Origin of the sequence: Natrinema sp. SYSU A 869, from assembly GCF_019879105.1 — an archaeon.
In the GTDB taxonomy this organism is placed as follows: domain Archaea; phylum Halobacteriota; class Halobacteria; order Halobacteriales; family Natrialbaceae; genus Natrinema.
In genome coordinates this window covers 2,893,763-2,947,676 of the sequence record NZ_CP082249.1, presented here as the reverse complement: position 1 = coordinate 2,947,676, position 53,914 = coordinate 2,893,763, and the positions used below count along the sequence as shown (strand labels likewise).

The window sequence follows — 53,914 nt, the reverse complement described above, 5'->3', positions numbered from 1 at the left end:
CCAGGTGACGCCGCCGTCGGTCCCGGGATCGACCGGCTTGAGGGTCGTGATCAGCCGCGGCCGCTCGAAGACACTGCCGATCTCGCTCGAGAGCGTGTCACTCATTGCGGTCGCGATGGAGCCGGCGAAGGCGAAGAGGAACAGTTCGGGTTCGCGAGGCAGGAGACCTGCATCGCTGGCGGCGTAGCCAAGGACGGCAGCGAGCGCGACGGCGGCATTACCGAGGACGTTGCCGCTACCGCGTGCGCCGTTGTTATCCTCGGCGACGCCGAGGGCCTGCTTTCGGTCGTAGCGAAACTTCGTCGAGAGCCCGCCGATGGCGAAAAGGAGATGAGGACGGCGAACCAGCCGTAATCGCCGAGGACGATCGTCAGCAGCCCCAGTAACACTCCGGTGAGCATTCCCGCGATGGAGGCGGTCTCGAGCGCGTAGGAGGCGTACCCGAAGGCGACCGTGACCGCGAGCGCACCGATGATCCCTCCGAGACCGATGGTCGGGTTGAGCTCCGCGAGCAGCCAGAGTAGGAGGCCGACCGAGAGGACGACGATCGGGTCGTCCGAACGCAGCAATACGTCACGGAGGAGGGCAGCCAGAAGGGTACCGCTGGCGGCCAAAAAGATGAGTATCGGCAGTATCGATACGACAGTGTCGCCGGCAAGCGAGTAGACGATTGCCTGTCCGACGACGGCGGCCGCGATGGCCGTGACACAGAAACTGGCGACACGGACGACCGAATCCTCCGTTCGCAGTCTGACGAGTTGCTCGCCGAGGTTCCCGTAGCCGACGAGCAGGATCGTCCCGACGAAGACGGCGACCGGCATCGACGCCGTGGTCGCCATGAGTCCGAGCGCGACCCCAGCGAGGACGAACGTAATGAGTCCGTAGAGGCGTGAATCCTCGTAATCACCCGGATAGGCGAGCAGATCGAAGAGCGGACCGTCGGGAACGACGTACGCCCCCAGCAGGACGACACCGGCGACGGCGGCCCCCGCTCGCGGACCGAAAAGCGGAACGGCAAGCGAGAGCGTACAGAGGACCGCGAACACGCCGGCTCGCCGAACGGGTGCTGTCACGATATCGATCTCTTTCTGTGGCGTTCACTTGAAGGTTCGTGAACCCGGCTCGAGACGGTTTTCGGTGCCCTCAGCCGCCTGGAAGGGTAGATATGGATCTCAGACCGGTCGTCAGGCGAACGAAACCCGTAACCCGTATGGCATCGGCCGTGAAAGTCGCGACCGTGGGACTGTACGAACGGTATCTGGCGCTCCGAATCCGCCGCCACGAGGCCGAGCCACCCGATCACGTTGCACTCGTGATCACCGAACGCGACCTGTTAGAGCGCGGTGCGTACGAAACGCTCACAGACTTCTTCGAGTGGGCTGTCGAGTACGCCTCGCAGATAACGGTCTACGTGAGTGTCCTCGATGCAGCGGCGGTGCCGGCCTTACAGCGCGAACTCGAGACGATCGATGCGCCGCGGCCGATCGCAGTGCGGGGCCCGGAAGACAGAGCGCAGGCCGACGCACCGATCCGGATCGGGATCGGCCTCGGTGGCAAACACGAGTTCACCAGCGCTGTCCGGACGCTCGCCGAGCGCGTCGATGCGGGCGACCTCGAGCCCGATGAGATCGACGACGAACACGTCGAAGACCATCTCGTCTTCCCGTCGGAGCCGGACTTGGTGATCAAGACCGGTGCGGAGCGACTCTCGGATTTCATGATCTGGCAGTCGGTCTACTCCGAGCTATACTTCACCGACGTGAACTGGCGGGACTTCCGCAAGCGGGACTTCCTGCGGGCTGTTCTCGAGTACTGCAATCGGTCTCGCCGCTTCGGTCGTTAACCGGCCGAGTCACGCGGCGGCGAGGGACTCGAGCCCGTCGATTCGGGGTGATCGACGAGCGCCGCGACCGGGTCGGCGGCGGCGACGACCGGTCGATCCAACTGGACCGTCCCGGCGTCGCGGTCGTACTCGAGGACGTCATGTGACTCGAGTTTCGGAAGGACGACGTGGCTCAGTGCGGTCCGGACGGCGTGTTCGTCGGCGTCATCTCGAGTGGCTACGGCGTCGGTCAGACACTCGAGCGAGAGCGGTGATTCACACGTCGAGAGGACGTGGAGCGTGAGACGCGTTCGGGGGTTCGCAAGGAGCGCATACGCCTCATCGAGAGGAACGTCCGTAAGGCGAACGAACCGCTCGACGTCGACGACGGGAGCGCTGTTCAGTGCCGACATCGTACATATCGTTGTACTAATGATAAATAAATGTCTTTGGGTGAGGATTACGTTCGGCGGCCGATCCGTTTCGCGACGAGGAAGAGGGCTACCACAGTCGCGACCGTAGTGAAGCCGGGGATATCGTCTCCGGTCGACGGTTCGTCGGCGGATTCGTCGTCGCTCGCGACCGTATTCTCGGGCTCCGTCGATCCGTCAGTCGCGCCGGTCTCGGCCGTGGATCCGTTCTTAGTTTCCGGCGGATCGTCGACGATGTCCGCAGTCGGTGTCTCGAAATCGGCAGCGTACCGCGTCACCGATCCGTTCTCGTGGATGACTGCGGCCGGTGATCCGTTCGGATAGTACGTTTCGAGCGCCGCCGGTCCGCGATCGAAATACACGTGAAATTCCTCCTCAGTAGTAGGACTGACCACATCATCATACGTGACTAACGAAAGCGTCCCGTTGTACATCTCGTTTGGACTGACAGCTTTCCTGTCGTAGGTTGAATCGTTGGTTGGGTTCAGTATCCTGATCTTCCCACCGTGAGAGAGCGTGGCTGTCATATTGACTGCTTTCGAAGCGTTTCGATAGGACTCGTTAGTCGTCGCGTTCGCGTCTCGTACCTCGAGTCTGGCGTACGGTTCCAGCACCTCTCCCCGGACGGTCTGCACCGTCTCATCACCGCGGCGGAACTCCAGTGTGTACGCCGTTCCGTGATCGACGTCGCTGAGATCGAACGAGAAACTTCCCTCCTCGTCCAGTTCGATAATGGTAGTCCGTGTCTCGCCGCCCTCGAGTTTGAGGTGGGCCTCGAATTGGTCGGTCGTGCCGATATTCACGTCGACGTGTCGCCGAATCGGTTCGGCCGGAAGCGGCTCGCCATCGTCCAAATACGCCACCTCCAGTTCCGATCGGTGAAACCGAACGGAGGGTTCGTCCGAGTCGATTGTCACCGCTTCAGTGTCCACTCGAAGCGAATAGATGTATCGGTTGTAAACATCGGAAAGCGAACCGTGCTCCGGATCGACAGCGTGGCTATCGACGATCACGTAGCTCACGTTTCCGCTCCGACGAACGGTTGTATTCTCGGATCCAAGCGGGATGTCAACTGGTGCCATTCCTGGTGCAGTGATCTCTGCTGAGAGCATGAGATCCCGGTCGGTGGCACCTACCTCGCTCGAACCGAAGAAGGCCTCCGTCGAAGAGGCGTTTTCCGCCTCGAGTTCGGCGGCTAATTGGTTGGACTTGATTTCGACCACCAGCGTTTCGTTTATCAGCAGCCCCGAGGCGTTCTCGATCGTTCCGTTCTCGATTCCCGCTCGTATGTCGGAGACGCTCTCGAGGTCGGCATCGTCTGCACGGTACAGCGTAACATTTCCGTCGGAGGTGTCAGCGGTGGCGGTCGCACTCGCAGGGAACGCGGCGGCGGCTCCACAGAGAAGCACGACACCGAACAGGGTACAGAGGAGGAAGCGGCGCATATACCAGTCACCGCACCGAACAGATTAGAATGCTGTGTTTTTCGCCCCGAAATCAGTCGGCGGTTCGACCGTCCGAGTCACTCGCCTCGAGCGTCTCCGCGTCGGGCTGCTCGCTCGAGGGCAGCGAGTCGCGGAACCGATCGACGATCGAGCGGGCCTCGGCGAGTTCGGGTTCGCTGATCGCCCCGAGCAGTGCCAGTGCGCGGCGCGCGCGAGTCCGTCGCCAGGATTCCGCTCGATGTTCGTACGTTCGGATTCCGCGCAGGAAGTCGGCCTTCGAGAACTCCGGCCAGTAGGGCGTACAGAAGAAGACCGCGGCCTCGTTGCCGTTCGCGTGCCAGGGCAGGAAGTTTGACGTCCGCTCTTCGCCGCCGGGCCGGATGATGAGGTCGACGTCTCGTACCGGCTGGTCGTACAGCCGACGCTCGATGTCCTCGACGCCGATCTCGTCGGGGTCAAGGTCGCCCGCTTCGACACCCTCGGCGACGCCACGGGTCGCGTTGAGCAGCCGCGAGCGGCCGCCATACGCGAGTGCGATATTGAGCACGAAACTGTCGTAGTCGCAAGTGCGTCGTTCGGCGTAGTCGATGGCGTCTCGGACCCGATCGGGGAGCAGTTCCGTCTCGCCGATCGCGCGGATACAGACCTCGTTCTCGTGGACGCGGTCGGCCTCCGCGAACTCCCTGAGCTTCTCGCAGAGGAGGTCGAATAACGCCTCGTTTTCTTCCGCAGGACGCTCGAAGTTCTCCGTCGAGAACGTGTACAACGTCAGTTCCTCGACGCCGATATCCTGACACCACTCGAGGACGCGTTCGGTCGTTTCGGCACCCGCACGGTGGCCCTCGTGGGCGTCGCCGCCCTGGCTGCGGGCGTACCGTCGGTTTCCGTCCTGAATCACCGCAACGTGGGTCGGCGCACCGGAGACCTCTCTGGAGAGCAGCCGCTCGTATGCCGCGTCAATGCGCTGACGGAACCACCGCTTCATTGTTCGAATAAAAGTCAGCGATGACTATGTGTCTTGTGTGTGAGGTTCTGCCATCGAGAAGGAGCGACACACTCACGGTCCGCGGCGTCGTGATCCCATGAATTCCCGTCGAACGACGGGGCGCTCACGCCGTCGGAATCGTGATGGCTATCAGTCCGGCCCCGCTCGAACCTGACAATGGCAAACACGAACTCCGACGCGCTTGACGAGGACCTCTACCAGCGGACCAAAGCACTGCTCGAGCCCGGCGAGGTCGAACTCAACGGAGCGATCGTCCACACCGACTACGACGGACAGGAGGACGTCAAGATGATGCAGGCGACGATCGACGTCGGCGACATCATCGCCGAGCACTCGGGGTACGACCCGCAGGACTGTTACGTCCACTCAGGCAACGACGACCCCGACTTCTCCTCGAACCAGCACCAGGGACTGACCCTCGAGGACGAAGCGTTCGTCTGGGAGTGCCAGCAACTGCTGCGTGAGGGCAGTTTCGACATCGTCATCTACTACGAGGCGAGCGCGGACCACGAGGCGATCCTCGAGGACATCGAGGAACTCGGCTTCGACGTGACGGGCGTCGAAGGGGAGTAACCGCATCGGATCCCGATTCCGGGGTCGCTAACGGACAGCACTCTCGGAGTGCTACCGGACGTACACCTGCTACTGGACGTACAACTGCTACTGGACGTACACGTCGTTCGCCGCGGCACGGCGCGCCGCCGCACGTGGAAGCGTCGGTCTGACGGTTCGGAGACCACACCCTCTATTCGCCCTCGAGTCGGCGTTCCAATCCGCTTATACACTGCCAGCCGTGAGTGACGCGTATGACTACGGACGTCGACCTCACGGACGACGAGCGGGCGGTCGTCAACGCCTTTCAGGGCGGGTTCCCCGTCGTGGAACGGCCGTTCGAGGCCGCCGCGGCCGCCATGCACGACCACGGGGTCGACATCGACGCGGCGGCGCTGCTCGCAACGATTCGCGACCTCGACGAGCGGGGCGTTCTCTCGCGGTTCGGGGCCCTCGTCAACGCCCAGGAGATCGGCGGCGCGGCAACGCTGGTGGCCATGCACGCCCCCGAGGACCGGTTCGACGAGATCGTCGAGGCAGTCAACGATCACCGCGAGGTAGCCCACAACTACGAGCGTGAGCATCCCCACCTGAATGTCTGGTTCGTCGTGAGCGTCGCCAACGAGGACCGCGTCGAGGAAGTACTTGCCGAGATCGAGGACGAAACGGGCCAGGAGACGTACAACCTGCCGAAACGGGAGGAGTTCCGCGTCGAGGCCAAGTTCTACGTCGACGGCCCGCTCGACGGCGACGGAGACGTCGAGGCCACCGGGGTCGACTGTTCGGATCTCGGCCCCGCAGTCGCGCCCAGCGACGACGCCGCGCTCTCGCCGGCCGAACGGGACCTCGTCCTCGAGATTCAGGATGGCTTCCCGCTGACTGAGACACCCTACAGGGACATCGCCGACGCGACCAGCCAGAACGTCGAATGGGTCCTCGAGACAATCAAACGGTTCGAGCGCGAGGGGAAGATCCGGCGGATCGGCGTCGTACCGAACCACTACGCGCTGGGCTACACGGAAAACGGGATGACGGTCTGGAACGTGCCCGACGAGGTCGTCTCCGAAGTCGGCCCGGAAGTCGCCTCGCTACCGTTCGTCACCCACTGTTACCGACGCCCGCGCCACGAAGGGGTCTGGCCGTACAACTTCTTCGCGATGACTCACGGTCGCAGCGAGGCTGAGAGTCAACAGCGCATCGAACGGGTCCGCGAAGTCATGAGCGAGCACTGGGACGTGTCTGACGATGACTGGGACTCCCTGTTTTCGACGCAAATATTGAAGAAGACCGGTATACGGATGGGGGAGCGCGCCGATGCGAATACTAGAGAGCAGTAACACCGCACGTCTGACCCATCTCATCTACAATGATTCCGCTTTTGCACGATTTCACGAATGAGACGGTGCTCGTCGTCGGCGGCGGTCCGGTCGGTGCCCGAAAGGCCCGGCGGTTCGACCGCGAGGCACGGGTGCTCGTCGTCAGTCCGGCCTTCGCCGATCGCGACTTCGGCGGTGCCGAACTGATCCGGGCCGCGCCCGCTCCCGAAGAGATTTCGGGCTGGCTCGAGCGAGCCACGCCGGCGCTGGTCGTCGCGGCGACGGACGACGAGGCGATCAACGAGGCCGTCGCCGACGCGGCCCGCGAGCGGGGAATCCTCGTCAATCGAGCGGACCGGTCGGGGGAGCGCGAGTCCAGGAGCGTCGTCGTTCCCGCGACCGTCCGTGAGGAGCCGGTAACCGTCGCGATCGCGACTGGCGGGACTGCACCCGCGCTGAGCAAGTACCTCCGACAGGACCTCGAGGAAACGCTCGACGGGGCCGATGAGATGGCTCGGGTCTGTGCAGGGTTGCGTGAGGAACTCAAGACGCGTGACGTATCAGTGGATCGACGACGAGAGATCGTCACAGATGTCGTCAATTCTCCGGATGTTTGGACAGCTTTACGTACGGGTACTTCCAACTGTGCGCAAGTGATTGAGGACGTGCTCGGCGAGGAACTGTCAACTGGGGGGAAACGGCCATGATGTCAACCGGCGTCGTAACTGCCGCGCGGGTAACTCACGAGAGCGGGAGTGTCGACCAGCTGGCCGCTGCCAGTCCTGAGAGTCAGGAGAGCGCCGTTACGGAGCTATTGACCGTTCCCGATATCGAGGAGGCGTACGTCCTCTCGACGTGTAATCGGGTCGAGGCCTACGTCGTCGGTGCCGACCACGCCGTCGGCAGGGCCGCGCTCGAGGAACTTTTCGCTGCAATCGACGATGAGGCCATCGTCACGACGGACCACGACGAGAGTCTGCGGCACCTGCTGCGGGTCGCCGCGGGTCTCGAGTCGGTCATTCTCGGCGAGGACCAGATTATCGGGCAGGTCCGAACCGCCTACGAGGACGCCCGGAACGCCGGCGGAATCGACTCGATGCTCGAGGCCGCCGTCACGAAGGCCATTCACGTCGGCGAACGCGCGCGCACCGAGACCGCGATCAACGAGGGGGTCGTCTCGCTCGGGTCGGCCGCGACACGGCGGGCCGCCAAGGAGCTCCCCCTCGAGGGTACGACCGCGCTAGTTGTCGGAGCCGGCGAGATGGGACAGCTCGCCGCTCGCAACCTCGCGGCCAGCGGCGTGGATGAACTCGTCGTCGCCAACCGGACCGTCGCCCACGCCGACCATCTCGTCGCCGATCTGGAAGTCGAAACCGATTCGAGAGCTGCGCCGCTTGAGGCGCTCGACACCGTCGCGGTCCGTGCCGATGTCGTGGTGACAGCGACCGGCAGCGACGAGCCGGTGCTCAGACCCCGTCATCTCGACGGCGAGAGCGATACCGACGCGAGCGAGACCGAGCAGGTGATCGTCGATCTCGGCCAGCCACGGGATGTCGCCCCGACAGCAGACGCGTTGCCGTCAGTACGAGTGTTCGATCTGGATGATCTCGAGTCGGTCACCGAGGAGACCCGCGAGCAGCGGGCCGACGCGGCCCGGGAGGTCGAGACGATGATCGACCGCGAGTACGACCTGCTCACGGAGCAGTACAAACGAGCCCGGGCCGACGAGGCGATCGCGGCGATGTACGAATCCGCCGAGCGGATCAAGGAACGGGAGGTCGAGACCGCGCTCTCCCACCTCGAAGGCGAGATCACCGAGGGCCAACGAGAGGTCGTCGAGGCGATGGCCGACTCGCTGGTCAACCAGTTGCTCGCGCCGCCGACCAAGAGCCTCCGCGAGGCGGCGGCTGAAGACGACTGGAGTACGATTCACACCGCATTGCAACTATTCAATCCAGAGTTCGATGCGGACGACGGCACGCTCGCACCGCCATCGATCGACACCGCGAACGTCGAACCGGGAATCGGCGCAACGGACGACGACTGAGAGCGGCCGCCCCCAGATTCGTTTTCGGCTCGAGTCGACTCGAGCACGTACTCTACAATAGGCAGTGCTAGGCGCTGCCGATGTGCTATGCATCGGAATCGATCCGACCGCTCCCCGAATCCCACCCTTACTCGACCGTCTCGGCGACGCGTTATCGGTTCGGTGCGCCGTACTCCACGTGGACCGTCGGGACGCTCGGGGAGTTAGGCGCTTCGTTGCCGTTCCAGTCGACGAGACGGACGTTCGCCATCTGACCAGAGAACCGGAACCGCTGGACGCCGACATCGATCGCACCCTCGGCGACGCCGCCGGCGACGACCGTCCCCTCGGCGACCGGATCGTCCGCAAGCATCTCGAGGTCGCCGTCAACAGCGATCTCGTAGTTCGACGGGACGCCGCGCCCGACGATTGTTACGAGGTTCGGAAGTTGACTATCGTTTGCAGCCGCGTCGGTTCGATTCTGCATCGGTGTATCGCGTGTCATGCTTCGATAAGTCCAGTATCCCGGCATAAGCTTTCCTGTCGAAAAAATGGTAAGATACCGTGAATGCAAGTGCAATTCCCGCAAGCAAGTTGGTCGGAAAGGAAGAGCGGAATGGGAGACGCCGAGTTTCAGTGTCGACATTGTGAGCGGCTCCAGGCTGCTAGCCCAGTGAGCGAGAGACCGCGGGTTTGAGAGTGAATTGGACCAATCGTTCACTATCGAATTTATTATATTAAATGGGCCCTGCCCCAATCATGGTGTATTTTTATTATGATATATAAAGCACAGAAAAATTTTTAATACATATTGTAGTTAATTTCTGTGTAGATGGCTAATAGGTCACCACGGCTCACAACCCGACGTACGCTCTTGCAAGCATCGGCCGCGCTGCTGGCAGGCGGTGCACTCGCATCTTCGACTGCACGGGCCGACCATTATGACTCGAAAATCCATTACGAACCGGAACTCGACGATGACAACTTACAGACGTTATCCGTTCGGGATTACGATGTCCTCGAGGATGGGGTGAAAATCAACCTCGGCGAGTACGAGGGATACGTCCGCCTGTTCGCCGACGACATGGCGCGGGTCTCGATCGTCGAACCCGGTGAGGAGGAGTACGAGTCCCGCGGTATTGCAACGGGAAGAGCGGAATGGGAGACGCCGAGTTTCAGTGTCGACGAGAACGAAGACCGGATCGCTCTCGAGACGGAGACGATCACCGTCGAGATCAATAACGGACGCTTCGGCGTCAAGTTCCTCGACGAAGACGGAAACGTCGTCAACGAAGACTACTTAGAGAAGGGGTCGCCGGGCTACGAGGACGACAAACCCTACGCGTACAAGAAGACCGACGAGAACGAGGCCTTCTACGGGTTCGGTGAACAGCCCGGTCAAGAATTCAACAAACGGGGTGAGAAACTCGAGCAGTGGAACACGGACCAGTACGCATACGACTCGGACAGCGACTACGTCTATACGTCGATTCCGTTCTTCGTCGGCCTGAAAGACGTCGGTGCCTACGGGATCTTCTTCGACGACCCATATCACTCCGTGTTCGAGATGGCGACCGAGTCGGACGACTACTACTACTTCCTCGCTGACGGCGGCCAGTTGACCTACTATTTCGCGTACGGCCCCGAGATCGAGCAGGTCCTCAATCGGTATACGGAGCTGACCGGGACGATGGAACTCCCGCCGAAGTGGGGACTGGGATACCACCAGAGCAGGTGGCAATACACCCCGAACGAGATCGTCGAGACCGCCGAAACCTACCGCGAAAAGGGGATTCCCCTAGACGCGATGCACTTCGACATCGACTACATGAACGAGTTTCGCGTGTTCACTTGGGACGACGACTACCTCGAGACGCTCCGGCAAGTCGAGTCTATCCCGGGGATCAGAACGGTCGCCGTCAACGATCCCGGCGTCGCGGCTGTGGAGTCCTACGACAGCACGTCCGACGACAACGACCCCTCCGACGGCGGTCCGTCCACTGACGACCAGTCCAACGGCGGCACGTCTGACGACGGCACAGCCATCGATGGCACACCCTACGACGGTCCATCCGACGACAGTACGTCCGGGGACGGTACGTCTGACGACGGCACGTCCGGTGACAGCACGTTTGACAATGGTCCCGACGACGACACAGCCGGCGATAGCACACCCTATGAGGGCCCGTCTGACGACGGACCAGCCGATGATGGCCCAGCCGACGATAACCCATCCGGCGACGGCACACCCTACGACGTCTATCTCGAGGGGACGGAAAACGACTACTGGGTGAAAGACGCGAATGGCGATACTTTCGTCGGCGAGGTCTGGCCGCCTGAGACGGTCTGGCCCGACTTCTCTCGTTCGGACGTCCGTTCGTGGTGGGCCGGGCAACACGACGCACTATTCGACGTCGGTATCGATGGGATCAAAAACGATATGGCCGAGCCGGCGGTGTTCCAGGAGAACGAGAAGTACGACTGGACGATGCCGGTCGACAACATCCACGGGACGGGCGAAGACACGATGCTCCACGAGGAGTATCACAACATGTACGGCTTCGACATGGCCAGAGCAGCCAACCAAGCCTACGATGTCTATAAGCCCGATAAGCGACCGTTCCTGTTGAACCGGAACCTCTACGCGGGGGGACAGCGGTACGCGGCGCTCTGGACTGGTGACAACGTGAGCTCGTGGGAGCACCTGCAAAAGTCAATCCCGATGCACCTGAACCTAGGGCTATCGGGATTGGCGTTCGTCGGCCACGACATCGGCGGCTTCGTCGGTCGACCCGATCCGGAACTGTTCGCCCGGTGGATGGAACTCGGAGCGTTCGTCCCCTACTGCCGGAACCACGCGGACAGCCACGACAAGGTCGACGACGGAGAGCCACGGAACCAACATCCCTGGACGTTCGGTGACGAGGTCGAAGCGATTAGCAAGAAGTTCCTTCGACTGCGCTATCGGCTGCTCCCGTACCTCTACAACGAGTTCCGGGACGCCACCGAGACCGGAAAACCCGTCCAGCAGCCGCTGGTGTTCCACTTCCAAGACGACGAGCAAACCCACGATATTGCCGACCAGTTCATGTTCGGCGACGACATGATGGTCGCACCGGTGCTCGAGGAAGGCGCGACCTCCCGCGAGGTCTACCTACCCGAGGGGGAGCAGTGGATCGACTACTGGACTGGCAAGGAGTACGACGGCGGGCAGACGCTCACGGTCGATGCCCCGCTCGATCACCTCCCGGTCTTCGTTCGGAACGACACCATCATCCCGATGCGGGAGGTCCAGCAGTATACCGGTGAGCAGTCGCTGACGATGCTCGTCCTCGACACGTACGTGGACGAGGAAACGTCGTACTCCTTCTACGAGGACGACGGCGAGAGTCGATCCTACCAAGACGGAGCGTACAACGTGACCGACTTTACTGTCTCAGCCACTCCCGGCGGCGTGGTCACCTTCGAACGCGAGACGGTCGTCCAAAACTACGCGGACTCGCAGATTTCGTCGTATCTGTTGAAACTCGACCGGTCGGAAGCACCGCGGAAGGTCCAAGCAGCCTCCAGAAGGTACGAGGCAGTCAGCGACGCAGAAACGGTCGAGGACACGCCCGAAACGTTCACCTATAGCGAAACGGCCGATGCCGTCCTCATACACGTCCCCGCCGACGAGGACAACCCGGTAAAGCTGTTCTTCAACGGAAATCGAGGCGACAGAGACCGCGGTAACAGCGGTCGCGGTCGCAGAGGACGCAGTAATGGAAACCGCGGTAACAGAGATCGTGGTGACAGAAATCGCGGTAACAGAAACCGAGGTAACGGTAACAGATAACAGAAACAGAGGGAACGGAAATCGCGGTACTGGTAGCCGAGCCGGCAACGGCCGACCGTAGCGGAGCCGGCAAACATCCATCTAAATCCACTCGGCGATATGATAGGACGAGCCAGTCGCGCCCGATTGGGTCCCGCCGGTCGGTACTCGGAACCGGCTGACTCGACTCTTCGTTCTCGCGCCCGAAACTCGCCGTCAATTCTCCGCGGTGACGCCCTCGAGTACCCGGCGGTCACCGCGACTCAGTCGCTCGAGGGAACGAGGTCGCGAACGAACACGTCGCCCGCGATGTCGGGCGTCAGCGGCGGAATCTCGGACTCGCGCGAGTCGATCGTATGTCCTGTTTCGACGTGGTGTTCGATCGCCGCTTGAGAGCGGTCCTGCTGAGACGGTTCGTTGGCGGTGGTTTCGCTCCAGTCGCAGTCGAGACAGTACTTCATTGTGATTCCATCCCTGCCTGTGTTCGGGCATCCCTTTGGGTCTTAGGGTCGTCCTCGAGTGTGACTCGGCCGTCACTGTCGACGCGTACGCGGTGGCCGTGATACGTAAACGAGACGGTGCCGTCCGGTCGCTGACTGGTTCCCGTCGGTTCGAAGAGTTCGTCCAGCGCGGTCGGATCGAGGACGTCATGAAGCGGCGGCGACACCTCGAGTGGATCGATTCCTTCCCGTGCTGCGACTGCTTCGACGACGCGGATCGAAACCGGGGTTTGGGCACCCGGGGAGGACTGGGTCGATACCTGAGAATCCATTATCCGAGTAATGCCGGTCAGATGTATAAGTATGGTGGTATGTGTCATTATATATTGCCAGCAGGAAACATTTATTCTGTATGTCCTCTATGAAATGAAGGCACAATCAATTGCAAGCGGCGAATAAAAGGAGGAAGTGGAGCCCTCACTCCGATCCAGATTCGCTCACGACTTCGGAGCCGAAGTGATCGAACGGGCGGCTGTACTCCGTGCGAAGCATCTTGGAGTGTTCATCTCAAGGCCGAGGGCGTCCAGTTCCTCGGCGACGGTCTCGATATCTTCCGAATTCATCCCGACAACCTCAACGTGCAGGTTCTGGGATCCTGTCAACAGTTCGCGAGTGTTAACCACGTTCGGGACCTCGACGACCCGCTCACAGAGAGACTTGCGGTCGGCGATCGGTGCCGTACAGACGAACAGGATGTGGTGGGGCGCACCCGCTGCTTCGTAGTCGATCACCGGATCGAACTTCTCGAGAACGCCCTCGTCCTTCAGACGTTGAATGCGATTACTGACTGTACTTGAGGAAACATCGAGTTGCTCGGCGATCTCGTCGTGGGTGAACCCCGCCTGGGTCTCCGCCTGCAGAAGATACAAAATCGCGTAATCCGTGTCGTCGATGTCCATGGTCTCCCTTCGCCCTCCATCAGAAAGGGGACTTCCCCTGAATTGTCGTTCGGCGGCGGGTCAGTACAGTTCGTCGAACGAGTGGACGCGATAGTCGCCGAGCACGCACTGCCCCCGGCGTTCGTGGCCGACTCGTTCGACGTGAATCGCGTCGAGGCCGGCGTTCCAGGCCGCGCCGATGTCGTTCGCACCGTCACCCGCGAGCACGCCCTGATGGCCGTTGTAGCCGACTCCGAGGTCAGCCATGACGGACTCGACCGGTCCCGGGTCAGGCTTCCAGCCCGTCTCCTCGGTACAGCACAGCCGCGTGTCGAACCAGTCGCGGATCCCCACCTCGTCGAGGACGGGTTCACAGAGGAACTCCTGACAGTGGGTCACCAGCCCGACTGGTACCTTGAGGTCGGCGACGAACGCGGCGTCCTCGTGGAGATAGGTCTGCTCGGCCCGGACTAGGGGGTCTTCCTCCTCGTGGAAGACCGCCCAGAACGACGTCGGGTCGACCCCCCACTCCGTGAGCTGGCGGTCACGGGAGCCGGTCAGACCGTTCCAGAGGATTTCGGCTTCCCGATCGGTGAACTCGCGGCCGAGACGGTCGCCGACCCGGTCGAACACCTCACGAGTGTAGGACCACTCAACGTCGACAAGCGTGCCGTCAAGGTCGAGCAGCCAGAAATCGTACTCGCGCTCGAGGTCCATTGGACACAGGGATACGGGGTTCTCGAGTAAATGTCTATCGCCGATCGCCGGACGGAGAGCGCGTTCAGTCTCGAATTCCGGATCGGACAGGGCGTCTCGCGTGATCGGTAGAGTCGGTTCGACGGTCAGTCACTCCGCCGTCGGTCGGACCCGGTCGGCGTAGTCGTCGACGATCGGCTCACCGTCGGGGCGGAACGTCTCGGTCCACACCGCGTCCGGATCGATCTCGCCCTCAAGCAGCGCCGTCTCGGAGAGCGTCTCGCCGAGTCGCTGCCAGCGGGCCGGATCCTGCGCGCCCCACCCGTGATCTCGGACGTACGGCGTGAACTGCAGTCGGTGGGCGGCGGTTTTGAACTTCAGCCGCTCGATCTCACGGTTGCGCTCGAGCGTGGCGTTGCGGTCGACGAGCACGTCGATAGCTCGTTCTGGATCGCGCGTCGCGGCGGCCCAGCCGCGGGCAGTCGCGCGGAGGAACGACCGAATCGCCTCCGGCCGCTCGTCCGCGAACTCGGGACCGGTGACGAGCGTCATCCCGTAGATATCGAGATACTCGCCGATCGGGAGCTCGTCGGGCGTCCGGTCGTGTTCCCGGCCGATCTCGATTCCGTTGGTGACCACGCCGACCGCCGCGTCGACCGTCCCGTCGATCACCTTGTGCTGGACGCGGTGGTGCGTGTGCGGATCGACCTCAAGGAGGTCGACCTTGTCACGGATGCCCGCGTTCTCGAGCAACTGGGCGGTCAGGATCCGCGTCTTCGTCGCGGAGGGCGCGACGGTTCGGCCTGCAAGCTGCTCAGGCTCGGAGAGGGGCTCGCCGAAGACATCCCGCAACGTGTAGACGGCCGCCGGCGTCTTCTGGGTTACCGCGGCGACCGCGAGCGGCTCGAACCCCTCGCTCTGTACCGCCAGCACGGCGCTTGCACCGGCAAGCGCGATATCGGCGTCGCCACGGGCGGCGCGTTCGGCCGCGTACGGCGAGCCGTGGCCCTCGACGAACTCGATCTCGAGGCCCTCCTCCGTGTAGAACCCCTCTTCGCGGGCGAGGAAGTACGGCGACTGGAAGCCGTTGGGCTCCCAGTTGAGTTGGAACGAGATCCGCTCGGTCGCGGTCATGCTTCCACCTCGAGGTCCGTGCGGAACAGTCCAGCCGGGAGTTCGTCGATGCCGAGCGCCTCCGCGCCGGCGACGGCTCTGAGGTGTTCGAACAGCCGTTCCATACCCGCTACGGTGGTCTCGTCCCAGTCGGGGACGACCATCTCTCGCCACCGGTCGCGCACGGCGTGGACGACTTCGGGGTCGTCCTCGTACATGAGCTGCTCGCCGATCTCGTCCCAGAGTTCGTCGTCCCGTTGTAGTCGCTCGACGGCGTCCCGAAAGGCACCCTTGAATCCGCGGATAGCATCGGGTCGGTCGGCCAGATACGCCTCGCCCGTCAAGAACGTCGAGACGGGGATCGGGCGATCGCCGTCGGTGTCGGCGAGTCGGTCGACCAGCCGCGACATCGGTAGTACCTCGCGGTAGGGTCCGGTCTCGACGATCTCCGGAACGATCTGCCAGAACTGGAGGATGGCGTCGACCTCACCGTCCTCGAGCAGGCGGGTGAGTTCGACCTTCGACCCGGCTTCGACCGGCGTCGCCGTCTCGTCCGGATCGAAGCCGTGGAACTCCCGGCAGGCCGCCCGGACGAGGATCCAGTTCTTGTCGAGCCGTCTGACGACGCCGATGCGGTGGCCCGACAAGTCCGCGAGCCCCTCGATCGGCGAGTCGGTTGGCGCGACCAGCCCGCCGACGGTCTGCCCATAGGGGTGGAAGGCAACGATCGGCGCGCCCGCGGCGCGCTCGCGGGCCGTCGAGATGTAGTCGATATCGATCAGGTCAGCGTCACCCTCCTGGAGTTTCGCCTCGACTGTCTCGCGGCCCTCGTCTAGCTCGTCGGAGACGAGTTGCAGGTCGAGATGAAAGTCGTAGTCGTGGTCGTAGCCAAAGCGCTTGATTGTATAGAGCATGTACCGCGGGCTGCCGTTATGCTCGAATCGCGCCCGTAAAACGGGCCGGTCGCTGGGATCGCCCTGAAACTCGTCGATTGCGGCCTGCTGGGAACTGATGTCGATGTCAGTCATAGTTGAGTTGTGGTATTTTTGGCGGTCTCGAGAGGCGGTCACAGCGGCGCGACGATATCGTCGATCGATGCGCTCTCGTCGATCAACCCGCGATCCTGCATCCAGGCGAGGTGCTCGTCGAGTTCCTCGCGGTCGACGGGCTCCGGGACTTCGTACTGCGGCACGGTGATCTCCTCGCGGACGGCGTCCACGTCGACGTCGTCGAACAAGTCAGGCGCGACCGCGGCGTCAGCCTCGAGCATCTCCAGATACGTCCCGCGGAAGGCATCGGGATCGGCGTTGATATCCTCGACAGCGCGGCCGTAGGCCCGCAGGAACGCCTCGAGCAGGTCGCGATCGATCGCGTCGCCGCCGACGATCCCCATGTGGTTGTCGTACTCCAGCAGCCGCCGGAAGCCGAGGTGATCGGCGAGCGTGCTGTGGGGATCGATGAGCGTCACGGCGTCGACCCGGCCCTCGTAGAGCGCCTGCAGCCGGTCGGTCGGCATTCCGCAGCCGACGAGGTCGACCTCGTCGGCGGGGATGTGTTCCTCGAGCGCCTTGCGTGCGGTATACTCCTGTCCCGTCCGCCGGTTGACGCCGACCGGAACGTCCGCGAGGTCGGTCGGCGTCTCGACGTCCGACTCGGGACGTGTGAACACCGTGTACGGGAGGCTCGCGAAGGTGCCGTTCGCGACGATTCGGCCGTCGCCCATAGTCCACGTCCGGCGGATGCTCTCCCACTTGCAGATGGGGTAGAGGTCCACGTCGTACTCGCCCGTCAGCGTCTCCGCCGCGGGGATGTACTTGACCTCGACGTCGCGCCTGTCTCGCTCGACCAGGTCGACCGCGAGCCCTTCCTCGCGGAAGTAGCCTCGCTCGCTCGCTACCTTCTGTGGCAGCATGAACGAGAACGGGAGGTGGAACAGCCGGATCGATCGGTCCGCTAACATGGGACACCCCACACCAGAAAGGGGCTTAAAACGTTTTCATGATACGTTTATCAGTGCGGCAGTGGGGAGTGTTTCCTGTTCCCATGGAACGACTATCGACGACCCGCGCGGCGTTCGAGGAAGTCGCCGACGGGGTGTACCTCGCGGACCTTCAGACAGGAGAGCGGGCCGGTATGGTCTACTGGCGGATCGAATCGGGGGCGACACTACCGTCCCACACGCACGCGAACGAGCAGATCGGGTTCGTCCTCGAGGGGAACTCACCGCAATCGTCGAGGGCGAGGAGTACGCGCTCGCGGCCGGCGACGCGTACATGTTCCGGAGCAACGAGTGCCACGGCGCGGAAAATCGGAGTAGCGAGGACGCGGTCGGGATCGGGGTACTCGCACCGCCCCGCGAGGAGCCCGACTGGCGACGGACACCCTCCAAGACCGAACAGGGCTGAGCCGGGATCGGCGTTCGGTCGCGATTCCGAACCGCGACTTACGGCTCGAGTTCGGCGAGCCGATCCGGCGGCACGGTGCCGTCCGGGTTCCAGCCCCGACGGCGGTAATAGGTATCGAGCGCCGACTCGAGGCCCTCGAGGTCGTACGGCAGATCGTCGTCGTCGTCGCGGTCGAAGCCGCGCCGAGCGTTGAAGTCGCGCTCGAGGGTCACGATCCGCTCGCCAAGTCGCTGGAGGGCCTCGTCCGTCGTCGCGAGCAGCGCGGGGAGTTGCCCGCTCTCGACCGTCGTCCGGGAGAATTTGCAGAGGATCGCGCTGTCGAGGACCGCCTTCTTGTTCTCGGTCCGAACGAGGTGGTCGACCTTCCCCTCGAGTCCCGCCGGCTCGAGGGCCCTCTCCTGATCGACCATCGGATACTCGTAGACGTACATGCTGCCGTAGAGGTGGTCCGCACCGCGATTGGAGGTGGCGTACGCCAGTCCCTGCCCGTTGAGCCGCCGCCCGTCGTGGGCCGGGAACGCCACACCCTTCATCGACCAGTCGGGGACACCGAGGTCGTCGTGACACCGGGCGACCCCCTCGGCGAGCAGGTCGCCAACGCCCTCGCGAGAGGCGATCTTCTCGACGAGGTCGTGGACGAGATCGGCGTCGCCGAAGGCGTCCTCGCTTGCGAGGTAGGCCGCGACGGCCGCCCCGCACTCGATCGTATCGAGGCCGAGCGCGTCACACCGCTCGTTCGCGCCCATCACGTCGACGATATCGTCGACGCCGACGTTCGACCCGAACGCCATCACCGTCTCGAACTCCGGCCCTTCGGTCTCGAGGCCCGATTCGTCGTCCCTAGTGGGCAGTTTGCAGGCGAATGCACAACTCGAGCAGGTACCCCGCTTGTACTTCTTCTCGGCGACGCGCTCGCCGCTAATGCCGTCGATCCCCTCGAACGAGAGCTCGCTGAAGTACCTGGTCGGCAGCGCTTCGATCTCGTTGGCGAACCCGGTCAACCCCGCGGTTCCCTGCCGTTTCATCACGTGGTCGCTCTCGGCGGCCGCAGCGTGAATCTCCCCGGCGACGTCGGGCACGTCGATCGAGGGAGCAGCGTCGCCGTCAAACGTGAGGCACTTGATGTTCTTCGATCCCATCACCGCGCCCAGTCCGCCGCGGCCGAAGACCCGGCCGCCCGAGGTCACGATCGCGGCGAACCGCACCTCGTTCTCGCCGGCCGGACCGACGCAGGCGACGTGCGAGGCCGCCTCGTCGTCGTCGAAGCCGCGGCGATCCGCGATGTGAGCCGTCACCTCAGGGACGGTCGCGCCGGCCAGTTCCGGTACGTCCTCGAACGAGACGCCCTTGTCGGTCACGTGAACCGCGAGCAGCTGATCGCTCTCGCCAGTCACCTCGAGCGCTCCGTAGCCGGTGTTTGCGAACGGCTGGGAGAGGAACCCGCCGGCGTTCGACGAGACGAGCCCGTTGGACAGCGGCGAGACGGCTGTACAGTTCAGCCGGCCGGTGAAGCTCGTCCGTGCCGTCTGCAACGGACCGGCGCTGAAGAGGAGCGCGTTGTCCGGGCCCAGCGGATCGACGTTGAACGGCAGACGGTCGTATGCGAGTTTCGTTCCGACGCCTCGACCGCCGACGTACCTCGAGAGGACGCCGTCGATCCGGTCCGTCTCGACGGACCGCGTGCCGACGTCGATCGAGAGCAGTGGACCTCGTCCAGTCAGCATTCAGTCGTCGTACCACGGCGAACGTCATAAATCTGGAACCCGCCACCGGGTCGCGTGCCGGCGTCGATTCGCGTCCTCAAACTCGTCTCGACGGCGCTGCCACGGATAGGCTCTTGAAGCCGTCCGTGGTATCATCGCACATGGATGCCGTCGATCACATCAACGTCGACGTCGACGCGCTCGAGCCCTGCTACGAGTTCTATCGCGACGCCCTCGACCTCGAACTCGTCAGACCGCCGGCGGATTTTCAGGGCGAGCACGCGATGTTCCGGGCCGGCGAAACAGTCGTGACGCTGGCCGAAACGGGTCGCGCCGAGAACTGGGATGAGCGAGGGCTCGAGCATCCCCTCGACAAGGCCCACCTCGCGTTCGAGACCGATCGCGAGGCCTACGCGGCGCTGATGGATGAATTTGACGATCAGTTTCCAAAACAGGGTCCGTACGACTGGGACGAGTTCGAGGGGTTCTACTTCCTCGACCCCGACGGGAATCTCCTCGAGGTCGTCACCTACGAACCCCCTCCGGGCGAGCGAACGCGGCCGTTGCTCACGCACGACGATGTCGAGTGAGCGCCGGACTCGAGGAGGGAACGTGAGTCCGATCGCTCACTGCTGCTCCTCGAGCAGCGGCGTCCGATCGATCTGAGACGCGCACACGGGTTTGTCGAGCGCTCGCGGTTCGACCGCAGTGAGCCCACTCGTCGACGGGATACGTCCGCTAGTCGCCCTCGTCCGTGCCGGTCACGCGAACGCTCGAGCCCAGATACTTCGAGAGGGCGTCCGAGACGTCATCGGCCTTGAACGCCTCCAGGTCCGATGCGATTGACGATTGCAACGTGTCGAAGTACTCCTCATCGGTCTGCAGTTCGCGGAAGTCGACGCTCTCGACGGTCCGCTCGGGAACGCCGAGCCATTCCGCCGCGAGTCGGCGGCCGTACTCCTGATCGGCGACCTCGCCGCGCCACAACGTGTTTCGGAAGAACAGCCACCCCTCAGTATCCGGCTCTGGAGCCTCGCGAAAGAGTGTGACCGTCGTCTCCGCGGAGCTCGGCTCGAGGGAGACGAACTCCCGTGTGGGCTCTATACGGAACCGGACGCGGAAGACGTAACTGGCATCCATCGTGAAGTTAGTCGCGTGTTCGGGTCGATGGCGTCATACGGTCTACTGTAAGTCATTGCCGGCGCAACCCCGTCCGCTCTGGGGTTGCGCCGGTAAATCGTTACAGTAATCCGTATCAGGCGTCGCGCTCGGACTCGATCAACTCCGCCATCTCGATGTCGTCTCCGGTGATACCGCCCTCCTCGTGGGAGGTCAGCCGGATCTCGACGCCGGAGTACCGGATGATGATCTCGGGGTGGTGGAACTGCGCTTCGGCGATTTCACCGACCATCTGGGCGAAGTTGACGCCCCGAAGGTAGTCGTCGAACTCGTAGACGCGAACGATCTCGTCATCGTCTCGTTCCCACTCGGCAGGGAGTTCCGCCTCGATCTCCTCGTCGGAAAGTAGGTCAGCCATGTGGGGCCGAACGCAAGCCAATCAAATAACGATTGTGCCGCGTTCCTGACCCATCGCGGACGATTATTGGTCGATCGTCCCGCGATCGGCGATCAGTCGAGCCGTGACTCCTCCCCCGCGGGCTGGAGTTCGGCGTCGACCAGGGTCTCGTAGGCCCGCCGAAACCGTTCGGAGAGCGCCTGATGGGAGATTCCCAACTCCTCGGCCAGTTCCTCCATCGACACCCCGCGGGGAATCTCGAAGTAGCCGTACTCGAGTGCGGCCTCGAGCGCCTCCTGCTGTTCTGGGGTCAGTCGCGTCTTGTGGCCCTCGACATCAGTCACGTCGGTCACGCGCCGCAGATCGGCGTTGACACCGCGGTCAACAAGCCGATCGTAGGCGTCACAGAGCGTGTCACGGTCGCGGTAGCGTACGGTCACTTGCCACCAGCCGTCACTCGCCCGCGCCTCGAGCAGCGAGCCCCCGTCGGCAAGCAGGTCGTCCCAGAGAAGGATCGTTCCGGCACCCGCGGCGAAGGTCACGTCGTATAGCAGTCGCGACCCCGTTTCGACGAGGAGTTCGGCCGTCTCGACTGAGGGATCGGCCTCGAAGGCAGTAGCGGCCGTCTCGGGATCGACACCGGATACCCATAGCGACGGCCGCGTCTTCAACACCGAGGACTCGAGTTCGAACGTGGCCTCCGGCGCGCGCTCGAATGTGGTCGCCAGGGCTGTCTCCGCCGCCGGAAGCCGGAGGTCGGCTATCGTCGACATCAGGCTTCGTACATCGAGGTGGCCTAAAAACCGCAGTTATGACGAGACTGACTGTCTGATTCGGTGATACTGCTCGAGGGATGTTCAGCGTAGACACATCCTGTCGGACAGAAGTCACTGCAGAGTCAATCGCGAAAGATCGATAGTCAACTAGTTCTGTCCGACAGTATCAATCAGCGGTCAGGACGCTCGTCGTCACCAGCCTCTGTCGCGGTAGTCGCCCTAAATTCGTCACTGCCACACCCGAATACCGGAACTGGCCGGCCACACTGTCAAGGATGACAATCACCATCACGGCGTATGAACTCGCGTATCGACGCCGAGACCGACTTCGAGGAACTGACCGCCCGCATCCGCACGCAGTCACAGCAAGCGCCGGGATCGGACACGGAGCGCGTGACGATCCGCTCGCTCGAGGCCGTTCGCTCTGACTCGCTCGAGACCCTGCTCGAGGCCGCGGAAAGCGAACATCTCGAGCCGGGGGAGCTCGTCTTCGTCCTCTCACGGGCCAACGCCGAACGCCTCTGCGAGCGGGAGTTCGATATCGACGACGTCGACGAGCTCGAGGAGGTGCTCGGTCGGCGGGTTCGGGTCGAAGACGAAATGCCCGACGACACGGTCCTCCTCTTGCACCCCGACGCCGTCGACGGCGAAGACCTGCTCGAGCCCGAGGCGATCGCCTGCGGAATCGTCGGCACCGACGGCTGACGGCTACCCGTCCACTGCCGCCCGGAGGACTATCCCCGGCTCGCGTGTGCCCCCAGTATGCGTTATCTCGAGATTGCGGTGCCCGAGGGGAAGCGCCGGGCCGTTCTCGACATCCTCGAGGACGAGGGGATCGACTACGTCGTCAGCGACGAGACCAGCGGCAGGGGGTACACCGCGGTCGTTCGGTTTCCGGTCCCAACCCAGGCCGTCGAGCCCCTGCTCGACCGATTGCAGCGAGCCGGAATCGGCGACGAGTCCAGCGTGGTCGTGATTAACGCCGAGACGGTCGTCTCCGAGCAGTTCGCGACGCTCCGAGAGCGATACAGTCGCGGTGGGCAGACGGGATCACGCACCTCGAGACAGGTATTGCGCACGAAGGCCGACGAGCTCACGCCCCCGTTTACGATCTATTCCGTCATGCTGCTGATCAGCGCCGTCGTCGCCACCGCCGGGCTACTAGCTGATTCGCCGGCGGTCGTGATCGGTGCGATGGTTATTGCGCCACTGCTCGGACCCGCACTCGCCGCCAACGTCGGCATCGTGACTGGCGACGATCGCCTCAAGTCGACCGGCTTCACCTATCAGATCGTCGGCGTGACGATGGTCATCGTCGCCTCGATCGCCCTCGCGACGCTCGCCGTCTGGCCGGGCTCGAGCCTGCAGGGGTCGACATCGTCGTCGCCACCGAACTCGAGGAGCGGGTCGCGCCCAACCTCTTCTCGCTCGCGGTCGCGCTGGGTGCCGGGATCGCCGGGATACTGAGTCTTACACGAGGGTTCTCGGAGGCCATCGTCGGCGTCATGATCGCCGCGGCGCTCATTCCTCCCTCTGCTGCGGTCGGGATCACGGTCGCCTGGGGGATGTCCGGCGCGGCGATCGGTGCCGCCGTTCTCGTGATCGTGAACCTCCTGTCGATCAATCTTGCCGCACTGGCGACGCTGTGGATCGCCGGCTATCGCCCGCAGGGACTGTTCGAAGTCTCGCCCACGCGAACGCCGACCTACACCTACGCGGCGCTCTTTGGCATCGGACTGGTGGTGCTCGCCGCGCCGCTGGCCGGCGTCACCCTGCTCGACTTCCACACCACCGAACTCGAGTCGGCGGCCGAAGACGAGGTCGACGCGGTGCTCGCCGAGTCGCGATACGACGGACTCGAGGTCGAAGACGTCGAAGTCGAACTCGACGGCGACTACCCGATTCAGTCGATCGATCGGGTTGTCGTCACGGTCTCCGGTCGAGAGCCCGGCCCGGAACCGGGCCTCGCCGATCGGCTCTACGAGGCGATCAGGCCCCACAGCGACGAGTCGCTGATAGTAGAAGTCCAGTACGTCGTCGCCGAAGAGCGAGGGAGCGACGCCGACGAGCAGGAGACGAGCCGATCCGCAAGTACACCGCCAGGAAAGAGTTATAATGTAGTATGAGTAACAACTCTGCATGGCCTACGCTCGAAAACGAGACCGATACGTCTCCCAGTCGACGTGGTTCGCACTGAGTCAGTCGACTCTGCAGTTGGTGACGACCATCACACTCCTCTCGCTTACCGCATCGCTGCTGGCGGTATCGATGGGAGTACCCGATGATATCGCCGTTATCGCGCTCGCGGCCATCGGCGCGATCGGCCTCGGACTCGCGCTCGTTCGGCTCTTCGTCTTCCTCGAGTCGAACGGGATCCCGCTGCTCGAATCGGACCCCGCCTCGACCGCGTGACCCCTGTTTTGCCGACCCGTACGCCGTTCGTTCCGTGAGGAAACCGAGCAGGAGACCGGAGTGACTCGCGTCTCAAACCAGATGCAGTAAAAACAGTGATGCGATCCGTCTCGCTGACACCTCAGCGCTGGAGTCCGAACGAGACGTGGATCGTCGTCGTATACGTTTCGATTTCGCCGTCCTCTACGTCGGCCGTCTGGGACTCGATTTCGATGCCGGTGATCCCCTCGAGCGTCTCGTCCGCGTCGTTGAGCGCGGTCTGGGCGGCGTCTTCCCAGGATTCGGTCGAGGTACCGACCAGTTTGATGACTTTGGCAGTTTCGCCCATGATCCGCGGAAACTGACACCGCCGGCGGGTATAGTCCTTGGCCGGGGATATGCTGGCCGAGTTCGCCCGACTCGAGCGCAGTTAGCCGGGATCCGAGGACGGCCGATACCGACGACTCACTGCCTTCCACCGGCCGGTCCGGAACAGCCAGTAGTTGATCCCGCCCGGCACGGCTGTCTCGAGGAAGAGCGCCAGATAGAGCCCGCCGATACCCAACGGTGTGACCAGCCCGAGCGCGGCTGCCGGGAGGGCGAAGGCGTAGCGGCCGAGTAAGGAAGCGACGAACGGCCAGCGGGTGTCGCCGGCCCCCAGCAGCGCCCCCGCAGCGGCCCCGTCGATGCCGTAGCCGATCGAACTGACCGCACCGACGGCAACGAAGACAGCGGCCTGCGCGAGCGCCTCGGGGTCGGTAACGAACAGCCCCGCGATCGGCCGCGCGAAGAGCACGACCAAAACGGTCAGCCCGGTGTAGATCACCGTCGAGAGCCGAATAATCCCCGCGCCGTAGGCCCCTGCCTCCGCTTCCTCGCCGGCACCGAGGTGTTGTCCAACGAGCGAACTCGCAGCGAGGGACAGCCCCCAGTTGACGCTGTTGATCAGGGCCCGAACTCGTCGGCCGACCTCGAGGGCCGTGACGACGACGGGGCCGAACGAGGCGGCGATCCAGAGCAGTGGGAAGACGATCGCGCCCTGTGCGAGCCGTCGGCCGATCTCCGGGAGCGAAATCTCGATCAGTTGGCGGATCAGCGTCGGCTCGAACCAGGGGCCGCCGCGGGCGATCGGGACGGGACTGGGCTCCATCCCGAGTCGACCGTACGATCGGCCGAGCATCCCCCACGCGAGGACGAGGGTCACGAACCCGCTCGCGAGGGTCGTCCCGATTGCCGCGCCGGCAGCGCCCATCCCGAACCCGAAGATGAGCGCGCCGCTGAGAACGATATTGAGGACTGCACCGCCGGCGCGGGCGACCATCTCGGTGAACGTGTCGCCAACGCCTGTATACGTTCGACTGGCGATGAGATTGAGTAGCTCAAAGACCACGGCCGGCGCGACGTAGACGAGGTAGACACTCCCGTGACGAAGCGCGTCCGGACTCGCACCGAGCAGGCCGATCAGTGGGTCCGGGACGGCGAGAAAGACACTCATGATCGGAAGCGAGAATCCGATCGCGAGCAGGACGCTCTGGTTGACGGCCAGCGACGCGCGGGCAGTCTCCTCGCCCCCGTAATTCTGTGAGACGAGCGTGACGGTGCCGCCCGCAAGGCCGAGGCCCAGCAGCGTGACGATCTGCCAGTACCCGAGCGCGAACGCGAGCCCCGCAGTGCCCGCCGTTCCGACCGCGATCCCGACCATCGCGAGGTCGGCCGTCTGCTTGGACATGATCGCGAAGCCGGTGACGATCCGGGGCCACGCCAATTCCATGGTCGGGCGGAAGCGCTCGGCGTCGATGATGCCACAGCGCTCAAGCGTGCGCGCGACGGCCGCACCCCGTTCGGTCATCTGTCCGTTCTTCCGCTACCGACGCCTTCGGTCTGTCGCTCGGCGAACCGCCGACGGCCGCAGACATATACGAATCTATACTTATTTATCCCTGTCAAGAACCGAGAGAAACATGCGATTGCCAGCCCTCCCTGTCCGCCAGATTGCCCTCGGGGCAGCGCTATTCCTCGCGGCCGGTCCGTCGACGGCGCTCGCTCAACGCGGCACCGACGAGATCAGAACCGGCGTCGAGACGGTAAGCGAGTACCCCTGGTACGCCGACGCGGTCATCCCCGCCCTGATCACGCTCGTCATCGGCGGGCTCCTGATCGCCGTCAGCCCGGACGGGACGCGACGGCGCACTGATCGCGCGCTCGAGTCGCCCGGTCCGGCGCTCGTCTACGGCGTCCTGAGTCTGGTCGTCGTCATCGGCGCGTCGTTCCTGTTGGCGATGACGGGAATCGGGCTCATCATCGCATTTCCGTTGCTCGCCGTCTACGTCGTCTTCCTGCTTGTCGCCAGTGAATTCGGCTATCTCGCGGTCGGTCGGCTCGCGGCCGGCGGCTGGCTCCCCGCTCTGGTCGTCGCGACTGTCGTCTCCGCGCTGACCGGAATTGTCCCCATCATCGGATTGATAGCCGGGTTCGTGATCGGCATGATCGGCGTCGGAACGGTCGTCGAGGAGGTGGTATGACCGAATCAAGTCCGTGAGAGCACTGCTTTGAGGTGCTCGAGCGAGACCAACGACGTCGGTCGGTCCATGTGGACGCCGATCTCGCCCGACAGCGCCCCCAGTCCGAGCCGCTGGACGGGCTCGGGCAGTGAGTACGCCCGCCGGATCCAGCGGCCGAGTTCCTGTTCACGCGCTAAATCCTCGCGCCAGACGCGTTCGTAGGCCGCGAGCGTGGTCGGTCGATCGGGGTCGATCTCGCGGGCGGCGTGGTCAGCGCTGGTCATGCTATAGAGGATGCCGCCGCCGGTGAAGGGCTTGGTCTGGGCCGCCGCGTCGCCGATGAGAAAGGCCCGACGGCTGGTCACGCGATCCGGCGGACCGACCGGAATCGCTCCCGAGCAACGATGGGAGACATCGATCTCGTAGCCGTCGATCAGTTCCTCGAAGTGCTTGGTCACCTGGACACCCGGGGGAGCCGCGAGGCCGTACTCCACGCCGGCCTCGCCGCGGGGGATCCGCCACGCGAAGAAGGTCGGCGGTGTGAGATGGACATCGACGAAATCCTCATGGTCGTCTTCCTCGGAGAAGGCGAGCACCCCGTGGAGCAACTCCTCGGGCTGAGGGAGGTCGAGTTCGTCCCGCACTCTTGAGCGCGGACCGTCGCAGCCGGCGAGCATCTTCGCCTCGAACTCGACGGTTCCGTCGGGCCCGCTGGCGACGACATCGACGCGGTCGTGATGTTCGGTGACCGCAGTGACCGTGTGTTCCTCCCGGACGTCCGCACCCGCCTCGCGGGCGAGGTCGGCGAGGTGGTGGTCCAGCCCCACGCGGTCGATGACGTTCGAGGCGACTTCGTCCTTGTAGAACGGGTAAGAGTCGCTCCCGGGACCGCCAACGTGGAACCGCGCGCCGTAGATCTCGTTCTGGAATAATTCCTCGCGAGCGTCCTCATCCGTGAACTCCCAGATATCCGTGCTCACGTGGCCCGAACAGGCCAGCGGCTCGCCGATCTGTCCCTTCTCGAGGGCGAGCACGTCGTATCCCTCCTCGGCGGCTCGACGGGCGAAGCGCGCGCCCGGCGGGCCGACGCCGACGACGACGAAATCGTACATGCTCGTCACGTTCACACCGGCCGGTAAATAGTTTCTCGAGACGTGTCTCTCGTAACTGGGGACCGAAGGTGATCCGGAACAGTGGCTCGAGCGGTTCGACCGGGATTAGCGGTGCTGTCGGCTCTGCCAGTACTACTGTTTATTGAGCGCGGTGTTCGACTGGGAATGACTGGAAAGAAGCGTCCTACTATCGTGGCAACAGGGAGTGGCCACGTCCACCCCAACCGATTTCTCCTCACGGGTGCGAAGCACCCGTTTGGATGGTTCGCAGGACCGTCGGTCCCGCGCTAATGCTCGCTCCTTTCAGTCGCTCACTCATCCCTCATATACTGTCGTCGACTACCCTCGTTATCTCTCGGCCAGTCGACAGCGCGCGCCACCGCATGTCGGTTACTGGTCCAGAATGGTACTTAGCTCGTCTCCATGGATCGATTCGGACGTCGATCCTGACGGCCAACCTTACGTTGTTCCCCATAATCGTGACTACTATGAGTGAATTGATGACAGGTGACAATACAACGTTAGTCGACCTGAGCATCGGCCTTGAGGACGGCGTCGCGAGCGAACCCACGCCGCCGAGCATCGACGCGTTCGGCCACGAGGCGGGCGCGAAACGCCTCGCCGAGAACCTACAGGCACAAGGGTATGACGTCGAGCCTGACGACTTCCCCGATGGGATGGGACTCGCGTGGGAGGACGTCGAGGCCATCCCTCACGCCGGGACCCATCTCGACGCGCCGTGGCACTACGGCCCAGAGGTCGACGGGGAACCGGCGAAGACGATCGAGGAGATCCCCCTCGAGTGGTGTCGCGGGAACGCGGTCGTCCTCGATTTCAGGTGGATGGACCCTGGGAGTGAGATTTCCGTGGCAGATCTCGAGGACGCGCTGGCAGACCTCGATCACGACCTCTCGCCGGGCGAGATCGTCCTACTCCAGACGGGTGCCGACGAGCTGTGGGGCCAACCCGAATACCTCACCCAATTTCCCGGGATGAGCGCAGAAGGAACAAAATTCCTCGTCGAGCAGGGGGTGAGGGTGATCGGGACGGACGCCTACGGCTTCGACAAGCCGTTCGCCGCGATGGGCGAACGGTACGTCGAGTCGGGCGACGAGGACGAGTTGTGGCCGGCCCATTTCGCGGGCCGGGAGGTCGAGTACTGCCAGATCGAGAAGATGGCCAACCTCGACGCACTGCCGTGCAAGACCGATATCCCGCTGGTCGCGTTCCCCATCATAATCGAAAACGGGAGCGCGGGCTGGGTGCGGCCGGTCGCGATGCTCGAGATGGACACGGCAAACGGAGACAGGGCGACCGACGGGACCGACGCCGAAACTGGGGGTGAGGCGGCGTGAAGCTCGCGACGTTCGAGGTCGACACCCCCGTCGGCCCCGTCGAGCGAATCGGGGCCGCCGTCGAGGCGACCGATTCCGACGACAGCCCCGCGGGCGAGGCCACCCTCGTGGACCTCACCGCCGCTTACGGCGCGACCCTCGAGGCCGAGGGCGAACCCGCGCCCGCGGATCTGGCCCGCGCACACGTTCCGCCGGAGATGATCGCCTTCCTCGAGCGCGGCGATCGGGCAATCGCGGACGCGAGAGAAGCGCTCGAGTACGCGGCCGAGACGGACGCCGAGCGCGGCCCCGGCGGCGCGACGCTCCGGTACGAACCCGGCGAGTACCGGCTGCTCGCACCGCTGCCGCGACCCAACTCGCTGCGAGACTGCATGGCGATCGAGGAGCACGTGCAAACAGCATGGACGGCGAAATCGCGGACGTCTGGTACAGACTGCCGGTCTACTACAAGGGCAACGCCGACAGCGTGGTCGCGCCCGGTGAGACGATCCAGTGGCCCGACTACTCCGAGATTATGGACTACGAACTCGAGATCGCGGCCGTGATCGGGAAGCGGGGCCGAGACATCCCGGCCGAGGACGCCGCGGACCACATCGCCGGCTACACCGTCTTCAACGATTTCAGCGCCCGCGACATTCAGGGCGAGGAGATGGAGGGCCGGCTCGGGCCGGCCAAGGGGAAGGACTTCGCGAACGGGCTGGGTCCCTACGTCGTCCCGCGCGAGGACATCGACGTGCTCTCCGCCCCGATGACCGCCCGGATCGACGGCGAGGTCTGGTCGGAGGGGACCGTCGACGAAATGTACCACTCCTTCGCCGAGATCATCGAACACATCTCCCAGTCCGAGACGCTCCACCCCGGCGACGTCATCGGCAGCGGCACCGTCGGCGAGGGCTGCGGGTTGGAGTTAGGGCAGTGGCTCGAGGACGGCGATACGGTCGCACTCGAAGTCGAGGGGATCGGCACGCTTGAGCATACCGTCGTCGAGTGACAAGCTCTCGAGAGCGGTTCGAGAATCGAATAGCGCGGTGTCAGGTCGTCGTCGGACGCGATTGGTCGCCGAGTTCTGGCGGCAGTTCGGCGCCTTCGACCGCTTCGAGGGATTCAGTGTTCTTTTCGGTATCGACATGCCAGCGATCGACCTCGTCTTCGTACCGAGCGAGCACGTCCGAAACATCCGCCTTGAGGGCGTCGTCGTTGATATTCACCTCGAAGCTGAACCGCTCGTCGGCCTCCTGCACCGACTGCTGGATATTGGCGCTGATGAGTTCGTTGTCGAAGTAACACGGCGAGAGCTGTGTCATGACATGTTGATAGACATTCATCTCGACGGCTCGTATCGCCTTCCGACTCACGGCGTCGGCCGCTCGAGCGGCGTGGTCGAGCGCTTCGTTTCCCGTCTCGACCGCTTCGTCGATATCGCGGTCCTCGAGCGCGTCGTACGACTCCGAGAGTTTCTCACCGGCGACGGACAGGTCCTCCTCCGGCTCGGTGCCGACCTCCTCGGCCTCGCCTTCGCTCACGCTCGCTTGGACGGCGGTCTTCTCCTTGACGTCTCGGTCGAAGGTCTCGTGGGCCTTGGGTCGCCACTCGTCCCACTTGTCGAGCGCAGTCGCGAACCAACTGGACGAATCGGCATCGGCCGGCTCGTCGAGCTCTCGAAGTGCCTGCGTGATGCGTTCGCCGTGCTCGACTACCGTATCCCAATCGCCGACTACTTTGAATCCAGAAATGCTCTCTTCCATCGGATGGGATACGCGCTCACCGGTATATGTACTCACCCCGGGAGCCGTCGGGTGAGACGTCCGCCCGCTCAGCGGGACGTTCCGATAAGAGCGGTCGGCCGCGTCTCGGTGACGGGGAAGGATATCCGCTATTCGCGTCCGTCGGCGGCCTCGAGCAGGTTCCAGAACCGTTCCGTATCGCCCTCGAAGCGCTCGAGCAGGTCGCGCATTTCGGTCCGGTGGTCGTCGGCAACTTTCACGTGGACCATCCCCTCGTCGGGCTGGCCGTAGACGACGCTCGCGCCCTCGGGCGCAGCAACGATCGCCGGCAGGGCAACCAGGTCCTCCTCGCCGTCGACCAGGATCGTCGTGGGTTCGTCCGTCGAGAGCGCACGTCGAAGCGCCCGAACGACCGGCGCGGAGAGTTCGGCGGGCGGGTTCCGCACTTCGATGCTCGCACCAGACGTGACCGCGTCGCGGATCTCTTCGTCGACCGCGCTGCGTTTGGTTCGGCCGTCGACGAGCGCGACGTCCGGTCGGCGGCCCGCCTGCAAAAGGTGGTAGGTGACGACATCGCCAACGGCGATGATCGGGCCGTCGACGGTCTCGAGGAGCCGTTCTGCGTCGGTTTCGATCGGGCCCATCGGCTCCTTGAGCTCGTGGCGGAGGTCGTCCGGCAAAACCAGTAGCTGGTCGTCGTCGGCGAGCGTCGGCTCTTCGTTGTCGTCGCGGGTCACGCGAGTCAGCGAACCTTCAGGGCGTACGCGCCCGGTTCGGTGATCTGCATCTCCGTTGCGATCTGACTCTCTTCGGGGTGGGCGATGATGACGTAGCCCGCCCAGTCCTCGGTCAGCGACGAGGAGTTACAGGCGTCACAGGTCTCGTTGTCCGGTTCGTTGACCCGGTGACACTCGCGACAGACGAGGCGGTCGGATGCCATGGTTATTCACCTGCGGTCGCTTCGCGCTTTTCGCGTTCTTCTTCGAGCCAGCCGTGTTTGCCGAGCCCGGGCTGTTTCGCGGTGAGCCCGATCTTCGAGTCGCGAGGGTTGCGTTCGTCGATGCTCTTGGTGACGATTCGGGCCCGGACGGCGTCTTCGACACCGAGCGAGCGCGCGGACTCGTTCGAGGCCAGCCGCTGGTTCTCGCCATCGAAGGCGAGATATTCGTCGCTGATCTGCGAGACGTGCAGCAATCCGTCGACGGGGCCGATCCCGACGAAGGCACCGAATTCGACGACTTCGACGACGGTGCCGTCGACGACCTCCTGCATCTCCGGATCGAAGGTGACGGCGTCGAACTCGGCCTCGTAGTAGACGCCCGGCCGGTTTGGCAACACCGTTCCTTCGCCGATATCGTGGACATTGGTGACGGAGACGACGCTCCCGACCTCTTCGTCCATCCGCCCCTCGAGTTTGTCCTGGAGCAGTCGCTTGACTCGGTCCGGCGAAACGTCGCCGAGCTCTTCCGGCGGTACTTCTACTGTGTCCTTCAGTCTAACCCGTTTGTACATCTATGGTTGAGTGATCGCTAACTTGTTTCTCCCGCGTAATGCAATTACCGGTCTGCTCGCCTCGAGCACCCGGTCGCGTAGCGGGCGGTCGTTCGTGACGACGTAGTCGACTGCACCCTCACGGGCGAGTTCGACCAAAGCGTCGTCAGCGTACGATGCCTCCGTGTCGACGACGAGACAGCGTTCGGTCGCCAGGTCGTGGCCGACGGTCGCGGCCATTCCCTCCTGGCCGCCCTTCTCCGAGAGTCGCCGGAGTTCCTCGAGGACGGCCTGTGGAATCGTCGGTTCGAACGAGTCCAAGAGCCGCTCGAGTTCCTCGAACAGCCGTACGTCGAGTTCGACCGGCATCATGAGCGCGCTCGTATCGAGGGCGACCCGCGTCCGCGTGCTCATTGCCTCAGTCCGTGAGCGTTCCCAGACCGATCAGCCGCCAGCGCGCGCCGATGCGGCGGTTGATCGCGATTTTCGTCCCTGGATCGGCGGCGACGGGTCGCTTGAGTTTGACCTCACACTCGCCCTCGCGGGCGCTGGTGACCGAGCCGACGGTCGTCGCTGTGCCGACGGTCATCATCAGCGGTTCGCCCGTGCTGATTTCGTCGACCGTCTCGCCGCTCTCCGCACCGACAACCCGCTCGAGCAGGTCGACATCCATGGTGAACTCGTTCCACGTCGGCGGGAGCGAGCCCGGCGGACCGGCCATCCGGCCGGCCAGTGCGTCGCCCTTGGTGAGCGAGGGGTCAAGTCCGGTCCCGACGCCGAGCAGGCCGCCCGGTGTGACGGTTTCGGCGGCCTCGCCGCCGGCTTGGAGCGAGCGAATGGACGTCTCAATCGGGACGTACTCGGTCTTCCCGCCTTCCTCGACTTCACGGCCGGGCCGGATCTCGAGGTCGTCGCCGACCTCGAGTTCGCCCTGAACGAGACTGCCACCGAGAACGCCGCCGGCGAGGTCTTTCGCGGTCGTGCCTGGCTTGTTGATGTCGAAACTGCGGGCGACATGCATTCGGGGATCGTCGTCGGGGTCCCGATCGGGGGTGGGGATCTCCTCCTCGATTGCCTGAATGAGCAGGTCGAGGTTGACCTCCTGGCCTGCGGAGACGGGGACGATCGGGGCGTCTTCCGCGACCGTTCCCTCGACGAACTCCTTGATCTGGTCGTAGTTGTTTCGGGCGGTCTCGGCGTCGACGAGGTCCACCTTGTTCTGTGCGATGACGATGTTGTCGATGCCGATGATATCGAGCGCCATCAGGTGCTCTTCGGTCTGGGGCTGTGGGACGGGCTCGTTGGCGCTGACCACCAACACGGCACCATCCATCAGCGACGCGCCGGAGAGCATCGTTGCCATCAGGGTCTCGTGACCCGGGGCGTCGACGAACGAAACGGTCCGGAGCGGCTCACTCGGCGAGCCGTCCGCACACTCCTCCTCGACGGTGTAGCATTCGGGTTCGTCGAGCCCGTCGCAGTAGCGGAAGGTCGCGTCGGCATAGCCGAGCCTGATCGAAATCCCGCGTTTCATCTCCTCGCTGTGTTGATCCGTCCACGAGCCGCTGAGAGCTTGCACCAGCGTCGTCTTGCCGTGGTCGACGTGACCGACGAGCCCGATGTTCACCTCCGGTTGTCGATTTCCTACCATAAGACGATGAGTAATCTTGGGTAGTGATTCCGCTGTGCGCTTGATAAAGGTTGCGAGCTATCCCTTGTCTCGGGCGACGTCGATATGCGGGTCCGGCACACGAATGGAACGTCTCCAGACCGCCGAACCCGACGACTTATTTCGCCTCCCACCCTCACCAGTACCGTGTCGGAGTTCGCGTTCGAACTCGAGCTATGCGCCCGTCTCGAAGAGCGATGCGACGGAATCGTCGCGCGCCAGCTCGGCGGCGGTGTCGCCGAACCCGGCGGGCGGATCCTCGATGTACTTTGCATCGAACCCGGCCCCGAATTCGCGGATCGCGCTGCGATCACGAGCGAGTCGATTCCGGACGCCGCCATCGAGTCGGCCATCGGGACCGGGCAGGCCCGCTACTGGAAGGACGCTGTCGACTGTCATCCCGAGCGCGCTCGCAGCGCCGTCGATCGAGCCCTCGAGATCGGCTTCTTCGAACGCGATCACAGCGCCAGCGCGACCGCAAGCCGCGAGTACGTCCGGCAGGTCGCCCGCTATCCTGACTGGTACGACCGCATCGTCGGGATCGAGAACAAGCCCGACCTCGGCCAGCCGGGTGATCTCGAGGCACAACTGCGAACGGACGCGAGCCTCGCGCTGGTCGACGAGGCCATTCTCGCGACCGAGAGTTACGTCACCCGTGCACACCTGAACCGAATCCCCGAGGAAGTCGGCGTCTGGCGGGTTCATCGAGACGGGTCGGACGCGGGCTGCTCGCTCGAGATCGAGATCATCCGCGAGCCGACGCCGCTACCCGTCGACGAACCCGGGATCGAGCCCCTCGAGTCCCATCCCGGTCGGACCGAGATCGATACCGTGTCGCCCGATGCGAAGGCGCGAGCCCGCCGGCGGATCGCCGAACGGGCCTACGGCAAGGGCTGGCGAACGTACGAGTTTCCTGATTGTACGGCCTGCCGCCCGGACGATGCGAGCGGCGCGACGCTTCCTTACTGTGAGTGGAAGGGCCGCGCGGTCGACGCCGGTTCGGAGTGTGGGACAGCATGTCCGGGCTACGAGGACGCGTCAGCGACTGCCGTTGATCTCGAGGCCGAACGCAATCGTCGGACGTCGTGGGAGGCCGATCCGAGCGGAAAGCGACGACAGCAGTCAGGGCTTGATTGGTTCGGTTGACGATCGCGTCCGGACTCGGCGGCGTGAGTCCGCCGCTTACAGTACGTACTCTTCGCCGTCGATCGCCAGCGGCTCCTCGAACGCCTCGTCGGCGGGGTAGAAGTGGGCCAGATGAACCAACCGCGTCTGCGTGGCATCGAGTTCTTTGGCCAGCGTGAGCGCCCCCTCTCGAGTCATGTGCTTCGTCCCGAAGGTCCACGGGACGCCGTCGGGCTCCTCGTGGCGGCCGCCAAGGGGTGGTACTCGCAGAGACTTGCTGGGACGATCGCGTCGGCCAGCAGGAGATCCGCGTCGGCCAACACTGCGCGGGACTCCTCGGGAATGTCGTAGCTTGTATCACCCGTGATCGACAGCTTCGCGCCTGTCTCGGGATCCTCGACGGCGAGTCCGTAACAGACCAGCGGCGGGTGCTCGACCGGGATCAGTGTCACGTCGAGCCCACAGATCCGGACCGTCTCGAGCGGCGTCGTTGGGACGACGGTGACGGGATCGAGGTAGTGGTAATCGTCCCGGACCGTCTCGGCGACGCTCTTGCCCGTCTCGGTGTCGGTCTCGTCGGCCGCGTAGACTTCGAGGTCGTCCAGCACGCGGAAGACGTTGCCCAGCCCGTCGAGGTGGTCGAAGTGGATGTGAGTGATGACGGCGGCGTCGGGTAGCGGGACCTCATCGCGGAGGAACTGATAGCGGAAGTCGGGGCTGAAGTCGATCAACAGCGACTCGTCGGTCCGCTCGTTCTCGATGTGGACCGAGAACCGCGTGCGCTCGACGCCGCGCTCGCGTGCGGCGGTACAGGTATCGCAGTCGCAGCCAACGGTCGGCGTCCCCGTCGTGTCGCCGGTTCCGAGCAGGGTCACCCGCATCGTTACACCGCCCCTCCAAGAGTGGTCACGGCGCGGAGAGCGAGCGAGCGCCGAGGCCGCTCGAGTCGCTGCCGCCTACACATACGAGTGCCCTTCTTCGAGCGCCGTTCGGATGAACGGATGATCCGATTGCGCTTCGAACCGCTCGGCAGGCAAGACGTGGACTGAGAAGACGACGCCGTGCTCGAGCCCGATGGTCTCGGCGAGGACGTCGAGTTGTCGCTCGATCTCCTCGTCCGTCTCCGCGAGGACAAGCAGTACCTCCACGGACGTGTGCACGCCGCGGTCGTCGCCCCGGACGGCATCGCCGAAGACGACGAGTTCGCGGATTGACTCGCCGTGGTCGGTCTGTGCCCGGGCTGCGAACGCGTCCGCGGCGTCCCCCTGTGGCGCGTCATCGCTCATAGGGGTGATTGACAGCCGTCGCATAAAGGGTATTCCCCGCGACGGGACGACCCTACACCGTCCCGGGGTCGCCCACATCGCTGGCGTCGTACTCGTGTTCGCGAAGCAGGTCAGGGTCGACGTCGCGCAGGACCGCCTCGTGGGTCGCCTCGAGTACGACTGGTGGTGCGCAACCGGCCTCCACCGCCTCGACCCAGCGCGCGAGACAGAGACACCACCGGTCGCCGGGCTCGAGCCCCGGAAACTCGAACTCCGGCTTTGGTGTGGTAAGGTCGTTGCCCTGCGCTCGGCTGAAGCGCAAGAATTCCTCGGTCATCACGGCACAGAGTTCGTGTCGGCCCCGGTCCGACTCGACCCGGCGGCAGCACCCATCCCGAAGAAAGCCCGTCATCGGGTCGGTGCAGCAGGGCTCGAGTTCAGTGCCGTACACGTTCCGATCATCAGGCATGTGCCTCGCAACGGCGGGCGGGTGGAAAAGCGTGGCGTCAGTTCGCCAGCGGTCGGAATCGCGCTACTCTCGCGTTCGACTGCGGTAGCGCTGAATTGGCTGTTCAGTTTGGCGTGCGAACTGACCGCCGGAAATACTACCAGATACGGATACTGTCCGTAATCTCGTGCAAGATACAGAGTGCGTAATCATCATCTACGACGAACTAAACAGGTCGAGAAATCACCTGCGGTGTTATTATGATCGATAATGAAGAATGCTTCGTAATGTCCGACCCAACCGATCGCGAACGCGTCAGAGAACTCGGGGTCGAATTCGGCCCCCTCGCCCACCAGCTCGATCAGCACGAGTATCCGACGACGTGCGAAGAACTGGTCGAGGCATACGGGAGTGCGGTCCTCGGGTTCCAAAACGGCGAACAGACGCTTGCGGAGGTGCTGAGTCCGGTGCCTGAAGAGCAGTTCAATTCGGCTACGGAAGCCCGTGCAGCCATCTTTAGCAACGTCCCTGAAGGCGCCATCGGACGAAAAGGCTACAGTGATCGCACGCCGCCAGCGCTCGGTGAGCAAAGCGAGGAATCGGACGAATCGTTCTGAGTACTCCTGAAAGACACATCCTCTGTATCTCCCACTCCGTTCCTGACAAGTATTGGTCAGCTCATCGCACTGAATGATATGTGGGTCCTCTGTACTTCACACTCTCAAGAGACGACATACAACTAATCCACTAAAACAGCCACTCGAGGCCCTATTTCCTCCAAAATCCAACAGAGGCATACCGAGACCGGTTTCGAATCGACCGTCAGTGGTCGTGATCGTGGTCGTGGCCCCCGTCGCTGGCCTTGCCGAGGTCTCCACCGGCGACGAGTGCGTCGTGATCGCCCTCCATCATGTCCATGTTTTTGAGCGTGTCGCGCTCCTCGAACTCCTCGACGGCGTTGAGGAGGTCTTCCTGGGTCAAGGTCGTCCGATCCTCGGTCAGCGCCTCGAGGACGGCTTCCCGGAGCACCATCCGGAGGTCACTACCGGTCAGTCCCTGGGTGACCTCGGCGATGAGGTGGGGATCGAACTCCTCGATGTCCATGGTCCGAGTGATGACGTCGAGGATGTCGGCCCGCATGCCGGAGTCGGGCTTGGGGAAGTTGATGATCTCGTCGAAGCGCCGCCACGCGGCGTCGTCGAGTTGATCGGGGTGATTGGTCGCGCCGATGAGCAAGACATCGTCCTCGATGAGCGAGACGTTGTCGATGCTCTTCAGCAGGGTGTTGACCGCCCGCTTGAGCGCGGCGTGTTCGTCGCTGCGGCGGGTCTTGGCGACGAAGTCGAACTCGTCGATAAAGAGGATACACGGCGAGAGCCGTTTGGCGACCTCGAAGGTTTTGTCGACGTTTTTCGCCGTCTCACCGAGATACTGGCTCGTGATCATCGAGAGTTTGACCTCGACGAAGGGGAGGTCCATGTCACGGGCCAGCGCCTGTGCGGTCGAGGTCTTGCCGGTCCCCGGCGGCCCGACGAACAGTAGCTTGCCGATCTCGCGCAGACCGATATCCGCGAGATAGTCGCGGTGTTCGATCGCCTTCGCGATCTTGTCGATCTCGGCCTCCTGACTTCCAGTGAGGACGAGATCGTCGAGCGTAATGTCGACCTCCTCGGGGGCGCGAACCTCCACGAGGTCGAGCATCTCCTCGTCGTCCTCCTCGTCGAAGTACTCGTTGAGGAGGCCGTCGATCCAGACCCGATCGGCCTGAATCGGCCGGTTCTGTTCGCGGGCCTCCTCGTGAGTTACATCGAACTTGTAGTCGTCGTGGTTCGCGAAGTGTTTCGCCAGTGTCGGGTTCTCGAGCAGTCGGTCCTCATCGGCACGCTCGACGAACCACTCCTCAGCCATCCCCTGCTGGGCGAGGGTGATCGTGCCGGAGAACTCGTCGCGCTCGGTGAACATCAGGTCAGAGACCGCCTCCCACGGGCGGTTGACGCCGGTCGCCTCACGCGCAGTAGTGGTTGTGACCGACAGCGGGCGATTGATTCCGGCGGGTTTTCGGGCGCTCCCATTGCTCTCCTCGTCGCCGCTCCCGTCCTCGTCGTCGACGCCGCCAGTCCAGTAGACCTGGCGGAACGACGGCGGGAGATCGTTCTCGTCTAGCGTCCGGTCGTCCGAATACACGCTCGTCGTGAGCAGAAACGCCACGACATCGAGCGCCGCATCACTCATTCGGTGAACGTACTCACTACACGTTCTTAACAGCGTCGTCCCGCGCAACGTATGTGACTGCATTTCACCCGCAGACGGACCACGGCCGCGGTTCGATCCCGGAAATCGGCACAACCGTTTTCGTGTATCGGCTCACAGTCACCTGTATGAACGTGTTGCTGGGTCTCGGCGGCAGCGACGAGTCGGTGAAGACGCTCCGGCAGACCATTGAGCGGACGCGCGAGGTCGGTGACGACCTCACTGTCGTCATCGTCGACAAACCCGAGTCGAAACGGTCACAGGACGAGATGTACCAGCAGGCACTCGACCAACTCGAGGAGGCCGGCATCACCGACATCGAGATCGAGAAACTAGAGGGGGACCCTGGAAGCGCCCTCGTCAACTACGCCGAGCAGGGGAGTACGATCAGCTGGTCATCGGCGGCGGGACCTTAAGTCCGATGGGGAAGATTCAGCTCGGCCCGATCACCGAGTTCGTCCTGTTGAACGCACCGACGACGGTCAAACTGGTGCGATAACAATGGTCGGCACGCGTCAATATCCCGACGAACTGTCCGGTTCCTTCCCCTCGCCGCCGACAACGGCCGAGGACCGAGAGGACCGGACGATCGAGATCAGGGCACCCGAGACGTTCACCGGCGACGCGCTCGACGACGTCGTCGAGATGTACACCGAGTTCGACCCGACCGACCGCGCACAGGGGATCCCGCCGACCGGCGCAGAACGCATCCGAAACTGGCTCGAGACGATCGGGGAGGACAGCGTCAACGTCGTCGCTCGCCACGACGGGGACGTGATCGCACACGCGATGCTCGTTCCCGACACTGACGATCCGTCCGCGATCGAGCACAAGTCCGATATCGAGTGGGAGCTGGCGATCTTCGTCCTCCAGGCGTACCAGCGGGCTGGTATCGGGACGATTCTGCTGAAGAACCTCCTGGGCCATGCGATCGAGGTCGGCATCGAGCGGGTGTGGTTGACCGTCGAACGCTGGAACAACCCAGCGATCGCCCTCTACGAACGGGTCGGGTTCGAGTCGACCGGCACCGAGAGCTTCGAACAGGAGATGGCGATTCGACTCGAGGGCGACGGAAGTGGCGCGGCCGAGGGCACCGAGAGCGGCGCGGCCGATGGCGATGGCTGATTGCGCATCGGACATCGGATTCCCCACATCCCGATTAGACCGAGAGAACGGGCTGGCTCGCGTAGGAGAGGACGTACTCGGCGGCTTTCTCGAGGACCTCCGCTTTGGTTTCGGTGACGGGCTCCCGAGGGAGCACGATGAAGTCGGCGTCGACGTCGTCGGCGGTGTCAAGGACGACGTTGCCCGGGTGGCGTGTCTTCCGTGTCTGTGAGAAGCCGTCATCGACGGAGGTAACGAGCGGCACGTCGGCGTCGGCGGCTATATCGCCGACGTCGTTGAAAAATCCCTGCGTGTTCTCCGCGACGGCGGTTTCGTCGACCGTGCCGGCGTCTAACCCCCGAACGACGCCGCGTCCGAGGACGAACAGCGCGTGCACGGAGGCATTGTAACGGTCGGCGACAGCGACGGCGTACTCGACAGCGGTAGCTGACTCGTCGCTTCCGTCGACCGGTGCGAGAACGGTGTCGACGGTAAACGGCTCGCTGGCGTCCATACGCGGCAGTGGGTGCCCCGTCACAAAAAAGCCATCCCACCGATTCGGGGCGATCCGACTGCCGCGGCCCCACCGAACGGGGATGTTTAAGCAACCCCGAACGTAATCTCCAGCCATGTTCGATACGGTCGTGGTCGCTACTGACGGCTCCAATAGCGTGAAACGAGCCGTCGACATCGCGCTCGATCTCGCCGAGCGGTTCGACGCCGAGGTCCACGCGCTCTCGGTTATCGACGCCAGCGAGGTCGACGCCTCACCTCAGCAGCTCCGGGATGAACTCCGCACCGCTCTCGAGACGGCCGCCGGCGCCGCGCTTACTACCGTCGAGGAGCGGGCGGACGGGGACGTAACGACCGCACTCCGCGAGGGTCGGCCCGCCGCCGAGATTTGCGAATACGCCCGCGAGGTCGACGCCAACGTGGTCGCGACCGGCACCCGCGGTCGCCACGGCGAGAACCGCCTCTTGCTGGGCAGCGTCGCCGAGCGGATCGTCCGCACCTCGCCCGTCCCCGTGCTGACGGTGCGACAACTCGCGCCCGCGGGCGAAGACGACGACGGAGACACCACTGCCGTCTGACGATCGGTCGCATCGAAACGGCCACGTTCACCGGCCAATAGCGATCGACGGACACGTGGCCAGGACGTGTTCCGGTACTCGGCCGACAGCGTCCCACTGACGGATCTCGGCAGCGTCCGAATCGACGAGTCTCGAGACCGGCGATTACTTCCCGGCCGGTCACGCAGCACGTACTATGTACGACGAACTCATTCAGAGCGGCGATCTGTCGCTCTCGCGGAAGTCCGTCCTGCCGGGAACTGGCTTTTTCCTGCCAGATACGCTCGAGGACGACCTCGAGGAGCAACAGACCGAGGCCGCACTCGAGGGTGCCGAGGTCGCGGTCATCGCGGACCCGGACGCCGATGGGCTGGCCTGCGTCGCACTCATTCGAGAGGCCTACGACGACGTACAGAACATCCCGGAACCCGACGAGGAAGATGAGGCCGAAGATGGCGACGATACGGATCAGCCGGAACCGGTCGCTGACGCGACGGACGACGCCGACGAGCAGAACACCGTCGTTGCGGCCGGCGAGACCGACGAACCCCTCGAGGAACCCGAACCGACGCCCCACAACGTCGCGCTCATCCCCGCAAGTCCCCACGACGTCGAAGACGCGTTAGCTCGCGTCGCCGAGCACGGCGACGAGGGGATCGATATCTTCGTCTGCGACCTCGCGCCGGACCGGTACAAGTATGTCGAGGACGAACTCGCGGCCGCACTCGAGACCGCCAACCGCGTTGCGTGGTACGACCACCACCAGTGGGGCGACGATGTCGCACAGTCAGTCCGCGACGCCGGCGCTGATCTCGTAATCGGCGACTCCGACGAGGAGTGCAGCGCCGACGTGGTTTATCGCTCGCTCGAGTACGAATTCGGGCCGATGTACGAGGAACTGGCAGCCGTTACCCGGGATCACGACCTCTGGCTGCGCGAGGACCCGCGCAGCGACGACCTCGCAGACTACGCCTACTGGACCGATCCCGCGGAGTACGTCGAAGTCGTCCGCGAGTACGGCGTCGACCTGCCCGAGTGGGTCACGGACTACATCGCCGAGCGCCGCGTCGAGAAGGAGGCGCTCATCGATCAGGCGGTCGGGCGGGCGGAGCTTCGCGAGATCGGCGGCTACACGGTCGGGATTACCTACGGCCGCTGTTCGCAAAACGAAGTTGCCGAAGCAATGCGCGAGCAGGGTGCCAACGCCTCGGTAATCGTCAAACCCGCCGGCTCGGCCTCCATTCGGGGTACCGACGAGTTCGAGCTGTGCCACAAGGTCGCGGGGAAGGTCAACGGCGGTGGCCACCCCAAGGCCGCGGGCTGCAAACCCGACATCTACGACGATATGCTCGACTACGCGAACCACTGGACAACGCGCGGTGCCGTGACGAAACGCGTCATTCTCGATGCATTTCGGGATGTCGTCGACGAAGCGAACGAGGACGCCGAGGACGCCGAGAACGACGTGGACGCAGACGACGACTGATCGGCTCGAGGATCCGCCTGACTCGTTTTTGCCTCTGTCACTGAATCCTCGACTGTCAGTAAACGGTCAGTAGAGGGGTGTTGCATATCACTCCGGGCCGGCCAACCAGCGGGCGGTGGCGCGCGCTGTGTCGCGGCGAACCGATTGGTGAGCCGCGGCCCGAAGCTGCGCGAACGAATCGGCTGGGGAGGGCGTGGCGATTCCCTGTTGCCACGCGAGCAGGACACTTTGTCTCACTCACACCTCTCAGAACCCACTGCTCCATTCACAGGGGATTGTGAGCGTCAGTTACCCTCTGTTTCTCGAGATCGTCCTTCTAAAACGGTCAAGGCTCGAGCAAACCGATAGGAACGCTCGAGCAAACCGATCGCTCACTGTCGCGATGCGAAGTACCGCATCACCAGCTGCAGGACGTGGACGAAGACGCCGGCGACGGCGATGTAGACGCCGATGGTCTGGAGCGCGACTGACTCGCTACGCTGGTCGCGCACCTTCCAGATCTCCCAACCCAGCCGAAGCAGGAATCCGAGGAAGATGAGGACGAACCCGAGGAGCAACACCGGTGCGACAAAGGTCCCGATCAGAATAGCGACGATACCGCCGATGAACGCGTAGTTGGCATAGGAACCCCAGTGTTCGAACGTCTTTGATCTCGCGTAGACGTACGCCGAAATGACGGCAGTCAGCACGGCGACGACGACCGCTGTCACGGCGAGGATCGTCAACTGTGACTCTCGAGGTGCGAACCGAAGCACGCCGGCCCCGAAGATCCCGAAGGCAAGTTGCAAGATGACCATCCCGACGAACGCGATGCCCATGTCGCCGCCCTCAACGCCTCGCTCGGCGACTAGCTGTCCGCCCATGATCGCCGCACCGTAAGCGATCGCGCCGACGATCGGGAACGAAAACAGGTAGTCGTTGACGGTCGCGAGCGGCGTCACCACGAGGACGTACATCAACAATACGTTGATGGCCATCAGGGTGCTCGCGCCACCAATTACGCGCGCTTCGCGACTCGAGAGACCGAACCCGCGGCCGGTCTCATACGGGGTTTCGGTCGAACTCATTCCGTGTTGTTACGCCGGTCGCGAGCAAAAGCGGACGGCCGACACGTGACGGTATCGGGCGACGGGACAGTCACCAGTCACGGATCGTCGGCGTTTGATCGACCGGTTACTGGTCGACCTCGTCGGTCACATTCCACCGATCCGAGAACGCCGTTCCACACGTACACTGGGCGTAAGCGTGGACGACAGCACCGTCGGCGTAGATGCCGCCGACCTCCTCGTTTTGCGCTTCGGCGAACGCGAAGACGAACTGGACGGCGTGGTCCCCCTCGTCACCGGCTGCGTCCGGGCAGTGACCGCCGGTCAGGTCGTCCTCGATCTCCCCTTCGTTGCTCATCGCGGACTTGGCGAACTCCATCGCACCGGTACCCGTTGCCGCCTGAAAGGCGCTCCGACCGCGCTCGCCGTCGACCACGATCAGGATGCCGTCGTCGACGCGATCACCGAACTGCTCGAGTCGGTCGTCTGAAACGTAGGAATCAGCCAGAAACAGCGCGACATCCTCGAGGCGCTCGCCCGCCAAAAACTCCTCGCGTGGGTTACTCATGGCGTCGGATTCGCGCTCGAGGTGGAAAAAGGGCGGTATTCGCGTCGCTCCCCTCGAGCGCCGGCCAGCGGCCTGCCGTAATTCTCTCGGTTACGGGTGGGTATTCGATTGAAGTTTGGCGTATTGGTGTCGAGTTATTAATTTATGTGAAACAGTGACTGTTCGTTTCCCTGTCTCTTAATACGTCTCAGCGTCAGGAATTCAGTAGTCGTACCGACGCCCCGCGTTCGCTCGTCCGTCGGCGGATCACAGCCGACGGCCGAAGATAAGCCATCTCGCGAACCCCATTTGGTGATCGTCAATGTATGAAGAAACCCCCGGCGCCGAATCCGTGCTCGACGAGCTCTCGAGGGCGGTAACTGCCGACAGCCAGCCGAAATCGTCCGACCGCTCCCTCGGGTCGACCGAGGATGCAACGAGAGATATCGAACGCACACTCGCCGACCTCATGGAGCAGGTAAACGGGGCGTTCCCGGCCGACGACGTCCAGTTTGACGAGGCCATGGTCAGGGAGAACTTAGAGGAGGTCCTCCTGGTGCTCATCACGCTTCATGAAGAAACCCACGGCAAGGAACTCATCTCGGACCTCACCCATCTCTTTGACGCACAGCTCAGCCCAGGGACTGTCTACCCGAGCCTCCACGACTTAGAGGAGGACGACGTGCTCTCGATGCACGCCAAGGTGCGAACCAAGGAGTACTCGATCGCCGACGAGGAGTACGTGCATGCAACCGTCGAGCAAGCGATGGTCCAACACCTCGCCTTCGGGCTCTTGCTGTACGCCGCTCTCCCACGTCTCTGAACCGATTGCGATAATTCTGTGACTTACTCGAGAGGTGGGAAATTCACTCCCCCGAAGCAGACGGTCGCCTCCGAAGCGCCGCCTGCGGTCCCGGACGGGTTACTCGTCCTCGAGGTTCTCCGCGATCTCGCTCAAACTCTCGTTTGGCGGTTCGCGGGCGTCGTAGTAGGCCGTCTCGCCGGGCGCGCGAAGGCCATAGAGGAACTCGGATTCGATGACGTCAATCAGTACTGAGCCGCCCGTCGGAATGTCGTGGTCTGTAGTCCACTCGGTGAGCCGATCGGTCCCGCCGCTGGGGTCTTGAGCCAGATCCGGCGTGTCGTAGACGCCCGGAATCGACAGGTCGTCGCCGGTCAACGCCCGTTCGACTCGGGCAAACCGTTCCTCACCGTCGAGGACGACCCGGATGACCTCGTCGGTTGGGAACGCCTCGCGGTCGTCCGCTGGCACCTCGAGTTTGACGCCCGTCGCTGTCTCCGTACACGTCGACCGAACCGTCTGTACCGAGGGATGGTCGCTCGCAACTCTGTCTGTCATTGAAAACGAATGAAAGGGGCGGCGATTTACTCGTCGTCGCCGTCGTCGCCGAGCAGTTCGTCGACATCGGTGCTGCCGTGGTCGACGATCGAGGCGTTGATCTGTGCGACAGCGTCGGACACTTCACGGCCGCGAACAGTGATTCGGCGGCGCTCGCCGTCACGGGATGGCTTGTAGCCCGTTTGTTCTTCGTTCATCAGGACTTCCTTCAGGTTCGGCCCCGCGACCTCGTCGGTGAGCGGGCGGCCGGACTCGTCGGAGCCACCGGTGATCTCGAGCGTGTAGCCGTCGAGTCCGACTGCGCCGCCGTCGACCTCCTCGCCGATGGACTTGCCGATAAAGCGGTTCGCGTCCTGTTCTTCCGCCTCAAGCTGGTAGGCTAACCCGGATTCCGGGTCGCCGACAACGACAGTGAAACTTGCCATGCCCGACGGAAGACGGCCGTCGCTCAAAAGATCATCGATCGGTCCCGAACTTTTTGCTCTGCGGGCGTGGCTATGCCGCGCCCTCGGCAAAATCCTCAAAAGAACGCTCCTATAGAGCGCTCTTTTGAACTGGGCGATTCCTCCGGAATCGCTTGCAGTCGGGCGGCAGCGCCGCCCGACAACCTCGCGGGCTCTTCGATCCCGCTTCACTTCGATGAAAAGCAACGGAAGACGTTCCTGTTCACTTCCTTCGCGGTCGTCGGCGCTAAGCTCCGACTGCTCGAGGGACCAGCGGTCCCGCCGCTCGGAAGAGCTTGCTTTTTCGTAAAATCGGACGGCTCGAGCAACGCGAGAGCCGTCCTCCCGGCCAGTAGAGCCAGAATCGTTTCGGGTCCACAGCCGTTCCGCTCGAACAGTCAAGTACGTCGGACCCCTACGAGTACCCGTGTTCATCGATCCTGAGCGACTCGAGGATCGCCTGCGCGAGGAGTTCGGCGGGACGACCGGCCAGTCGCGCGTCGTCGTTCGGCAAGCCGTCGATCTTGCGGACTCGGGCCGGTATGAGGAGGACGCGGGAGTGACGCTGACGAACGATCTCGTCATCGCGGAGCTATCGGACGCCCCCGATGGAGCCCCGCCAGAGCGGTGGAACTGGTGGATCGGATCGCTCGAGATCGCATACGGCGGATATGGGCGGTTCGGGATCCAACAGTATCGGAAGTAGCCGATCGGGAAAATGGTAACACCGATTGTCTTCCGCGACATAGGGAGGGTAATGAGTGACCTGTCGCGACCGGTCTGGCCGGCGTATCCGCTGTCGGCGCTCGTTGCCGGCCTCGGCCACTGTTACCTCGGGCAGTGGAAACGCGGCGGCATCTGGTTCGTCTGCTATGGCCTCGCGCTCGCGTTCCTGAGCGCGCGGTCGCTGTCGGGAGCCCTTGACCCGGGCGATCCCTTCGTCGTGACGGCCCTGCAGTTTGACGCGGTGAGCTACACCGACGTGGCCGTCCCGCTCGCGATCCTGCTGATCTGTTTGCTCGACGTGTATCTCATTGGACTGACCGAACGGACCGCCGCCCCGACGGCGGGGCCAGACGATCGACGCTCGAACAGTTCCTGACGGCACCGAGCCGGCGACTCGAGAGCGCGACTCCGGGTCGCGATGGGACCGTACCATCGGCGCGTTGTTTTTGTGCGTGTCTATCGAATGACGAGTATGGGACGACTCAGTTCCGCCCTGCTGAAGGGAGTCGGCGTGCTCGTGCTTGCGCTCATCGTCCTGAGCGTCATCGCGACGGTCGTCGGTATCGCCCTCTCGGTCGTCGCGGCCGTCGTTTCGATGCTCGTCTCGATCGCTGTCCTGGGCGCGTTCGTTCTGGCTGTCGTCGGACTGATTTCGATCCTCAGCGACGATTCGGAAACCGAGACACAAGCACACGCGCCACGGCGATCCGACGACGGACCCGACCGCGAGGACCGCCTTCGATCGCAGTACGTCGCCGGCGAACTCGACGACGAGGAGTTCGAACGCGAACTCGATCGGGTGCTTGACCCGGACGACCGAACGAGGGACGACGGCTCGCGGACCCACGGTTCGGCGAGCGATCGGCATCGGCTCCGGGATCGGTAGCGTCGGAATGCGACCGTTCGATCTGGCCAGCCGGCCACCACGACACCGTCACGTACGCTCGTGACCGAACTCGAGGTCACCGCTTTTCATACTGCTCCACGGTGTCACCCGCCTCGTCGACGACCGTTGGCTGCCTGTCGCTTGGCTCGTCGCCATCGACTGATTTGAGAATCCCGTAGAAGCGCCACTCGTCGCCGTAGTCGTACAGGTAACAGATCCGGTCCCGTTCCTTGAGGTCCAACTTGACAATCATGTCACCGACCGTCGTCGCAGCAGCGTCGTATGTTTCTTCTCCGAACCCCATCGGACCCGACGAGTCGTCGAACTCCTGTGGGCACTGTAGTTTCACGTCGCTGTCCCAGTAGTTCTCGTCAGTACCGACGAACCAGAGGTGTCCCTGATCGAGTCCGACGGCGTCGTTGATCGTCGTCTGAAACTCGTCGACGGATCGATCCTCGCCGATAACGACATCCCGCCACAGCGAGGTCGGGTCCGGATCGAACGTGACGCGGAAGCGATAGGCTGTCATTTGTGTCTAGGTAGTCCATCGCGACCGATACTGAACATATCGCCCTCGTCGATCGACGAGCCTCGGAACGCGGTCGCCGACAGGAACCATGTCCCAGTTCGTAACCGATGGCATCAAACGGCCCGGGCCACTACCGTTCGATAATGGACGTTCGGTTTCTCGGCGGTGCCGGCGAGATCGGTCGGAGCGCGATCTATATCGACGAGACGCTCTTGCTCGATTTCGGGATGGACTCGGGGAATCCGCCAGCGTTTCCGATCGGCAATATCGATCCCGAGGCCGTCGTCGTCAGCCACGGTCACCTTGATCACGTCGGCTCGGTCCCTACTCTGTTGTCGGGCGACGCACGACCGTCGATCCACTGGACCCCGCCGACGTACGACCTCACCATGGTGTTGGCACGTGACACGCTAAAGCTCCACGGCGGCAGCTACGACTGCCCGTTCACCGAGGCGGAACTGGCTCGCGTCGCGGAAGTCTCCGAGACTCACGGCTATGAGGAGACCTTCGAAGTTGCGGGCTACGAGATCACCTTTTTCGACGCCGGCCACGTCCCGGGCAGCGCCCACGTCCTCGTCGACAGCGCGGGACGGAGCCCCGCGAACAATCGGACTGCGTCCGATGATGACGGAGAGACCAGATTGCTCTACACCGGCGACTTCCACACCGAGGAGCAACGGCTGCTCGACGGCAGCACCGCCCGGCCCGACGCCGATGTGGTCCTCTGTGAGAGCACCTATTCGGACGTGACCCGACCCCCGCGCGAGGAGATCGTCGACGAGTTCGTCGAGAGTCTCCGAACCACGATCTGGGAGGGGGGTACCGTCGTCGTCCCCGCCTTCGGCATCGGCCGCACGCAGGAGGTGCTCTGCATCTGTGCGGAACACGACCTCGAGTGCTACGTCGACGGCATGGGAAAACGCGTCACCGAACTCTTCTTGCGCGACCAAAACAGGGAGTTCCTCCGCGATCCGGACCTGCTGCGCCGAGCGAAGGGGAACGCCCGATTCGTTAACGGCCGCGACGGCCAGCGCAAACGCATCGCGGAGCAAAATACTGTCATCGTCACCACGAGCGGGATGCTCCACGGCGGCCCCGCGATGACCTACATCCCCGCGATCCGTGCTCACCCAACCAACAAAATCGCCATGACCGGCTATCAGGTCGAGGGGACACCCGGACGGGACCTGCTCGAGACCGGTAGCGCCGAGATCGACGGTCGCATGATGCCGGTCAGTGCCCAGGTCGAACAGTACGATTTCTCCGCGCACGCGGACCGAGACGGGCTGCTCGCGTTCCTCGAGTCCTGCGGGGACGCGCGGGTGCTCGTCAACCACGGCGACCGCTGTGAGGCATTCGCTGACGAACTGCGCGATGAGGGCTACAACGCGACCGCACCCGAACTGGGTGCCAGTGTCGACTGCTGACCCGTTACGCGCCGGAGACGGTGACGCAGCCGATCGAGCATCGATCCCGGTCCTGCACGTTCAACGCGTACGGTTTTCCCTCGAGTCGGCGTCGTCACGGGCGTGACCGACACCGATTCGAACGCCAGCCCCGATACGGAGACCGAACCGGACGAACTCGCGTTGAGCGACGCCGAACAGGCCGCGCTCCACGAACTCCAGTTAAGCATCGAGCACGTCCACCGGGCCTACGGCACCTTACTCGAGTTTCACCACGAACTCGGCCACGCGATGGACCGGATGGGCGACGCCGAAAACAAGCTTCGCGAGGCCGGCCACGAGGAGTGGGCTAACGAACTCAGAGACGAGCATCTCCCCGCGGGTGCGATCAGCGATCAGTGGACGTTCGAACTCGTCGAGGAGTTCTCGGGGGAGTTCCTCAAGGAAGTCGATACGTTCGAAGACGTCGTCAGGGATGAACTAGCGGACGGCGTCGATCACGTGACCGAGCGCCGCCAGAAACAGCAGTTACGGGACCGCGCCCAGCGAGAGGAGTAGGCGAGTTCCGGTGGGGATGGATCTCCGAGCAGTACATTGCTCGCGCTCGGTAGCGGATAGAGCAGTATCGAAGTGATATAGGGTCGCGAAACGAGTGGCTACAGTTCGTCGATAATCTCGTTGGCGAACGTCTCCAGCGCCGCCTCCCGGTCGTCGTTTTGCATACCGATAATCGCGTGATCGAGCCCCATCGCCTCGAGTCGGGCAAAGTACTCCCGGAACCACTCGACGCCGGCGTGGAATCCGAGGTGGAGCAGCTCCGGCTCGGCCGTCGGGTCGTCGGCCAACTCGACGCGGACAGCGATGGTGAACGGCTTCTCGCCTGCAGCCTCGCGCCAGTCCGCAAGATAGTCCTCGAGCGTGCGCTCCGGGAGGTGATAGAACAGCCAGCCGTCGCCGTGCTCGGCGATCCACTCGCGGGACTGGCGGGCGTGGCCGGTCGGCAACAGCGGCAGCGTCTCCGTGGTCGGCTTCGGGACCACGTCGAGGTCGCCCTCGAGCCGTCCCCACTCTCCCTCGAGTTCCGGGAAGTCCTCGCGCCAGACGGTCCGAAGCGCCTCGAGGGACTCGCGGAACAGGCGACCGCGCTCCTCGCGGTCGACGTCGAAGGCGGGGTACTCTGGGTCGCGATCGCCGGAGGCAACGCCGAGGACAAGCCGGCCGTCGGAGAGTCGGTCGACCGTCGCCGCGGATTTCGCGACGTGGAGCGGGTGGCGCAGCGTGAGGACGACGCTCGAGGTGCCGAGGGCGATGTCGTCGGTGTGAGCCGCGACGTGTGAGAGCCACGGCCAGGTGTCGAACGTCTGGCCCGAATCGCCGAACTTCGGCCAGTAGGTCGGGACGTCGCGGGCCCAGAGCCCGTCGAACCCGACCGATTCGGCGTGTTTCGCGAGGTGCAGTTCATCAGCGACGATCGGCGTCGAGCGATTCGCTCCCGTGAGCGGAAAGCCGGCACCGAAGGTCAAGCCGTCGCTCTTGAACAGGCGTCGGTAACCAGCGTTCTCGTGTCCACCGGCAGGCATTCGACTGTGCTATCGGACGGAGCCGTATGACGATGGCGTCTCGAGTGAGCGTCGTCGCTTGCCGGCGAGACAAAAATAGAAAATTCGAATTGCAGATCAGCAGTTGAATCGCCGAGTGATCCGATCAGTCGTCGGCGGGCGTCGCGCCGCTGCCGCCTTCGGCCTGCTCTTTCGTCCAGGACAGCTTGCCACCGGCCGCGAGGATTGCGCGTTCGCGCTCGGAGGCGTCAAGCGTTGCCGTGTACTCGTCCTCGCCGTTGATGCGGACGGTGAACTCCTCCTGTCCGCTAGTGACGGCGTCGTAGACGTTGTCGACGATCTCGACGTCGTCGCCCTGATCGATGTTGTCGTAGGTGTCCTCGTCGATCGTCAGCGGGACGATCCCGAAGTTGAAGAGGTTCGCACGGTGGATGCGTGCGAAGCTCTGTGCGAGGACGCCCTCGATACCGAGGTACATCGGACAGAGAGCCGCGTGCTCTCGCGAGGAACCCTGCCCGTAGTTCTCGCCGGCGACGAGGAAGCCGCCGTCGGCCTCGAGCGCGCGGTCGGCGAAGGTTTCGTCGACGCGCGAGAGGGTGAACTCGGAGAGCTTGGGGACGTTCGACCGGTACATCAGGATGTCCTGCGTCGCAGGGATGATGTGGTCGGTCGTGATGTTGTCTTCCATCTTCAGGAGTGCTTCACCCTGAATGTCGGTGTCGAGCTGGTCCTTCAGCGGGACGTCGCCGATGTTCGGGCCCTTGATGAGCTCGTCGTCGACAGCCTCGTCGGGGGCGATGAGGTCCGTCTTGGAGCCGTCGTACTCGTCGGGGAGCTCGACGCCGGGAGCCTCGAGGTCGCCGAGTTCGTCGGCGAGGTCTCGGGGGTCGACGATTTCGCCCTTGATCGCGGCGGCGGCCGCGACCTCCGGCGAACAGAGGTAGACGTTGTCGTCTTCGATACCGGAGCGGCCCTCGAAGTTGCGGTTGAACGTCCGCAGCGAGACGGAGTCCGAGGAGGGGACGTGGCCGATGCCGATACAGGCACCACACGTCGCCTCGGAGAAGTTGACGCCGGCGGCCATCATTTCCGAGACCCAGCCCTCACGGGCGAGCATCTCAGAGGCCTGCTTGGAGCCGGGCGCGACGATCGTGTCGGTCTCCATCGAGGTCTCGCGACCCTCGAGCATCTTGGCGACGGGGAGGATGTCCTCGTAGCCACCGTTCGTACAGGAGCCGACGATGACCTGCTCGACGTCCTCGCCAGCGGCCTCGCTGACAGGCACGACCTTGTCCGGCATCGAGGGCTGTGCGATCAGCGGCTCGAGATCGGAGAGGTCGACGACGATCTCGTCGTCGTAGTCGGCGTCGTCGTCGGGCTGGATCTCGACGTACTCGTCGCCGCGGCCGACGCGCTGGAGGTAGTCCTCGGTCTGCTCGTCGGTCGGGAAGATCGACGTGGTCGCGCCGAGCTCGGTGCCCATGTTGGTGATGGTCATCCGCTCGGGTGCGGTCAGGGTCTCGACGCCCGGACCGGTGTACTCGAGGATCTTGCCGACGCCGCCTTTGACGCTCAGTCGGCGGAGCATCTCCAAGATGACGTCTTTCGCAGTGGCCCACTCGGGGAGCTCGCCCTCGAGGCGGACGTTGACGACTTCGGGCATCTCGATGTAGTAGGGTGCGCCGCCCATAGCGACGGTGACGTCGATTCCGCCGGCGCCGATGGCGAGTTCACCGAGGCCGCCGGGCGTGGGCGTGTGGCTGTCCGAACCTAGCAGTGTCTTGCCGGGGGCCGCGAAGTTCTCGCGGTGGACGTTGTGGCAGATGCCGTTACCGGGGCGAGAGAAATGAGCGCCGTAGGTACCGGCTGCAGAACGCAGGAAGCGGTGATCGTCAGTATTCTTAAAGTCGAACTGATATGTCTGGTGGTCGCAGTACTGCGCGGCGATTTCGGTCTGAACCTCGTCCAGCCCCATCGCTTCGAACTGGAGCCAAACCATGGTCCCGGTCGTGTCCTGAGTAAGCACCTGATCGATCTCGATCCCGATCTCCTCGCCGGTCTCGAGTTCGCCCTCGACGAGGTGATCGTCGAGAATCTTTTCGGTGAGAGTCTGTCCCATAGCACCTCGAACTCGGCTTTCCGTCCTGATAAATCCAGCGTGTTTCTGTCAGGGACGACCGCTACAATCCCTGCAAAACGGGTCGGGTTCGAGTAAGTATTGCCGTTCAGGTGACCGTTCGTTTGAGGGTGAGGCCACTCCCACCGCGTGTGTCCCGTGACCGTGTGTAGTGCTGTATCGTAGCGTACCAGACGATACCGAATCAACGGGCCGTCGCGAACGGATACGCTTTTGTCGTCGCCGCGGCGTTGCGGGAACAGACATGTTCCGTTCCGGTGCCTTCGTCGCCGACCACGTCTCGCC

At 63.7% G+C, this 53,914-nt stretch carries 58 protein-coding genes and 6 pseudogenes (2 of these 64 cut by a window edge); 27 read left to right on the top strand and 37 right to left on the bottom strand.

Features of this window, described 5'->3' with window-relative positions; genetic code table 11:
* Positions 1-1,073 (bottom strand): annotated as a pseudogene (locus K6I40_RS22745) (DUF92 domain-containing protein) (it extends 252 nt beyond the left edge of the window).
* Positions 1,074-1,237: 164 nt separating this feature from the next.
* Between K6I40_RS22745 and K6I40_RS22740 the strand changes: the two are divergent.
* Complete coding sequence (locus K6I40_RS22740) at positions 1,238-1,843, top strand: undecaprenyl diphosphate synthase family protein (RefSeq protein ID WP_222920436.1); 606 nt, start codon at positions 1,238-1,240, stop codon at positions 1,841-1,843.
* Here K6I40_RS22740 and K6I40_RS22735 read toward each other — a convergent pair.
* From K6I40_RS22735 to uppS, 3 genes are read right to left on the bottom strand one after another with little or no spacing between them, the layout of a single operon-like run.
* On the bottom strand, positions 1,840-2,235 hold the full coding sequence (locus tag K6I40_RS22735) for a hypothetical protein (RefSeq protein WP_222916909.1): 396 nt from the start codon (positions 2,233-2,235) through the stop codon (positions 1,840-1,842). The genes K6I40_RS22740 and K6I40_RS22735 overlap by 4 nt on opposite strands.
* Positions 2,236-2,282: 47 nt before the next feature.
* Entirely contained in the window at positions 2,283-3,698 is a 1,416-nt protein-coding gene (locus K6I40_RS22730; RefSeq protein WP_222916907.1) for a hypothetical protein, read from the bottom strand.
* Between the two features lie 52 nt (positions 3,699-3,750).
* Positions 3,751-4,683, bottom strand: coding sequence for a polyprenyl diphosphate synthase (gene uppS, locus K6I40_RS22725; RefSeq protein WP_222916905.1), 933 nt, complete (start codon positions 4,681-4,683; stop codon positions 3,751-3,753).
* Positions 4,684-4,860: 177 nt separating this feature from the next.
* On the opposite strand from uppS, the gene K6I40_RS22720 reads away from it, so the two are divergent.
* The 4 genes from K6I40_RS22720 (at position 4,861) to hemA (ending at position 8,619) form a co-directional block, all read left to right on the top strand.
* Positions 4,861-5,277, top strand: a complete 417-nt coding sequence (locus K6I40_RS22720; protein WP_222916903.1) for a DUF5778 family protein — start codon at positions 4,861-4,863, stop codon at positions 5,275-5,277.
* Positions 5,278-5,510: 233 nt separating this feature from the next.
* The gene (locus tag K6I40_RS22715; RefSeq protein WP_222916901.1) at positions 5,511-6,593 is read left to right on the top strand and encodes an Lrp/AsnC family transcriptional regulator; all 1,083 of its coding nucleotides are present in this window, start codon (positions 5,511-5,513) and stop codon (positions 6,591-6,593) included.
* A gap of 29 nt (positions 6,594-6,622) precedes the next feature.
* Positions 6,623-7,279: a bifunctional precorrin-2 dehydrogenase/sirohydrochlorin ferrochelatase gene (locus K6I40_RS22710; RefSeq protein WP_222916899.1), complete on the top strand. Its 657-nt coding sequence runs from the start codon at positions 6,623-6,625 to the stop codon at positions 7,277-7,279.
* On the top strand, positions 7,279-8,619 hold the full coding sequence (gene hemA, locus K6I40_RS22705) for a glutamyl-tRNA reductase (protein ID WP_222920435.1): 1,341 nt from the start codon (positions 7,279-7,281) through the stop codon (positions 8,617-8,619). Before K6I40_RS22710 ends, hemA begins: the two co-directional genes overlap by 1 nt.
* Before the next feature lie 151 nt (positions 8,620-8,770).
* Here the strand turns inward: hemA and K6I40_RS22700 are convergent, their stop codons facing one another.
* A complete protein-coding gene (locus K6I40_RS22700) occupies positions 8,771-9,103 on the bottom strand; it encodes a hypothetical protein (RefSeq protein WP_222916897.1) in 333 nt (110 codons plus the stop codon).
* Between the two features lie 327 nt (positions 9,104-9,430).
* On the opposite strand from K6I40_RS22700, the gene K6I40_RS22695 reads away from it, so the two are divergent.
* Complete coding sequence (locus K6I40_RS22695) at positions 9,431-12,433, top strand: TIM-barrel domain-containing protein (protein ID WP_345779408.1); 3,003 nt, start codon at positions 9,431-9,433, stop codon at positions 12,431-12,433.
* 242 nt (positions 12,434-12,675) lie between these two features.
* Here the strand turns inward: K6I40_RS22695 and K6I40_RS22690 are convergent, their stop codons facing one another.
* The 7 genes from K6I40_RS22690 to K6I40_RS22660 all read right to left on the bottom strand — a co-directional run bounded on the left by K6I40_RS22690 (position 12,676) and on the right by K6I40_RS22660 (position 17,559).
* On the bottom strand, positions 12,676-12,873 hold the full coding sequence (locus K6I40_RS22690) for a hypothetical protein (RefSeq protein ID WP_222916893.1): 198 nt from the start codon (positions 12,871-12,873) through the stop codon (positions 12,676-12,678).
* Positions 12,870-13,184 carry a HalOD1 output domain-containing protein gene (locus K6I40_RS22685; RefSeq protein ID WP_222916891.1) on the bottom strand — a complete coding sequence of 105 codons (315 nt, stop codon included), beginning with the start codon at positions 13,182-13,184 and terminating at the stop codon, positions 12,870-12,872. Before K6I40_RS22685 ends, K6I40_RS22690 begins: the two co-directional genes overlap by 4 nt.
* 165 nt (positions 13,185-13,349) lie before the next feature.
* Positions 13,350-13,811, bottom strand: coding sequence for an Lrp/AsnC family transcriptional regulator (locus K6I40_RS22680; protein WP_222916889.1), 462 nt, complete (start codon positions 13,809-13,811; stop codon positions 13,350-13,352).
* Between the two features lie 60 nt (positions 13,812-13,871).
* Positions 13,872-14,507 carry an HAD family hydrolase gene (locus K6I40_RS22675; protein ID WP_222916887.1) on the bottom strand — a complete coding sequence of 212 codons (636 nt, stop codon included), beginning with the start codon at positions 14,505-14,507 and terminating at the stop codon, positions 13,872-13,874.
* A gap of 129 nt (positions 14,508-14,636) precedes the next feature.
* A complete protein-coding gene (locus tag K6I40_RS22670; protein WP_222916885.1) occupies positions 14,637-15,620 on the bottom strand; it encodes an ABC transporter substrate-binding protein in 984 nt (327 codons plus the stop codon).
* Positions 15,617-16,627, bottom strand: coding sequence for an ABC transporter substrate-binding protein (locus tag K6I40_RS22665; protein ID WP_222916883.1), 1,011 nt, complete (start codon positions 16,625-16,627; stop codon positions 15,617-15,619). The genes K6I40_RS22670 and K6I40_RS22665 overlap by 4 nt, the downstream gene beginning before the upstream one ends.
* A 38-nt stretch (positions 16,628-16,665) precedes the next feature.
* The gene (locus tag K6I40_RS22660) at positions 16,666-17,559 is read right to left on the bottom strand and encodes an ABC transporter substrate-binding protein (protein WP_222916881.1); all 894 of its coding nucleotides are present in this window, start codon (positions 17,557-17,559) and stop codon (positions 16,666-16,668) included.
* 83 nt (positions 17,560-17,642) lie between these two features.
* Here K6I40_RS22660 and K6I40_RS22655 point away from each other — a divergent pair.
* Positions 17,643-18,004 (top strand): annotated as a pseudogene (locus K6I40_RS22655) (cupin domain-containing protein).
* Positions 18,005-18,042: 38 nt separating this feature from the next.
* Here the strand turns inward: K6I40_RS22655 and K6I40_RS22650 are convergent.
* Positions 18,043-19,728 carry an aldehyde ferredoxin oxidoreductase C-terminal domain-containing protein gene (locus K6I40_RS22650; protein ID WP_222916879.1) on the bottom strand — a complete coding sequence of 562 codons (1,686 nt, stop codon included), beginning with the start codon at positions 19,726-19,728 and terminating at the stop codon, positions 18,043-18,045.
* Between the two features lie 140 nt (positions 19,729-19,868).
* Between K6I40_RS22650 and K6I40_RS22645 the strand changes: the two genes are divergently transcribed.
* Positions 19,869-20,297, top strand: coding sequence for a VOC family protein (locus K6I40_RS22645; protein WP_222916870.1), 429 nt, complete (start codon positions 19,869-19,871; stop codon positions 20,295-20,297).
* Between the two features lie 148 nt (positions 20,298-20,445).
* Here K6I40_RS22645 and lwrS read toward each other — a convergent pair whose 3' ends face one another.
* The 3 genes from lwrS to K6I40_RS22630 all read right to left on the bottom strand — a co-directional run bounded on the left by lwrS (position 20,446) and on the right by K6I40_RS22630 (position 21,996).
* On the bottom strand, positions 20,446-20,847 hold the full coding sequence (gene lwrS / locus K6I40_RS22640; RefSeq protein WP_222916868.1) for an LWR-salt protein: 402 nt from the start codon (positions 20,845-20,847) through the stop codon (positions 20,446-20,448).
* A gap of 115 nt (positions 20,848-20,962) precedes the next feature.
* Entirely contained in the window at positions 20,963-21,244 is a 282-nt protein-coding gene (locus tag K6I40_RS22635; protein ID WP_222916866.1) for a 4a-hydroxytetrahydrobiopterin dehydratase, read from the bottom strand.
* Between the two features lie 92 nt (positions 21,245-21,336).
* Positions 21,337-21,996: a helix-turn-helix domain-containing protein gene (locus K6I40_RS22630; protein ID WP_222916864.1), complete on the bottom strand. Its 660-nt coding sequence runs from the start codon at positions 21,994-21,996 to the stop codon at positions 21,337-21,339.
* Positions 21,997-22,296: 300 nt separating this feature from the next.
* Here K6I40_RS22630 and K6I40_RS22625 point away from each other — a divergent pair, with 300 nt between their 5' ends.
* The 3 genes and pseudogenes from K6I40_RS22625 to K6I40_RS22615 all read left to right on the top strand — a co-directional run bounded on the left by K6I40_RS22625 (position 22,297) and on the right by K6I40_RS22615 (position 24,411).
* A complete protein-coding gene (locus tag K6I40_RS22625; protein ID WP_222916862.1) occupies positions 22,297-22,704 on the top strand; it encodes a hypothetical protein in 408 nt (135 codons plus the stop codon).
* A 57-nt stretch (positions 22,705-22,761) separates the two neighbouring features.
* Positions 22,762-24,125, top strand: a pseudogene (locus tag K6I40_RS22620) (TIGR00341 family protein).
* 13 nt (positions 24,126-24,138) lie between these two features.
* Entirely contained in the window at positions 24,139-24,411 is a 273-nt protein-coding gene (locus K6I40_RS22615; RefSeq protein WP_222916860.1) for a hypothetical protein, read from the top strand.
* A 121-nt stretch (positions 24,412-24,532) separates the two neighbouring features.
* On the opposite strand, the gene K6I40_RS22610 is transcribed toward K6I40_RS22615, so the two are convergent.
* Entirely contained in the window at positions 24,533-24,739 is a 207-nt protein-coding gene (locus K6I40_RS22610; RefSeq protein WP_222916858.1) for a dodecin family protein, read from the bottom strand.
* Positions 24,740-24,820: 81 nt separating this feature from the next.
* Positions 24,821-26,239 carry an MATE family efflux transporter gene (locus K6I40_RS22605; RefSeq protein WP_222916856.1) on the bottom strand — a complete coding sequence of 473 codons (1,419 nt, stop codon included), beginning with the start codon at positions 26,237-26,239 and terminating at the stop codon, positions 24,821-24,823.
* A 112-nt stretch (positions 26,240-26,351) separates the two neighbouring features.
* Between K6I40_RS22605 and K6I40_RS22600 the strand changes: the two genes are divergently transcribed.
* The gene (locus K6I40_RS22600) at positions 26,352-26,912 is read left to right on the top strand and encodes a hypothetical protein (protein WP_222916854.1); all 561 of its coding nucleotides are present in this window, start codon (positions 26,352-26,354) and stop codon (positions 26,910-26,912) included.
* Between the two features lie 5 nt (positions 26,913-26,917).
* On the opposite strand, the gene K6I40_RS22595 is transcribed toward K6I40_RS22600, so the two are convergent.
* Positions 26,918-28,003, bottom strand: coding sequence for a geranylgeranyl reductase family protein (locus K6I40_RS22595; RefSeq protein ID WP_222916852.1), 1,086 nt, complete (start codon positions 28,001-28,003; stop codon positions 26,918-26,920).
* A 488-nt stretch (positions 28,004-28,491) separates the two neighbouring features.
* Here K6I40_RS22595 and K6I40_RS22590 point away from each other — a divergent pair, with 488 nt between their 5' ends.
* Together K6I40_RS22590 and K6I40_RS29060 are read left to right on the top strand one after the other, a co-directional pair.
* Positions 28,492-29,358, top strand: a complete 867-nt coding sequence (locus K6I40_RS22590; RefSeq protein ID WP_222916850.1) for a cyclase family protein — start codon at positions 28,492-28,494, stop codon at positions 29,356-29,358.
* Positions 29,355-30,349: pseudogene (locus K6I40_RS29060) on the top strand (fumarylacetoacetate hydrolase family protein). The gene K6I40_RS22590 and the pseudogene K6I40_RS29060 overlap by 4 nt, the downstream one beginning before the upstream one ends.
* A gap of 40 nt (positions 30,350-30,389) precedes the next feature.
* On the opposite strand, the gene K6I40_RS22580 reads toward K6I40_RS29060, so the two are convergent.
* The 6 genes from K6I40_RS22580 to K6I40_RS22555 form a co-directional block, all read right to left on the bottom strand.
* Positions 30,390-31,103 (bottom strand): DUF5828 family protein, encoded by a 714-nt coding sequence (locus K6I40_RS22580; RefSeq protein ID WP_222916847.1) that lies wholly within the window; start codon positions 31,101-31,103, stop codon positions 30,390-30,392.
* A 128-nt stretch (positions 31,104-31,231) separates the two neighbouring features.
* Entirely contained in the window at positions 31,232-31,819 is a 588-nt protein-coding gene (locus K6I40_RS22575) for a GTP-dependent dephospho-CoA kinase family protein (protein WP_222916844.1), read from the bottom strand.
* Between the two features lie 5 nt (positions 31,820-31,824).
* Positions 31,825-32,022: a transcription elongation factor subunit Spt4 gene (gene spt4 / locus K6I40_RS22570; protein ID WP_006185929.1), complete on the bottom strand. Its 198-nt coding sequence runs from the start codon at positions 32,020-32,022 to the stop codon at positions 31,825-31,827.
* Between the two features lie 2 nt (positions 32,023-32,024).
* On the bottom strand, positions 32,025-32,594 hold the full coding sequence (locus K6I40_RS22565) for a DNA-directed RNA polymerase (protein WP_222916841.1): 570 nt from the start codon (positions 32,592-32,594) through the stop codon (positions 32,025-32,027).
* The gene (locus tag K6I40_RS22560; RefSeq protein WP_222916838.1) at positions 32,595-32,987 is read right to left on the bottom strand and encodes a DUF188 domain-containing protein; all 393 of its coding nucleotides are present in this window, start codon (positions 32,985-32,987) and stop codon (positions 32,595-32,597) included.
* A 4-nt stretch (positions 32,988-32,991) separates the two neighbouring features.
* Positions 32,992-34,224: a translation initiation factor IF-2 subunit gamma gene (locus K6I40_RS22555; RefSeq protein WP_222916835.1), complete on the bottom strand. Its 1,233-nt coding sequence runs from the start codon at positions 34,222-34,224 to the stop codon at positions 32,992-32,994.
* A gap of 165 nt (positions 34,225-34,389) precedes the next feature.
* Between K6I40_RS22555 and K6I40_RS22550 the strand changes: the two genes are divergently transcribed.
* Positions 34,390-35,388 carry a DUF5787 family protein gene (locus K6I40_RS22550; RefSeq protein ID WP_222916832.1) on the top strand — a complete coding sequence of 333 codons (999 nt, stop codon included), beginning with the start codon at positions 34,390-34,392 and terminating at the stop codon, positions 35,386-35,388.
* A 36-nt stretch (positions 35,389-35,424) separates the two neighbouring features.
* On the opposite strand, the pseudogene K6I40_RS22545 reads toward K6I40_RS22550, so the two are convergent.
* From K6I40_RS22545 to K6I40_RS22535, 3 genes and pseudogenes are all read right to left on the bottom strand, one after another.
* A pseudogene (locus K6I40_RS22545) lies at positions 35,425-36,248 on the bottom strand (MBL fold metallo-hydrolase).
* A 75-nt stretch (positions 36,249-36,323) separates the two neighbouring features.
* A complete protein-coding gene (locus K6I40_RS22540; protein WP_222916829.1) occupies positions 36,324-36,653 on the bottom strand; it encodes a hypothetical protein in 330 nt (109 codons plus the stop codon).
* Positions 36,654-36,705: 52 nt separating this feature from the next.
* A complete protein-coding gene (locus K6I40_RS22535; RefSeq protein WP_222916826.1) occupies positions 36,706-37,101 on the bottom strand; it encodes a DUF2237 domain-containing protein in 396 nt (131 codons plus the stop codon).
* A 266-nt stretch (positions 37,102-37,367) separates the two neighbouring features.
* On the opposite strand from K6I40_RS22535, the gene K6I40_RS22530 reads away from it, so the two are divergent.
* Positions 37,368-37,697 (top strand): hypothetical protein, encoded by a 330-nt coding sequence (locus K6I40_RS22530; RefSeq protein ID WP_222916823.1) that lies wholly within the window; start codon positions 37,368-37,370, stop codon positions 37,695-37,697.
* 205 nt (positions 37,698-37,902) lie between these two features.
* Here the strand turns inward: K6I40_RS22530 and K6I40_RS22525 are convergent, their stop codons facing one another.
* Complete coding sequence (locus K6I40_RS22525) at positions 37,903-39,312, bottom strand: ATP-binding protein (protein ID WP_222916819.1); 1,410 nt, start codon at positions 39,310-39,312, stop codon at positions 37,903-37,905.
* A 146-nt stretch (positions 39,313-39,458) separates the two neighbouring features.
* Between K6I40_RS22525 and K6I40_RS22520 the strand changes: the two are divergent.
* Both K6I40_RS22520 and K6I40_RS22515 read left to right on the top strand, forming a co-directional pair.
* Positions 39,459-39,829, top strand: a pseudogene (locus K6I40_RS22520) (universal stress protein).
* Between the two features lie 2 nt (positions 39,830-39,831).
* A complete protein-coding gene (locus K6I40_RS22515) occupies positions 39,832-40,455 on the top strand; it encodes a GNAT family N-acetyltransferase (RefSeq protein WP_222916817.1) in 624 nt (207 codons plus the stop codon).
* A 34-nt stretch (positions 40,456-40,489) separates the two neighbouring features.
* Here the strand turns inward: K6I40_RS22515 and K6I40_RS22510 are convergent, their stop codons facing one another.
* The gene (locus K6I40_RS22510) at positions 40,490-40,948 is read right to left on the bottom strand and encodes a universal stress protein (RefSeq protein ID WP_222916815.1); all 459 of its coding nucleotides are present in this window, start codon (positions 40,946-40,948) and stop codon (positions 40,490-40,492) included.
* Positions 40,949-41,063: 115 nt separating this feature from the next.
* Between K6I40_RS22510 and K6I40_RS22505 the strand changes: the two genes are divergently transcribed.
* Positions 41,064-41,525, top strand: coding sequence for a universal stress protein (locus tag K6I40_RS22505; protein WP_222916813.1), 462 nt, complete (start codon positions 41,064-41,066; stop codon positions 41,523-41,525).
* A 175-nt stretch (positions 41,526-41,700) separates the two neighbouring features.
* The gene (locus K6I40_RS22500; RefSeq protein WP_222916811.1) at positions 41,701-42,990 is read left to right on the top strand and encodes a phosphohydrolase; all 1,290 of its coding nucleotides are present in this window, start codon (positions 41,701-41,703) and stop codon (positions 42,988-42,990) included.
* 371 nt (positions 42,991-43,361) lie between these two features.
* On the opposite strand, the gene K6I40_RS22495 is transcribed toward K6I40_RS22500, so the two are convergent.
* Entirely contained in the window at positions 43,362-44,057 is a 696-nt protein-coding gene (locus K6I40_RS22495) for a hypothetical protein (protein WP_222916809.1), read from the bottom strand.
* A gap of 106 nt (positions 44,058-44,163) precedes the next feature.
* Positions 44,164-44,604, bottom strand: coding sequence for a DUF5807 family protein (locus K6I40_RS22490; RefSeq protein ID WP_222916807.1), 441 nt, complete (start codon positions 44,602-44,604; stop codon positions 44,164-44,166).
* A gap of 301 nt (positions 44,605-44,905) precedes the next feature.
* Here K6I40_RS22490 and K6I40_RS22485 point away from each other — a divergent pair, with 301 nt between their 5' ends.
* Positions 44,906-45,406 (top strand): helix-turn-helix transcriptional regulator, encoded by a 501-nt coding sequence (locus tag K6I40_RS22485; RefSeq protein ID WP_222916805.1) that lies wholly within the window; start codon positions 44,906-44,908, stop codon positions 45,404-45,406.
* Positions 45,407-45,505: 99 nt separating this feature from the next.
* On the opposite strand, the gene K6I40_RS22480 is transcribed toward K6I40_RS22485, so the two are convergent.
* Together K6I40_RS22480 and K6I40_RS22475 are read right to left on the bottom strand one after the other, a co-directional pair.
* On the bottom strand, positions 45,506-45,943 hold the full coding sequence (locus tag K6I40_RS22480; protein ID WP_222916803.1) for a hypothetical protein: 438 nt from the start codon (positions 45,941-45,943) through the stop codon (positions 45,506-45,508).
* Between the two features lie 26 nt (positions 45,944-45,969).
* On the bottom strand, positions 45,970-46,368 hold the full coding sequence (locus tag K6I40_RS22475; RefSeq protein WP_222916801.1) for a 30S ribosomal protein S6e: 399 nt from the start codon (positions 46,366-46,368) through the stop codon (positions 45,970-45,972).
* Positions 46,369-46,813: 445 nt separating this feature from the next.
* Between K6I40_RS22475 and K6I40_RS22470 the strand changes: the two genes are divergently transcribed.
* From K6I40_RS22470 to K6I40_RS22460, 3 genes are all read left to right on the top strand, one after another.
* Positions 46,814-47,092, top strand: a complete 279-nt coding sequence (locus K6I40_RS22470) for a hypothetical protein (RefSeq protein WP_222916799.1) — start codon at positions 46,814-46,816, stop codon at positions 47,090-47,092.
* Between the two features lie 51 nt (positions 47,093-47,143).
* The gene (locus tag K6I40_RS22465) at positions 47,144-47,488 is read left to right on the top strand and encodes a hypothetical protein (RefSeq protein ID WP_222916797.1); all 345 of its coding nucleotides are present in this window, start codon (positions 47,144-47,146) and stop codon (positions 47,486-47,488) included.
* A 96-nt stretch (positions 47,489-47,584) separates the two neighbouring features.
* Positions 47,585-47,998 (top strand): SHOCT domain-containing protein, encoded by a 414-nt coding sequence (locus tag K6I40_RS22460; protein ID WP_222916795.1) that lies wholly within the window; start codon positions 47,585-47,587, stop codon positions 47,996-47,998.
* Positions 47,999-48,074: 76 nt separating this feature from the next.
* Here the strand turns inward: K6I40_RS22460 and K6I40_RS22455 are convergent, their stop codons facing one another.
* Positions 48,075-48,527, bottom strand: coding sequence for a plasmid pRiA4b ORF-3 family protein (locus tag K6I40_RS22455; RefSeq protein WP_222916793.1), 453 nt, complete (start codon positions 48,525-48,527; stop codon positions 48,075-48,077).
* A gap of 143 nt (positions 48,528-48,670) precedes the next feature.
* Between K6I40_RS22455 and K6I40_RS22450 the strand changes: the two genes are divergently transcribed.
* Entirely contained in the window at positions 48,671-49,954 is a 1,284-nt protein-coding gene (locus K6I40_RS22450; protein WP_222916791.1) for an MBL fold metallo-hydrolase, read from the top strand.
* 102 nt (positions 49,955-50,056) lie between these two features.
* The gene (locus K6I40_RS22445) at positions 50,057-50,491 is read left to right on the top strand and encodes a hypothetical protein (protein ID WP_222916789.1); all 435 of its coding nucleotides are present in this window, start codon (positions 50,057-50,059) and stop codon (positions 50,489-50,491) included.
* Between the two features lie 98 nt (positions 50,492-50,589).
* Here K6I40_RS22445 and K6I40_RS22440 read toward each other — a convergent pair whose 3' ends face one another.
* Positions 50,590-51,513, bottom strand: coding sequence for a TIGR03571 family LLM class oxidoreductase (locus tag K6I40_RS22440; protein WP_222916787.1), 924 nt, complete (start codon positions 51,511-51,513; stop codon positions 50,590-50,592).
* A 124-nt stretch (positions 51,514-51,637) separates the two neighbouring features.
* Entirely contained in the window at positions 51,638-53,611 is a 1,974-nt protein-coding gene (locus K6I40_RS22435; RefSeq protein WP_222916785.1) for an aconitate hydratase, read from the bottom strand.
* Between the two features lie 262 nt (positions 53,612-53,873).
* Between K6I40_RS22435 and K6I40_RS22430 the strand changes: the two genes are divergently transcribed.
* Positions 53,874-53,914, top strand: partial view of a deoxyuridine 5'-triphosphate nucleotidohydrolase gene (locus tag K6I40_RS22430; RefSeq protein WP_222916783.1) — the beginning only. The gene runs 442 nt beyond the window's last position; only the first 41 of its 483 coding nucleotides appear in the window; it begins with the start codon at positions 53,874-53,876; the stop codon falls past the right edge of the window.

Bases quoted from the DNA above. Each gene is read 5' to 3' on its own strand.
- K6I40_RS22735 (WP_222916909.1), bottom strand. From the start codon at position 2,235: ATGTCGGCACTGAACAGCGCTCCCGTCGTCGACGTCGAGCGGTTCGTT.
- K6I40_RS22730 (WP_222916907.1), bottom strand. From the start codon at position 3,698: ATGCGCCGCTTCCTCCTCTGTACCCTGTTCGGTGTCGTGCTTCTCTGT.
- uppS (WP_222916905.1), bottom strand. From the start codon at position 4,683: ATGAAGCGGTGGTTCCGTCAGCGCATTGACGCGGCATACGAGCGGCTG.
- K6I40_RS22720 (WP_222916903.1), top strand. From the start codon at position 4,861: ATGGCAAACACGAACTCCGACGCGCTTGACGAGGACCTCTACCAGCGG.
- K6I40_RS22715 (WP_222916901.1), top strand. From the start codon at position 5,511: ATGACTACGGACGTCGACCTCACGGACGACGAGCGGGCGGTCGTCAAC.
- K6I40_RS22710 (WP_222916899.1), top strand. From the start codon at position 6,623: ATGATTCCGCTTTTGCACGATTTCACGAATGAGACGGTGCTCGTCGTC.
- hemA (WP_222920435.1), top strand. From the start codon at position 7,279: ATGTCAACCGGCGTCGTAACTGCCGCGCGGGTAACTCACGAGAGCGGG.
- K6I40_RS22700 (WP_222916897.1), bottom strand. From the start codon at position 9,103: ATGACACGCGATACACCGATGCAGAATCGAACCGACGCGGCTGCAAAC.
- K6I40_RS22695 (WP_345779408.1), top strand. From the start codon at position 9,431: ATGGCTAATAGGTCACCACGGCTCACAACCCGACGTACGCTCTTGCAA.
- K6I40_RS22690 (WP_222916893.1), bottom strand. From the start codon at position 12,873: ATGAAGTACTGTCTCGACTGCGACTGGAGCGAAACCACCGCCAACGAA.
- K6I40_RS22685 (WP_222916891.1), bottom strand. From the start codon at position 13,184: ATGGATTCTCAGGTATCGACCCAGTCCTCCCCGGGTGCCCAAACCCCG.
- K6I40_RS22680 (WP_222916889.1), bottom strand. From the start codon at position 13,811: ATGGACATCGACGACACGGATTACGCGATTTTGTATCTTCTGCAGGCG.
- K6I40_RS22675 (WP_222916887.1), bottom strand. From the start codon at position 14,507: ATGGACCTCGAGCGCGAGTACGATTTCTGGCTGCTCGACCTTGACGGC.
- K6I40_RS22670 (WP_222916885.1), bottom strand. From the start codon at position 15,620: ATGACCGCGACCGAGCGGATCTCGTTCCAACTCAACTGGGAGCCCAAC.
- K6I40_RS22665 (WP_222916883.1), bottom strand. From the start codon at position 16,627: ATGACTGACATCGACATCAGTTCCCAGCAGGCCGCAATCGACGAGTTT.
- K6I40_RS22660 (WP_222916881.1), bottom strand. From the start codon at position 17,559: ATGTTAGCGGACCGATCGATCCGGCTGTTCCACCTCCCGTTCTCGTTC.
- K6I40_RS22650 (WP_222916879.1), bottom strand. From the start codon at position 19,728: ATGCTGACTGGACGAGGTCCACTGCTCTCGATCGACGTCGGCACGCGG.
- K6I40_RS22645 (WP_222916870.1), top strand. From the start codon at position 19,869: ATGGATGCCGTCGATCACATCAACGTCGACGTCGACGCGCTCGAGCCC.
- lwrS (WP_222916868.1), bottom strand. From the start codon at position 20,847: ATGGATGCCAGTTACGTCTTCCGCGTCCGGTTCCGTATAGAGCCCACA.
- K6I40_RS22635 (WP_222916866.1), bottom strand. From the start codon at position 21,244: ATGGCTGACCTACTTTCCGACGAGGAGATCGAGGCGGAACTCCCTGCC.
- K6I40_RS22630 (WP_222916864.1), bottom strand. From the start codon at position 21,996: ATGTCGACGATAGCCGACCTCCGGCTTCCGGCGGCGGAGACAGCCCTG.
- K6I40_RS22625 (WP_222916862.1), top strand. From the start codon at position 22,297: ATGAACTCGCGTATCGACGCCGAGACCGACTTCGAGGAACTGACCGCC.
- K6I40_RS22615 (WP_222916860.1), top strand. From the start codon at position 24,139: ATGGCCTACGCTCGAAAACGAGACCGATACGTCTCCCAGTCGACGTGG.
- K6I40_RS22610 (WP_222916858.1), bottom strand. From the start codon at position 24,739: ATGGGCGAAACTGCCAAAGTCATCAAACTGGTCGGTACCTCGACCGAA.
- K6I40_RS22605 (WP_222916856.1), bottom strand. From the start codon at position 26,239: ATGACCGAACGGGGTGCGGCCGTCGCGCGCACGCTTGAGCGCTGTGGC.
- K6I40_RS22600 (WP_222916854.1), top strand. From the start codon at position 26,352: ATGCGATTGCCAGCCCTCCCTGTCCGCCAGATTGCCCTCGGGGCAGCG.
- K6I40_RS22595 (WP_222916852.1), bottom strand. From the start codon at position 28,003: ATGTACGATTTCGTCGTCGTCGGCGTCGGCCCGCCGGGCGCGCGCTTC.
- K6I40_RS22590 (WP_222916850.1), top strand. From the start codon at position 28,492: ATGAGTGAATTGATGACAGGTGACAATACAACGTTAGTCGACCTGAGC.
- K6I40_RS22580 (WP_222916847.1), bottom strand. From the start codon at position 31,103: ATGGAAGAGAGCATTTCTGGATTCAAAGTAGTCGGCGATTGGGATACG.
- spt4 (WP_006185929.1), bottom strand. From the start codon at position 32,022: ATGGCATCCGACCGCCTCGTCTGTCGCGAGTGTCACCGGGTCAACGAA.
- K6I40_RS22565 (WP_222916841.1), bottom strand. From the start codon at position 32,594: ATGTACAAACGGGTTAGACTGAAGGACACAGTAGAAGTACCGCCGGAA.
- K6I40_RS22560 (WP_222916838.1), bottom strand. From the start codon at position 32,987: ATGAGCACGCGGACGCGGGTCGCCCTCGATACGAGCGCGCTCATGATG.
- K6I40_RS22555 (WP_222916835.1), bottom strand. From the start codon at position 34,224: ATGGTAGGAAATCGACAACCGGAGGTGAACATCGGGCTCGTCGGTCAC.
- K6I40_RS22540 (WP_222916829.1), bottom strand. From the start codon at position 36,653: ATGAGCGATGACGCGCCACAGGGGGACGCCGCGGACGCGTTCGCAGCC.
- K6I40_RS22535 (WP_222916826.1), bottom strand. From the start codon at position 37,101: ATGCCTGATGATCGGAACGTGTACGGCACTGAACTCGAGCCCTGCTGC.
- K6I40_RS22530 (WP_222916823.1), top strand. From the start codon at position 37,368: ATGTCCGACCCAACCGATCGCGAACGCGTCAGAGAACTCGGGGTCGAA.
- K6I40_RS22525 (WP_222916819.1), bottom strand. From the start codon at position 39,312: ATGAGTGATGCGGCGCTCGATGTCGTGGCGTTTCTGCTCACGACGAGC.
- K6I40_RS22515 (WP_222916817.1), top strand. From the start codon at position 39,832: ATGGTCGGCACGCGTCAATATCCCGACGAACTGTCCGGTTCCTTCCCC.
- K6I40_RS22510 (WP_222916815.1), bottom strand. From the start codon at position 40,948: ATGGACGCCAGCGAGCCGTTTACCGTCGACACCGTTCTCGCACCGGTC.
- K6I40_RS22505 (WP_222916813.1), top strand. From the start codon at position 41,064: ATGTTCGATACGGTCGTGGTCGCTACTGACGGCTCCAATAGCGTGAAA.
- K6I40_RS22500 (WP_222916811.1), top strand. From the start codon at position 41,701: ATGTACGACGAACTCATTCAGAGCGGCGATCTGTCGCTCTCGCGGAAG.
- K6I40_RS22495 (WP_222916809.1), bottom strand. From the start codon at position 44,057: ATGAGTTCGACCGAAACCCCGTATGAGACCGGCCGCGGGTTCGGTCTC.
- K6I40_RS22490 (WP_222916807.1), bottom strand. From the start codon at position 44,604: ATGAGTAACCCACGCGAGGAGTTTTTGGCGGGCGAGCGCCTCGAGGAT.
- K6I40_RS22485 (WP_222916805.1), top strand. From the start codon at position 44,906: ATGTATGAAGAAACCCCCGGCGCCGAATCCGTGCTCGACGAGCTCTCG.
- K6I40_RS22480 (WP_222916803.1), bottom strand. From the start codon at position 45,943: ATGACAGACAGAGTTGCGAGCGACCATCCCTCGGTACAGACGGTTCGG.
- K6I40_RS22475 (WP_222916801.1), bottom strand. From the start codon at position 46,368: ATGGCAAGTTTCACTGTCGTTGTCGGCGACCCGGAATCCGGGTTAGCC.
- K6I40_RS22465 (WP_222916797.1), top strand. From the start codon at position 47,144: ATGAGTGACCTGTCGCGACCGGTCTGGCCGGCGTATCCGCTGTCGGCG.
- K6I40_RS22460 (WP_222916795.1), top strand. From the start codon at position 47,585: ATGGGACGACTCAGTTCCGCCCTGCTGAAGGGAGTCGGCGTGCTCGTG.
- K6I40_RS22455 (WP_222916793.1), bottom strand. From the start codon at position 48,527: ATGACAGCCTATCGCTTCCGCGTCACGTTCGATCCGGACCCGACCTCG.
- K6I40_RS22450 (WP_222916791.1), top strand. From the start codon at position 48,671: ATGGACGTTCGGTTTCTCGGCGGTGCCGGCGAGATCGGTCGGAGCGCG.
- K6I40_RS22440 (WP_222916787.1), bottom strand. From the start codon at position 51,513: ATGCCTGCCGGTGGACACGAGAACGCTGGTTACCGACGCCTGTTCAAG.
- K6I40_RS22435 (WP_222916785.1), bottom strand. From the start codon at position 53,611: ATGGGACAGACTCTCACCGAAAAGATTCTCGACGATCACCTCGTCGAG.